This is a genomic window from Thermus altitudinis (genome assembly GCF_022760835.1).
GTDB classification, from domain to species: Bacteria; Deinococcota; Deinococci; order Deinococcales; family Thermaceae; genus Thermus; species Thermus altitudinis.
Genome location: NZ_JAKTNQ010000001.1, coordinates 166903 through 222628, shown reverse-complemented (window position 1 = coordinate 222628; position 55726 = coordinate 166903). Strand labels below are relative to the sequence as shown.

Sequence of the window (55726 nt, the reverse complement as noted above, 5' to 3'; positions counted from 1 at the left end):
GGCTGAGGAGGTGGCCTCCCCCCACCTGGGCTAACAGGGGGCCAGGGGCCAGGATGTCAGCATAGGAAAGCAAAAAGGTGTTGAACATGACGCTCCCCAGCACGTTGCCCAAGGCCAGGTCCACAGCCCCCAGGCGGGCGGCGGCCAGGGTCACCGTGGCCTCGGGTAGGGTGGTCACCAACCCCACCAAAAAGGTGCCCACCCAGGCCTGGCCCAGCCCCGTCTCCTGGGCCAGGGCCGCGGCCAAATCCGGGAGTACCACCGCCGCCCCCACCAATACCCCTGCCCCTAGCAGGTAACGGCCGAGGGCCTTCGCTAAAGGGATATGGGCATAGGCTTCCTCCTCGAGGACCTCGTCGTGGGGAAAACGCCTGGCGTAGCGAAAGGAAAGCCAAAGGGCGAAAAGGTAAAGGGGAAAAAGGGCCAGGGCGAACCCCCCGATCCGTCCCCAGCCCCTTTCCGCCAAAAGGCCCATTCCCGCCAAGGACAAAAGCAGGATGGCTAGCCCCAGGCTCAGGGCATGCCCTTGGCTGGCCCGGGCGGTGAGGGGACGAGGGTGGACGGCATCCAGCACGGTGAGGAGCAGGAAGTTCACCATGCTGGCTCCCAAGAGGTTCCCCACGGCGATATCGGGAAGATCTTGAAAAACCGCGCTGGTCACGTTGAAAAGCTCCGGCAAGCTGGTGGTGATGCCCACCAGAAAAAGGCCCATGAAGGTGCGGCCAAGCCCCGTTTTCTCCGCCAGGACGTCCCCGTAGAAGGCCACCTGCCGCCCGGCCAGCAGGATGACCGCCGCCACCGCCAAAAAGGCGATCCCGGTCATAGCTGGGGCTGGAGTAGGCGAAGCAGGTCAAACCGGGTGATGATCCCCACGGGTTTCCCCTCTCCATCCACCACGGGCACGTGGTTGATATCGTAGGCCAACATGAGGTCCAGTACGCGAGAAAGGGGTTCCTCCGGCCCCACGGCGTGCACCGGGCTGGTCATGATCTCCTCCACCCGGGTGCGCCTGGCCTCGGCCAAGGCCTCCTCCAACCCGTCGGACCCCATAAAGCGGCCCAAGAGCATGGGGGCCCGGAAGGTGGAAAAGGGCACGCCTCGTTCCTTCAGGAAATCGCTTTCGGTGACGATGCCCATCAGGCGCCCCTCTTTGTCCACCACCAGGACGCTCCCAATGCCTTTTCCCAGCATCAGCCGGGCCACCTCCACCAGAGAAGTTTCGGGCAGCACGGTTACCACAGGACGGGTCATGGCGTCTTTGGCCTTCATCGCCTAGCCTCCTTCCGCCATACTAATCGGTCCACCCCCTCCGCCATAAGCCAGGCCAGAAGGGCAAGGACCAAAACCAACCCCCAGATCCAGGCCGGAACCCGCACCGCCTCCCACACCCCGGGGGCCAGATTGCCCAGAAGGATTTGGATCAGGATACCCAGGGCCACGGCTCCGTGCAGGTATGGATTGGGAAGGGGAATCAGGTGGGTGTGCCGGGCAGCGTAGGCGAAGAAGAGCTGGCCCAGGGTCATGAAGTGGAAGGTGGCGGTGCGGGCTACCTCAACGGGCTCCCCCTGAACCCCAGCGCGGCCCATCCACCCGGAAAGCCCCGCCAGGATGCCCAGGGCGAAGACGGCCTTAACGCTTCCCGTAAGCAGGATGAACCTCAAAGAAGGCGGATCCAAAAGGGGGCTTTCCTTAGGCCTGGGCGGCCGGTCCAGCACCCCAGGGTTGCGGTCCAAAGCCAGGGCCAGGGCCGGTAGGCCATCGGTGACCAGGTTGATCCAAAGGATCTGCACTGCGGTGAGGGGAAGGAGGAGATGTCCAGCCTCGTCCCGCAAGTTTAAGAGGGCAGCAAATACCATTCCCAAGGTTACCACCAAGACCTCGGAAAGGTTGGTGGAAAAGAGGAAGCGGATGAACTTCTGGATGTTCTCGTAGATGCTCCGCCCCTCCTCAATGGCCGCCACGATGGTGGCGAAGTTATCGTCCATCAGGACCAGGTCCGCCACTTCCCGGGAGACGTCCGAGCCCCTCAGCCCCATGGCCACCCCCACATCGGCCCGCTTGAGGGCCGGGGCATCGTTCACCCCATCCCCGGTCATGGCCACCACCTCCCCTGCTTTCTGAAAAGCTTCTACTATACGCAGTTTATCCTCCGGCTTGACCCTGGCGAAGACATCCACCTCTAGAAGGTCTTCCTCGGAGAGTTCCCCGATCTCGTCCCCGGTGGCCACCACCTCCGCAGGAATACCCACCTGGCGGGCGATGGCCAAGGCCGTGGCCGGGTGATCCCCCGTGACCATCACCACCCGAACCCCGGCCTTCAACACCTTGGCCACCGCCTCCGGCACCTCCGGGCGGGGCGGGTCCAGGAGAAGGACGAAGCCCAGGAAGCTTAACCCTTCCTCCCGCTCCCCTTCGCCCCACGCCAAGGCCAACACGCGAAAACCCCGCTGAGCCTGGGCCTCTGCTTCCCCTAAAAGGGCCAGCTTCTCCTCCTCGGGTAAGGCCAGGCGGGGTATGAGGGCCTCGGGAGCCCCTTTCAGGAAACTACCCCCAGGCGTGGTCACCCGCATGTACTTCCAGGCGCTGTCAAAGGGCCGTTCGGAAAGCCTGGGGTGTTCTTGGCGTACCCGCTTTACGTCCAGGCGTTCGGCCGCATACCGCAAAAGGCCCAGTTCCAAGGGGTCCCCCGCTCCCGTCTCCAAATCGGCGTCGTTGCAGAGGACCATGGCCAAAAGGGCCCCTTGGGGGTCCGGCCCCACCACCTGCTGCACCTCCATGCGGTTTTCCGTAAGGGTGCCCGTCTTGTCGGTGGCGATCACCGTGACGCTCCCCAAGGCTTCCACGGCCGCAAGGCGGCGCACCACCGCCTTGCGGCGGGCCATGCGCTCCACCCCCAGGGCCAAGGCCAAGGTAAGCACGGCAGGAAGCCCCTCCGGCACCGCCGCCACCGCTAAGGCTACGGCGAAGAGGAACACCTGGGCGGAAAAGCCTTCCACCAGAAAACCCAAGGCCACCAGCCCTGCGGCAAGGACCAACACCCAACGGGCCACCCGATGGCCAAAGGCCTCGAGGCGCCGCTCCAGCGGAGTTTTTTCCTCCTCCATCTCCGCCAGAAGCCCGGCGATGCGGCCCATGGCGCTTCCTAGGCCGGTGCGGGTCACCTCTAGGAGGGCCCTGCCCCGCACCAAAAGGGTGCCGGAAAAGACCTCTTCCCCCTCCCCCTTTTCCACGGGCACGCTTTCCCCGGTGAGGACGCTTTCGTCCACCATGACCCCACTGGCCTCGAGGAGCACCCCATCCGCCGGAATCCGGTCCCCCGCCTCCAGGCGCACCACATCCCCCGGGACCAGGTCCCGGCTTGGAAGGCGTTGAAAATGCCCATCCCTCAACACCCAGACCAAGGGCTCCGCCAGGGCTTTCAGGCGCCTTAAGGCCTCCTCCGAGCGCTTCTCCTGAAGAGTTCCCAAGGTGGCGTTCAAAAGGAGGATGGCCAGAATGGCCAAGGATTCCAGGGGAAGCCCATGGGCTCCCTCAAAAACCCAAAGGCCTAGGTCCACCACCAAGGCGAAGAGGAGGATGTAGATGAGAGGGCTCTGAAACTGGCGCAGGAACTTCCGCCCCAGGGGCTCGGGCGGCTTTTCCGGAAGGGCGTTGGGACCGTATTGCGCTAAGCGTTTCCGTGCCTCCTCTGAGGTGAGTCCCCGCATGGGGGCATGATACCAAGGTCTCTTGGCGCTTATTGTCCCTAGGGGTGGCTTGGGGTATGATGGAGCCATGCTGCAGTATCCCGAACTGCCCCTAGAAAGCCCCCTGATCGACGCCGAGCTTCCCGATCCCAGGGGTGGACGCTATCGGCTTTCCCAGTTCCAAGAGCCCTTCTTGGCCGTTATCTTCATGTGCAACCACTGCCCCTACGTGAAGGGCTCCATCAAGGAGATCGTGGCCCTAGCGGAGAAGTACCGGGGCCAGGTGGCCTTCGTGGGCATCAACCCCAACGACTACGAGCGCTACCCCGACGACGCCCCGGACAAGATGGTGGAGTTCGCCAAGGAGCACGGCATCTTCTTCCCTTATCTCCTGGATGAAACCCAGGAAGTGGCCAAGGCCTACAAGGCCTTGCGCACCCCCGAGGTCTTCCTCTTTGACCAAAACCGCCTTCTCCGCTACCATGGCCGGGTCAACGACAATCCCAAGTTCCCCGACCAGGTGCAAAGCCACGATCTGCAAACGGCCATAGAAGCCCTGCTCCGAGGCGAAGAACCCCCCCTCAAGGAAGCCCCCGCCCTGGGGTGCACCATCAAGTGGCGGCCCGGCAACGAACCTGAGGTCAAAATCGGCTAACGGGCCTTCCTTGGCGGGGTAGGATGGGCTAGGCCCATAGCCCGCCTATGGGAGGGGTCCGATGGGCTTTTCCGAGGTGCCTATGCGCGTACTGGTAACGGGCGGAGCGGGGTTTATCGGCAGCCATATCGTGGAAAACCTTTTGCAGGAAGGCGTAGAGGTGGCCGTCCTGGACAACCTCTCCACGGGTAAGCGGGAAAATGTGCCCAAAGGGGTCTACTTCTACAAGGTGGACCTGCGGGACCGCGAAGGCCTGGAACGGGTCTTCCGGGAGTTCCGCCCCACCCACGTTTCCCACCAAGCGGCCCAGGCCTCGGTGAAGGTGAGCGTGGATAACCCGCTTCTGGACTTTGAGGTGAACCTCCTAGGGGGCCTGAACCTCCTGGAGGCCATGAGGAAGTGGGGGGCAGAAAAAATCCTCTTCGCCTCCACGGGCGGGGCCATCTACGGGGAGGTGCCGGAGGGGGAAGAGGCCGAGGAAACCTGGCCCCCCAGACCCAAAAGCCCCTATGCCGCCAGCAAGGCGGGCTTTGAGCACTACCTTTCCGCCTACGGGCAGAACTACGGGCTCAAGTGGGTTTCCCTGCGCTACGCCAACGTCTATGGCCCCCGGCAAGACCCCCACGGGGAGGCTGGGGTGGTGGCCATCTTCTCGGAAAGGGTGCTCAAAGGGGAGCCGGTAACCCTCTACGCCCGGAAGAGCCCGGGGGACGAGGGATGCGTGCGGGACTACATCTATGTGGGGGATGTGGTGCAGGCCCATAACCTGGCCCTAAAGGGTCTGGAAGGGGTCTACAACGTGGGGACCGGGGAAGGGCACACCACCATGGAGGTCCTAGAGGCCGTGGCCCAGGCCGCCGGGCGGACCCCCCAGGTCAACCCTGCCCCCCCGCGCCCAGGGGACCTGGAGCGGAGCGTCCTCTCCCCCCACAAGCTCATGGCCCATGGCTGGCGCCCCCAGGTGAGCTTTGCCGAGGGCATCCGGCTCACCGTGGAATACTTCCGAGGCCGTTGACATACCCCCTACCCCTATCTCAAGATGGGGGCATGAGCGTACGCTTTTTCCATCCCGCCTGGTTCGCCATGGTCATGGGGAGTAGCGGGGTCGCCGTGGTCCTGAAGCGCTTTGGCCTCGAGGACCTGGCCCACCTGGCCTATGGCCTTACCGCCCTCCTCCTTTTGGCCAGCCTTGGCCTTTTCCTGGCCAAGCTCCTGGCCCACGCCCCGGCAGTCTGGCAGGAGCTCCACCACCCCCTCCTTTCCCAGCTTTACGCCACCTTCCCCTTAGCCCTTTTGCTCTTCGGCCTGGCCAGCCACCAGGTGATGGGCTGGACAGGCTTGGCCCTGGGGCTCTTCGCCCTAGGCGCCCCCCTGGTCCTCTTGGTCAGCCTCCTCCTGGGGTACCTTATCTTCACCCGGCTGCGCCTTCCCCTCGAGGCCGCCAACGGCACCTGGTTCATACCCCCGGTTTCCGCCATCGTGGTGCCGCTGGCGGGGGGTCCTCTCCTCCCCCTGTTGGGCCGGGAAGCCTTCTACGGGATGCTGGCCTTCCTGGGGCTAGGCTTCCTGCTCTTCCTCCTGGTGGGGGCCATGCTCCTTTCCCGCCTCTACGCCCACGACCGCCCCGCCCCGGAACTGGTGCCCAGCCTCTTCGTGGGGCTGGCCCCGGTGGGCGTGGGGATTCTGGCCCCCCTTTCCCTGTTTAAAGGGGCCCAGCAAGCCGGGCTCTACGCCTTGAACCTCGAGGGCCTCTACCTCCTGGGGGCCTTCCTTTGGGGCCTGGGGGGGTGGTGGTTTGTCCTGGCCCTAGTCCTCCTGCTGGAAAACCTGGGGATCAGAAGGGTGCGTCTTCCCTTTACGCCCGGCCTTTGGGCCCTGGTCTTCCCCATGGCCGCCTTCACCCTGGCCACCCATGCCCTGGCGGATGGCTTGGAAAGCCGATTCTTCAGGGTTATGGCCTGGTTCCTCTTCCTGGTGCTGCAAAGCCTATACCTCCCCCTGCTCCTCCGCAGCCTGCTGGCCTTCCTCCGCCTGGAGGTGCTAAGGTCCCCGCGCCAACCGGCGCCGGGCCAAGCGCACCCGGGCCCTTAGGGCCGCCAGGTCCTTGCCGTCCTCCCTCAGGCGCCTTTGCGCTCCTTTTCGGGCCTCCTCCCTGGCCTTAGGGCCCACCCCTCCCAGAACCTCCCGGCGGGCAAAAAAGGCCTCCAGGCCCATCCAGGCAATAAGTTCCTCCCGCTCCACCCCCAAACGTTCGGGCCGCACCCCAGGCAGGGTCCCCTGAACCCGGCGGTAAGCCTCCCCCAAGGGCACGCCCTTCCGCACCAGAAGGTCCACCGCCTCCGAGGCCAGGACCTCAGGGGAGAGTTCCTCCAGGAGGAGGACGGTTTCAAAGCGGCTTTCCTCGAGGGCCACCCGGGTGAGCTCCACCGCCCCTTCCGCCCGCTCCAAAAGGTCGGCTAGAGGCTCCAATACCCCGGTGGAGTGGTCATTTAGATCGGTAAAGGGGGTATTGTGGTTTAAAAAGGCCAGGGTACCTATTCCCCCCAGGAGCTGGCCCGCATAGATGCGGGCGTGTTCCAAAACCACGGGATTCCGCTTCTGCGGCATAAAGCTGGAGCCCTGGGACACGCTTTCCCCCACCACAAAGGCCCCCCGCTCCGCCCAGAAAAGGAGGTCGGTAAGGAATCGGGAAAGGCTAGCCCCCATCCCCCCCAAGGCCGCGGCCAGCTCCAGGGCATAATCCCCCGAGGCCACGGCGTCCAAGGTGTTCTCCACGGGTCCGGCGAAACCCAAAAGGGCCGCCAGCCGCGCCCGGTCCACGGGATAGGGGTTTCCCGCCAGGGCGCTGGCCCCCAAAGGGGAGCGGTCCAGGGTATCCAAAGCCCTTCTTAGCCGGCGGAAATCCCTCTCCAAAAGCGCCGCTACCCCCAGGAGGTAATGGTCTAAGGTGGAGGGCTGGGCCGGCTGGTGGTGGGTGCGAAGGACCAAGGGCACCCCGGCGTGGGATTGCGCCACCTGCAAGACCACTTCCCGCAGGCGCAGGAAGTCCCCCAGCAAGGCCACCACCCGGTCCCTGAGGTAGGCGCGGAAAACGGTGAGGTCCAAATCGTTGCGGGAAAGCCCCCGGCGGATGGCCCCCGCCACCTCCTCCCCCCAGTGCTCGGAAAGCTGGGCGTAGATGGAAAAGAACACATCCTCCACCTCCCCGGTGAAGCTGGGAAGCGGGAGGGTGCGCAGCTCCCTCAAGGCCGCCACCGCCTCCCCCGCCTTGGGAATGCCCAGCCGGGAAAGCTCCAGGGCATAGGCGGTCAGGGCGTCAAAGAAATGGGGGACCAAGGCCTCCCGGGCAAAGCGGTAATGGCGGCCTAGGACAAAGCGGCGGTAAACGGCATGCCAACGCATGCTTTCATCCTAGACCTTGGCAGAGGACTTGCCGGGCGGCTTCGGGCATGGTATTGTTTCACCGAGTACAACCCGAAAGGAGGCGCATGATGAAACGCAGGGAGTTTTTGCAGAAGCTGGGTGTGGGTGCACTGGCCGCGGTGGGCATGCCCTATGTCGCCACCGCCCAGGCTAGGCCGGTGAAGCTGGCCACCCTCCTTCCCCTCACCGGACCCTTCGCCTTCGCCGGTAACGCCGGACGCGAAGGCTTCGTGGATGGGGTGGACTACGTGAACGAGGTCCTGGGGGGCGTTGGCGGCCGCAAACTGGAGCTCATTGTGGAGGATACCGGCTACGACGTGGCTAAGGGCACCGCTGCCTTCAACCGGGTGGTGTCCCGGGAGCGGGCCGAGGAGCTCCTCTTTGTCTACGGCGATTCCACAGGCCTTTCCAAGGCCTTGGCCCCGGAGATCGCCCGCATGGGCCTTCCCTACTCCGCCACCAGCTTCGCCAACGAGCTGGCCGATCCCAAGACCTACCCCACCATCTTCGTCTTCGGCCCCACCTACAACGACATGATGGAGGCCCTCCTAAGGCAGATCCGTCTACAGAAGGGCCGGGCTAAGATCGCCTTGGTCTACTCCAACACCGAGTTTGGTCGCGACCCCATCCCCTACGCCAAGGAAAGGGCCAAGGCTTTGGGCATGGAGGTGGTCCACGAGGAGGTAACCCCTCCCGCCTTCACCGACGCCACCCCCATCGTCCTGAACCTGCGCCGGGCCAACCCCGACTTCGTGATCCTCCAGGGCTACGCCCTCTCCGTCGAACCCCTGATCCTGCGCACCGCTCGGGAACAGGGCTTGAGGGCGCAGTTTATGGGCACGTATTACTCGGCGGAGCTGGCCCTGATCCAGCGGGCCGGTCCCGCTGCCGAGGGGTTCACCGTCACCTACCATAACGCCTACTGGTACGACACCCTGGTGCCGGCCGTGGACGAGATGCGGAAGTTCCGGCAGAAAAAGGGGCGCGACCTTTCCTACCGCCCCACCTACTACATGGGCAGCCTGGCGGTGGCCCTGGCCATCGCCGAGGCCATGCGCCGGGCAGCGGGTGCGGGCAAGCTGACCCGGGCCGGGGTGGTGGAATACCTGGAGAAGCTGGGGGACTACAACGGCCTGGGGCTCTTGCTTAACTTCCAGTTCGTAAACCATCGCCTTCCCTACACCAAACTCTACCGGGCCAGCGTGAAGGACGGCCGCTTCAACGCCATCACCGACTGGATCAAACTGGCCTAGCCCCTATCCCGCCCCTAGGTGGCCGCACCTGGGGGCCTTGCCACACGCCCATGTCTGACCTTTTACCGTACCTCATCGGCGGCCTGGCCAACGGGGCCCTTTACGGCCTTCTGGCTCTAGGCTTCGTCCTGGTATACCGGGCCACCAGCGTGGTGAACTTCGCCATCGGGGAGTTCCTGCTGGTAGGGGCTTACCTCACCTACACCTTCGCCCTTTTCCTGCCCCTCCCCCTGGCCATGCTGGCTGCCCTGCCCATGGCTTTTCTCTTCGGACTCCTGGTGGAGCGGGGTTTTGTGCGGCCGCTTTTGGGGCGGAACGTGGTGGCGGTGATCATGGCCACCATCGGGTTGGCCGCAGCCCTGGACGGCGGGGTGCAGCTCCTGTGGGGACCGGACCTCAAGTACCTCCAGGGGGAACTTCCCCAGCTGGGCTTCCAGCTGGGGGACACCTTCGTACCCTCCCGGGCTGTCTGGAACCTCCTTCTGGCCCTGCCCCTGGGATTGGGCCTCCTTTGGCTCCTGAGGAAAAGCCGCTATGGGGTCCTGGTGCGGGCCATCTCCGAGCGGGAGGTGGCGGCCCTGGCCCTGGGCATCCCCACCGCCCGGATCCTGGCGGGGGTTTGGGGCATCTCCGCCCTCCTCGCCACCCTGGCCGGGGCCCTCCTGGCCGTGGCCAGCGGGGTAGGGCATAACCTGGTTTTCTTTGGGCTTAAGGTCTTCCCCGTGGCCATCTTGGGCGGGTTGGACTCGGTGGGAGGGGCCTTGTTGGCGGGGTTCCTCCTGGGGGTCCTCGAGGCCCTTTCCGGACGCTACCTGGAACCTATCCTTCCGGGCTTCACCGAAGCCCTGCCCTTCGTGGTGGTGCTTCTGGTACTGATGGTGCGGCCTTATGGTCTACTGGGTGAGCGGCAGATTGAGAGGGTGTGAGGCCACCCCAGGGGCCCCGGAGGACCCCTCTCCAAACTCCCTGAGCATGGAGGTTAACGAAACATGATCCTGTCCGTAGAAAACCTCAAGGTGGTCTACCGGGGGGTGATCCTGGCCCTGGATGGGGTTTCCCTGGAGGTAAGGGAAGGGGAAGCGGTGGCCCTCCTGGGGCCCAACGGAGCGGGCAAGAGTTCCTTGGTGCGGGCAGTGGCGGGGCTTCTTCCCAAGTTTGAGGGGCGGGTGCTGGATGGGCATGTGCGGCTCTTTGGCCAGGAGGCCACCCACCTAGACCCGGTGCGCATCACGGGCTTGGGGCTTACCGCGGTCCTGGAGGGGCGCCCCCTTTTCCGCTACCTGACCCCCGTGGAAAACCTGGTGGCCGCCGGCCATCGCCTTTCCTCCCGGGAGCTGAAGGAGGGCATGGAGGAGGTCTTCGCCCGCTTCCCCAGGCTTTACGAGCGTCGCCACGAACAGGCGGGTTACCTCTCGGGAGGCGAGCAACAGATGCTCCTTTTGGGTATGGCCCTCCTCACCCGCCCCAAGGTCTTGGTGGTGGACGAGCCCTCCTTGGGCCTGGCCCCTAAGCTGGTGGAGGAAGTGATGCGCACCTTGGACGCCCTGAGAAAGGAGAAAGGGCTGAGCCTCCTCCTGGTGGAGCAAAACGCCCGGGCAGCCCTGGCCATCGTGGACCGCGTCTATGTGTTGGAGCGGGGCCGGGTGGTGTTTGAAGGCGACGCCCAAGCCGCCCAGGAAGACCAGGACGTGATGGAGTTCTACTTGGGCAAGGAGGAGGTAGGCTTCCGCCAAGCCAAGCGTTACCGAAGGAGGAAGCGGTGGGTGTGATCCTCGAGGCCAAGAACCTCCACCTCTCCTTCAAGGGGGTGAAGGCCCTGGTGGGCGTGGAGTTCAGCGTAGCCGAAGGCGAGTTCTTCGCGGTAATCGGGCCCAACGGGGCTGGGAAAACCACGCTTCTGAACGTGCTTTCCGGGGTGTATGAGCCCGACAAGGGCGAGGTGGTCTTCCTGGGCCAAAACCTGCGGGGGAAAAGCCCCCAGGATAGGGCCCGCATGGGCCTAGCCCGCACCTTCCAGGGCCTGGAGATCTTCCGGGGTATGAGCGTTTTGGAAAACGTGAAGCTAGGGGCCGAGCTGGCCCTGCCCGCCTACCCCCTGGCCCTACCCCGGGCCGAGCGGGAATGGCAACTTAGGGCCTGGGCCGAGGAAGTCCTGGACTACCTCCACCTCTCCCCCTTCCGCCACGCCCCTGCGGGCATGCTTCCCTACGGATTGCAAAAGCGGGTGGAGGTAGCCCGGGCCCTGGCCAGCCGACCCAAACTCCTCCTCCTGGACGAGCCCATGGCCGGGCTTTCCTTGGAGGAGAAGCAGGACCTGGCCCGGTTTCTCTTGGACGCCCGGGAGGAGTGGGGGGTAACCCTCCTCTGGGTGGAGCACGACCTAAGGGCAGTCCTGGAGCTTTCCGACAGAGTCCTGGTCCTCTCCTACGGGGAGGTGCTCTACCATGGCCCTCCCCAAGGGGTGCGCCAGGATCCCAAGGTGGCGGAAGCCTACCTGGGGCAAGCTTGAGGCGCTATGGAAGGGACACTTCTTGCCTACCTGTACCAGCATGCCCAGCGGGAGCCAGAAGCCCCAGCCCTCAGGGTGAAGCGGCTGGGAATCTGGCAGAAGACCTCCTGGAAGGACCTTTGGCATCGCACCCTTAGCCTGGCGGGAGGGCTATGGGCCCTGGGCCTAAGGGAGGGGGAGGTCCTGGCCATCCTCGGCCACAATGCCCCCGAGTGGGTGGAGGCCGAGCTGGCCGCCCAAACCCTAGGGGCCTTGCCCATGGGCATCTACGCCGACGCTATGCCCGAGGAGGTGGGCTACTTCCTGGAGTTCACCGGGGCCAAGGGGATCGTGGTTTCCGACGAGGAGCAACTGGACAAGGTCTATCCCCATCTGCACCTTTTGGACTTCGTCCTGGTCTGGGAGGAGGCGGGGATGTCCCGCCACTTCCAAGGCAAGGTCCGGCGTTTCCGCCAGGCCTTGGGGGACCCCAGGGTGGGGGAGGAGGCCTTAAAAAGGCGTCACCCCGAGGAGATCGCCCTTCTCGCCCCCACCTCGGGCACCACGGGAAGGAGCAAGCTGGCCATGCTCTCCCACGAAAACCTCTTGGCTGGCCACTTCGCCCTTCGGGAAGCCTTGGGCTTTCAAAGGGGCGCCTGGGTTTTCAGCTACCTGCCCTTACCCTGGATCGGGGAGCAGATGCTCACCGTGGTCCAGGGCCTGGTGGAAGGCTCCACCGTACACTTCCCCGAGGACCCCACCACCTTAAGGGAAGACCTTAAGGAGGTTCAGCCCGACTTTTTCCTGGCCCCTCCGAGGCTTTGGGAGGACATGGCCAGCCTCATCCAAAGCCGTATGGCAGATGCCGACCTTCTCAAGGCCTTCTTCTACCGGGTGGGGATGGGGGCCCTCCTGGAGGGGGCGAGCCGGGAGTTCCGGGGGGAGAAGGTGGGCCTTTGGCTGAACCTCAAGAGGGCCCTCTTCTACCCCCTCATCGCCAGGCCCCTAAGGGCCAGGCTGGGCCTTGCTGCCTGCCGCATCGCCGTCACCGGAGGCGCCCCCTTGGGCCCCGAGGTCTTTACCTTCTTCCGCGCCCTGGGCCTGGACATCCGCCAGGTCTATGGCCAGTCGGAAACCGCCGCCGCCACCACCGCCCACGCCACCGGGGACGCCCCACCCGAGACCGTGGGGCCACCTCTTGCCCACACCAAGGTGCGCATCAGCGAGGAGGGGGAGATCCAGGTGAAAGGCCCCCAAGTCTTCCAGGGCTACTTCCGCCAGGAAAAGGCCACCGCGGAGAGCTTCACGGAAGACGGCTTCTTCCGCACCGGGGATGCCGGCTTCTTTGACGAGCGGGGGCACCTGGTGATCCTAGGCCGGGTTAAGGAGGTGGGGGCCCTCTTGGACGGCACCCGTTTTGCCCCCCAGTTTTTGGAAAACCGCCTGAAGTACTCCCCCTACATTCGCGAGGCCGTGGTGCTGGGGCATGGGAAACCCTTTGTGACCGCCCTCATAGAGCTGGATCCGGAAAACGTGCAGAACTGGGCCCGTAGGCGAGGCATTCCCTTCACCACCTACCTCTCCCTTACCGAGAGGCCCGAGGTGAGAGCCCTGATCGCCGAGGAGATCCGCATGGTGAACAAGACCCTACCCGAAAAGCTCAGGATCCAGCGCTTCGCCATCCTTCCCAAGGAACTCCACCCCGACGACGAGGAGATCACCCGCACCCGCAAGGTTCGGCGCCAGGTGGTGGAGGTCCGCTACGGCCCGGTGATCCAGGCCCTTTACGGCGAAGGTGGGCGGGTGGAGGTGGTGCTCCCCATCCGCTACCTGGAGGGGGAAGGGCGGCTCGAGGCCACCTTGGAGGTGCAGGAGGTCTAGCATGTATCGCCTTGCCAAAGGGCTGACCGATGCCTTCAGCCGGCGCTTCGCCCGAGCGGTGCGGGAAACCTACGGGGAGGACGAGGCCTACGCCAGCACGCCCCTGGGGCGCTTGGCCTTGGGGGTCTTCCTGCTTCTCCTCCTTCTCCTGCCTTTTCTTCTCTCCCCCTACCCCATGTACGTGGCCACCTTGGTGGCCATCGGCGCCTTAAGCGCCATGGGCCTGCACCTTCTGGTGGGAGGTGCGGGGCAGATCTCCTTGGGCCACGCCGCCTTCATGGGGGTTGGGGCCTACACTGCAAGCCATCTCGTTGGCCCATTGGCCCCCGTGGGCATCCTGCTTGGGGGCGGGATCGCCGCTCTCTTTGGCCTGGTCCTAGGCCTTCCCTCCCTGCGCATCAAAGGGGTCTACCTGGCCATCGCCACCCTGGCCTTCCAGTTTCTGGCGGACTACGTGTTCAAGAACTGGGAGGCGGTGACGGGAGGGATCCGGGGACGCACCCTGCCCCCTGCCGAGCTTTTCGGCCTCTCCCTGGACACCCCGGAAAGGCTATGGTACCTGGTCCTCCTCTTCGCCCTGCCCCTTTTCTTCTATGCCAAGCGCCTTCTCATGACCCGGGCGGGCCGGGCCTTCATGGCGGTGCGGGACAACGACCTCTCCGCCCGGGTGGCGGGGGTTGACCTGGTGCGGGTGAAGCTTCTGGCCTTCGCCCTCTCCGCCTTCTACGCCGGGGTGGCGGGGGGGCTTTTGGCCCAGCTTTACAAGGCGGTGACCCCCGAGTACTTCCCTCTTTCCGTGAGCATCCAGTACCTGGCCATGGTGATCGTGGGCGGGGCAGGCACGGTGCTGGGGGCGGTTTTGGGGGCCTTTTTCGTGCTCCTGATCCCCGAGGTTCTGAATAGCCTGGTGGGGGCCCTGGGACCCCAGTACGCCGCCACCTTGGCCGCCTGGCGTAACGTGGTCTTCGGCCTTCTCATCCTGTTCTTCCTGATCCTGGAACCCTTGGGGCTTGTGGGGCTATGGGGAAGGATCCGCAACTACTTCCGCACCTGGCCCCTGCCCTACTAACGGTCCCAGTCCCTAAGATGGCGCAGGGCCACGGGAAGGCCAAGCCCTAGGCCGAAGAGGAGGAAGGCGAACGAGGGGTGAAGAAAAGCCGCCAGGAGGGGTTGGGCCACGGCTATGGCCAAGGCCACCCGGTAAGGCTTTCGGAACAGGGCTTGGAGAAGGGCAAAAAGGAGGAGGGAGCCCAAAAGCAAGCGGGGATCCACGGCAAAAAGCACCCCAGCCCCCGTGGCCAGGCCCTTGCCGCCACGGAAGGCCAGCCAGGGGGAAAAGGTATGGCCCCACACCGCCCCCACCCCTCCGGCCAGACCCCCCAAGGGACTCCCCGCCATCCCCTCCCCTAAGGCCACCGCCAGAACCCCCTTAAAGACGTCCAGGAGGAGAACCATAAGGCCAGGCACCAGCCCTAAGACCCGGTAGGCGTTCAGGGCCCCGGGGTTGCCCGAGCCTTCCCTTAGGAGGTTTCTTCCCCTAAGGGCCCCGAACCAGTAGGCCACGGGAAAGCTTCCCAGGAAGTAGCCCAGGAGGAAGGCCAGGAACATGGCTATAAGGCCCTTCGCACTTGGTCTTGCAGCCGCAAAAGGGCCGCCTCGAGGCCCCTTAGGCGCAAGGGGGTGAGGAGCTCCTCCAGCCCCGCCCCCTGGTAAAAGGTGGGGGGTACCGCCAGCACGGTCTCGGGAGGCTCGCCCTCGAGGCCCTCCTTCAGCAGGCCCGCAAAGGCCTTCACTGTGGGGGCTTCATCGGGAACAAAGAAGTAAAGCCTAACCCTGCCCCCCTCCACCTCCGCCTTAAGGAAGAAAGGGGTCTGGCACTCGTGTACCCGTTCCAACTCCACTTCCTGGGGCGGGGTGGGCACCTTCTTGGCGTAGTCCAGGAGGACCTGGGCTTTGAGCTCCTTGGGCAAGGTGCGGATCAGGTCCAAAGCTTCCTGCAGCTTCTTGGGCAAGGCCATGCTCCCAGCTTAGCCCCCCTTGGGCGCGGTATGGGTGGGGCGGAGCTCCATCTCGCTCACCAAGGCCCTCTCCGGCATCTCCGCAGCAAAGAGCACCGCCTGGGCCACATCAAGAGGGGAAAGCTTCCAGGAGGCGCCCACCGCATTGCCGGCAAAGCCCGTGTCCACCGAGCCCGGCAGGATGTTCACCACCCGCACCCCTTCCTCCCTAAGCTCCAGCATGGCCGCCCCCATGAGGCCCAGAAGGCCAAACTTGCTGGCGTTGTAGGCGGCCCCGCCTTTAAAGGCGTTTTTGCCCGCCAGGCTCCCGATGTTCACCACCGTGCCCTTGGAGGCCAAGAGGGCCGGCAAGGCCGCCTTGAGGCCCAAAAAGGGGCCCACCAGGTTCACGTCCAAAACCTGGCGGAGCTCCTCCTCGCTTAGCTCAGAAATGGGCTTTTGCAGACCGATACCGGCGTTATTCACCAGGAGGTCCAGCCGGCCATAGGCCTGCAAAAGGCCCGCCACCGCCCGCTGCCAATCCGCCAAAGACCGCACATCGCCAGGAAAGGCCAAGGCCCCTTCCCCTAGCTCCGCCGCCAAGGCCTGAAGCCGACCTTCGTCCCGGGCCAAGAGGCCCACCCGGTACCCCTTCCCGTGGAGGGCCCGGGCGATGGCCTCGCCGATTCCCCGGCTTGCCCCCGATACCAAGGCCACCCGCATGCCCTCTAGCTTAGCCCAAAGCGCTCCCGGATGCGGGTAAGAATCTCCCTTAGCCCCTCCTCCAACTCCCCTAATCCCCCCCGGTTCGGCAAAATCCAGGTGGCCCGCCTCCTTTTCTCCTCCTCGGGCATCTGGGCCTTCTCCCGGGCCAAGACCTCCTCCCGGGAAAGCCCAGAGCGCTCCCTCACCCGCCGGATGCGCTCCTCCAGGGGGGCGACCACCAAAAGGGTCCCATCCAGGCGGGCCTCCCACCCCTTTTCAAAAAGAAGGGGGATCTCCAGGAAGACCAAAGGAGCCTGGAGCTGGGCAAGCTCCTGGGCCAAAAGCCGGCGGATCTCCGGGTGGAGGAGGTCCTCCAGGGCCCTTAGCCGTTCGGGATCGGAAAAGACCATCTGGGCCAGGGCCCTCCGGTCCAGCTCCTCCCCCTTAAAGGCCTCCGGGAAAATCCTTTTCAGTTCCTCCTTCTTGTTCTCCCTGGCCCTTTGGGCCAGCTCGTCCAGGTCCAACACCGGGTATCCCCAGGCCCGCAAGAGGGAGGCCACCGTGCTTTTGCCACTGCCGATATTCCCGGTGATGCCGATAATAATGGGGTGCTTCGCCCGATCGCCCATAGGGACTTCCCCTTTTATACCCCCAAGGGGGCCATCCCCGTGGGGGGTGCTTTACGGGACCTTCTTCTGGGGAAAAGGCCCTGGGACCTGGACTTCGCCGCCCCCGACCCCGTGCGGGCAGCGGAGGAAGCCCAAGGGCACCTTGGGGGCACCCTTTTCCCCTTGGACCCCGAACGGGGCCAGTACCGCCTGGTGACGGGAAAGCTCGTCCTGGACTTCTCCCCCCTGGAAGGCAGCCTGGAGGAAGACCTCCTTGGGCGGGATTTCCGCCTGAATGCCCTGGCCTGGAAGGGGGGGCGGGTGTGGGGGCTAAAGGGGGTGGAGGACGACCTTAGGAAAAAGGTCCTGGTCCCGGTGCGGGAGGAAAACCTTTACCACGACCACTTGCGAAGCCTAAGGGCGGTGCGCCTGGCGGCCAGCCTAGGCCTGGGCCTGCCCGGGAAAACCCGCAGCGCCCTTTCCCGCCACGCCCGCTTCCTCAGAGGGCACCCCGAAGCCCTGCCAGCCCGGGAACGGGTAAAGGAGGAGCTCGCCCGCCTCCTCCTATCCCCGCAGGCGGCTTGGGGTCTACATGTACTGGAAAGGGTGGGGCTTTTGGACCCTTATCTTCCCGAACTCCGCCTTTTGGTGGGACTGGAGCAAGGCGGGGTCCACCACCTGGACGCCTGGCGGCATACCCTTTCCGTGGTCTTCCACCTCCTTTGGCTTTGGCCGGAGGCGCCTTTGGAGGCCCGGCTGGCCGCCCTTTTCCACGACGTGGGCAAGCCCCTAACCCGCCGCTTTGACCCCCAGGTGGGCCGCTTCCGCTTCCTGGGGCATGCGGAGGTGGGGGCGGAGATGGCCAAGGCCGCCCTCCTTTGGCTCCGTTTTCCCCAGGAGGCCGTGGAAAAGGTGGAGGCTTTGGTGCGCCGCCACATGGACCGGTTACCGGACGAGGCCAAAGCCCTGCGGCGCTTCCTCTTCCGCCGAAAGGACCTCCTGCCCCACCTGGTCTACCTCATGGCCGCAGACCGCCTGGGCACAAGGGGGGTGGAGGAAGAGGCCTGGGGGGTCTTGGAAGCCTACCAGAAGGCCTTGTCCCAGCCCCTGCCCACCCGTCCCCTCCTTTCCGGGCAGGAGGTGATGGCCCTCCTTTCCCTTAGGCCCGGCCCCCTGGTGGGAAAGGCCCTGGAAGCCCTCCTCCTGGCCCAGGTGGAAGGACGGGTGACAACCCCAGAGGAGGCCAGGGCCTATCTCCTATATTGGAAGGGCCATGGAGCGGATACGCCTGCGGGAACCCCAGATCACCCCTATTGAGGGGGGGTTTCTGGTTTCCGACCCCTACGGGGTCTTCGCCAAACCCCTGGCCCTTACGGAAGGAGGGCTTTTTCTCCTCTCCCTCCTGGAGGGACGCACCCTGGAGGAGGTGCAGGAGGAGGTATTTAAAGCCCACGGGGTACTGGTATCTAAGAAGGAGTTGGAGGAGCTGCTCAAGGCCTTGGAGGAGGCCGGGCTCCTACTTACCGCGGAGGTGGAGAGGCGGCTTAAGGAGGAAGAGGACAAGCTGAAAAAGGAGCGCCCCATGCGCCTTTCGGGCCTCTCCTACCCCGCCGGGCAGGAGGAGGCCAAAGCCTTCCTCGAGGCCTTCCGGGCCAGCTTCCCTGGGGAAGCCGGGCCCCGCCCCGAGGTCCTCCTCCTACCCCACCTGGAACCCAGCCGGGTGCCCGAGGTCTACGGGGCCGCCTTGGCGGCCCTGGAAAGCCTGCCTCCGCCGGAACGCCTCTACCTGGTGGGGGTGGCCCACCGGCCCCTCGGGGAAAAGGCCGCGGCCCTTCCCGTCCCCTTCCACACCCCCTTCGGCCCCGCCCTCCCCGACCTCCCTGCCCTCCAGGCCTTAGACACCCTCCTCCCCTACGAGCTTTTCAACACACCCCTGGCCTTCCGGGAGGAGCACAGCCTAGAGCTACCCCTCTTCTTCCTTAAGGGGGTCTTTCCCCAGGCCAAGGTCCTGCCCCTTTTGGTGGGCCGGGGGGGCCTTGAGCTGGGGGAAGCCTTGCGGGTGGTCCTCCGGGACTACCCCGGCCTCCTGGTGCTGGCGGTGGACCTTTCCCACGTGGGGCCGCGCTTTGGCGATCCCCCCCTTTCCCGTCCCCTGGCAGAGGAGGCCAGGAGACGGGACCTAGGGTTTCTGGAGAAGCTGGCCCAAGGGGAGGTGGAGGCGGCTTTGGCCCATCTGGGGGCCAACCCCACCCGCGTGGACGCGGTGGAGGTGGTGAGAAGCCTAGCCCCCCTCCTAGCCGGCAGGAAGGGGCAGGTTCTGGCCTACCGCCTGGACCTCGAGGCCCCCACCCTCTCCGCCGTGGGGGCGGGAACCCTGGTCCTTTAGCGGCGCCGGCGGCGCCTTCTGGTGCGGGTTTCCGCCGGACGATGCACGGGGCCCTCGTCCTTGGGGGTCCACTCCCCGAAGTAGACGGTGTTCACCGTGGCCCTTTCCGGCCGGTCGTCGCGGTTCCTATCCTTGGGCGGTCCTACCACTTTGCGCATGGCTACCTCCTTGGCCTCTTTCCCCCGGGCCGGCTTGGCCCGGGCCTCCTCCTTATGAACCTCCTCCCGGTAGGGCAGGAAGTCTATTTGCCGAAGCCGGGGATTGGCGGCGGCAATCACCACCTCCATCTCGTCCCCTAGGCGGATTCTCTTACCCTTAGGGCCCAAAAGGGCCAGGGCCTCCTCGCTATAGGTGTAAGGGCCTAGGGCCTCGAGGCGCACCAGGCCTTCCACCCCGTTTCTCAGCATGACAAAGGCGCCAAAGCTGGCCACCCCGGTCACCTTGCCCCGGAAGCGCTCCCCCAGGTGGAGCTCCGCCCACTTGGCCATGTAGTACTTGGTGAGCTCCCTCTCCGCCGCCTCCGCCTTCCTCTCCATCTCCGAGGCCTGCTCGGCGATGGCGGGGAAGGTCTCCTGCCAGCGGGCCTTCTTGGCCGGGGTGAGGCTGCGCCGTAGGATGGCCTTCAGCACCCGGTGCACCACCAGATCGGGGTAGCGGCGGATGGGGCTGGTGAAGTGCAGGTAGTGCTCCATGGCCAGGCCGAAATGCCCCAGGTTCTCGGCGGCATACCGGGCCAGGCGCAAGGAGCGCAGGACCAGGTTGGCCACCACGGGCTCCTCCGGGCGCCCCTTGGCCTCCAGAAGCACCCGTTGCAAGGCCTTGGCAGAGAGCTTCTCCGGCAGGGCGTACCCCAGCCGGGCCAAGGCGGTGCGGAGCTTCCCGTAGGCCTCCTCCAAGGGCTCCTCGTGCACCCGAAAGAGCCCAGGCAGCCCCTTTTTCACCAGGTGCTCGGCCACCACCTGGTTGGCGAGGAGCATGAGCTCCTCAATCAGGCTTCGCGCCCTGGGCTCCTCCTGGGGGATGAGGTGCAGGGTGCCGTTTTCCACCTCCACCTTGACCTCGGGAAAGCTGAAGTCCAAGGACCCCGCCTCGAGGCGCTTTTGCCTAAGCCTCTGGGTGAGGTCCAGAAGCTCCTTCAGGTCCTGGGCCAAGAAGGCGTGCTCCTCGGGCAGGCCAAACCCCTCGGCAAAGGCCTCCACCTCGGTGTAGGTGAGGCGGGCCACGCTCCTTATCACCCCTTCGGCAAAGCGGACCCGCTGGATGTGGAGCTCCCGGTCCAAATCCACCAACACCGAGAGCACCAGGCGGTCCTCATGGGGCTTTAAGGAGCAGACCCCGTTGGAAAGCCTTTCGGGTAGCATGGGCAAAACCCGCCCCGGTAGGTAGACGCTGGTCCCTCGCTGAAGCGCCTCCTGGTCCAGGGGGCTACCCTCCTTCACGTAATGGGAAACGTCGGCGATGTGCACCCCCACCCGGTAGCCGGTGGGCAGCACCTCCAGGTGGATGGCGTCGTCAAAGTCCTTGGCGTCCACCCCGTCAATGGTGAAAACCCTTAGGTGACGGAAGTCCTGCCGCCTCCTGAGCTCGGCCTCGGGGATCTCCAGGGGGATGGCCTCCGCTTCCTTTAGCACCTCCTCCGGGAACTCGGCCCTCAGGCCATACTTGGCGATCACCGCCTCGGTTTCCGTTTCCGGGGCGTCCCCCTCGCCCAGGTACTCCAAGAACTCCCCATAGGGACGCCGGTGGTAGTGCACCTTGACCACGATCCGGCTCCCCCGCTTGAGGCCATGAAGCCCCTCGGGAAGTAGCCTCAGTTCCGGAAGCCCCGGCTCATCGGGGAGGAGCACGGCATACCCCTTACGGAAATCCAGGGTACCCACGAGCCGCTCCCGGGCCCGCTTCAGGACGCGCTCCACCACCCCCCAGGGCCTCCCGTCCCGGCCCGGGGGCATGACCCGGGCCTCCACCAGGTCATCCGGCCAGGCCTCCCCCGTATAGCCTGGGGGGATGAAAAGGTCCTTCTCAGGAAGGCGCACGAAGCCGTAGCCATCCCGGTGCAGGCTAATGGGCCCCTGGACCCGGTTGGGCAAAAAGTACTGGCTTCCCTTCTTCTCCAGAAGGCCCTCCCGTACCAGGGCCTTCAGGTAGGCCTTGGCCTCCCGCTTTTCCAACCCGAAGCGCCTGAGGATTTCCTCCAGGCGATGGGGCTTCCCGGTCTTTTTGAAAAACTCCAGTAATGTTTCCCGCATCCTATCCCAGGAGGCCCTCCAGGGCCTTCTCCGTGGCCTTCAGGCTCTCCGAGAAGGCCGTAAGGGCCTCGTCCACATGCTCCTTGCCGATGATCAGGGGGGGCTCGAGGCGCACCACCTTGGGGTTATTGAGGCCAAAGGCGGTGATCACCCCCCTCTCCGCCAGCTCCGCCACCACCAGGGCACCGATGTCCGCATCGGTAAACTCCACCCCCAGCATCAGGCCCCGGCCCCGGACCTCCTCTATGAGGTGAGGGTACTGGGCCTTAAGGGCCTGGAGGCCCTCCATCAGGTGCCTTCCCATCTCCAAGGCCCTTTGCGGCAGGTTCTCCTCCAGGGTCACCTCTATGGCCGCCAAGGCCGCCGCCGCCGCCAAGGGGTTGCCACCAAAGGTGGAGGAGTGGAAGAGGGGGTTTTGCCGGAAGATCTCAAAGACCTCCCTCCTACCCACGCAGGCCCCGATGGGCATCACCCCACCCCCCAAGGCCTTGGCCAGGGTCATGAGGTCGGGGGCCACCTCCTCCCAGTCCACCCCAAAAAGCCTCCCCGTGCGCCCAAGGCCGGTCTGCACCTCGTCGGCGATCATGAGAACACCCTTTTTCCGGGTTAGCTCCCGCACCCCCTTGAGGTACCCTTCGGGGGGCACCCGGATGCCCCCCTCTCCCTGGATGGGCTCCACGATCACCGCGGCCGTCTCCCCGTCTATGGCCGCCCCCAAGGCCTCCAGGTCCCCATAGGGCACCACCTTGACCCCGGGGAGCAGGGGCTTGGCGGGGTCTTGGTACTGGGGCCTGGGGGTGAGGGAAAGGGCCCCCATGGTCTTGCCGTGAAACCCCCCCTCGGTGGTGACGATGCCCGGCTTCCCCGTGTAGGCCCGGGCCAGCTTGATGGCCGCCTCCACCGCCTCCGCCCCCGAGTTGCCGAAAAAGACCATCTCCAAGCCCTCGGGCGTGATCTCCGCCAGTTTGGCCGCCAGCCTGGCCGTGGGCTCGGACACCAAAACCCGCACCGACATGGGCATGCGCTCCAGTTGGGCCCTAACCGCCTCCACCACCCGGGGATGGCGGTGGCCCAGGTTCAAGGTGCCGTAGAGGCCCAAGAAGTCCAGGTAGCGCTTACCCGTGGTATCCCAGACGTACGGGCCTTCCGCATAGGACTCTATCCGGTCCAGACCGGTGAAGCGGAGGAGGCCTGCCAGTCCAGGGTTGATGTGGCGCTCAAAAAGCGTGAAGGGGTCGTGGCTCATGCCCACAATGCTATCCTAAGTGTAGCACACTCAAGGCTTGGTAGATGTCCTCCGGAATGCGGCCAGCCTTCTCCCCCACCTGGCACAGATGCCGGGTAAAGCCTTGGGCCAGAAGGGCCCCGCCCCGTTCCACCCGGTAGCGGAAAAGGAGGTCCCGCCGGGAAAGCTGGGCCAGGCGGGTTCGCACCAAAACCTCCTCCCCAAAGCGGGCGGGGGCGCGAAAGGTTAGGCCCAGCTCCACCACGGGGAAAAACACCCCCCTGGCCTCCACCTGGTGGTAGGGCAGGCCCGCCTTCTCCAGAAACTCCACCCGGGCCGCCTCCAAGTACACCGCATACACGGAGTGGTGGACCACCCCCATCTGGTCGGTCTCCGCATACCGCACCTTTATGCGGGTCTCGCTCTCCACGGCACAAACTCCAGGCGAGGCAGGTGGCGCAGGCGCACCCGCCGGGCGATGGCGGAAAGGAGCCTTCTCTCGGCGTGGCCCAAGGCCGCCAAGGCCCTTTCCTCGTCACGGAAAGCTTCCACGTACACCGTAAGGACTCTGCCGTCGGGGGAAAGGCGCACCGCTTCCACGGTGAGGAGAAAGAGCCGGGGGTCTTCCAGGCCATGGATGGCCTCGGCCAGCGCCCGCTTAAGGCGCTCCTCGAGGTGGGCCCTTCCGTAACTCACCACCTAAAGCTTACTCCCGGTCCAAGCGGGAAACCAGATCCGCGAGCTCCCGGGCCACCTCCTCGGCCCCCTCCTTGGCCTCCACCATCACCCGCACCACGGGCTCGGTGCCCGAAGGGCGTACGTTCACCCGGCCGAAGCCCTCAAGCCTTTCCTCGGCCTCCCGCACCGCCTCCTGGAGCCTCGGATGGTCCATGACCTTCTTCTTGTCCGAGACCCGGACGTTCAAAAGCACCTGGGGGTACATGGGCAAGGCCTCGTACCATTCGGCAAGATCCCCTCCCAAGGCCCGCAGGGCCTTGAGGGTGAGGAGGGCGGTGAGAAGACCATCCCCCGTGGTATGGTGCCGGAGAAAGATCACGTGGCCCGAGGGTTCCCCGCCCAGGTAAAGCCCTTTCTCCTTCATCACCTCCAGGACGTACCGGTCCCCCACCGCCGCCCGGTGGAAGCTAAGGCCCTTTTCCCTCAGGGCCACCTCGAGGCCCATGTTGCTCATCACCGTACCCACCACCCCCTTTTCCCCATAGGCCAAGGCCGCGAGGTAGAGGATGTGGTCCCCATGGAAAAGCCGGCCCTTGCGGTCCAGGAACTGCACCCGGTCCCCATCCCCATCCCAGGCGATGCCCAGGTCCAGACCCAGCTCCACCACGAAGCGGGAAAGGGCCTCGGGATCCGTGGCGCCACACCCCTTGTTGATGTTGCGCCCATCGGGGGTGTTGAAGAAGGCCATCACCTCGGCCCCCGCCCGTTGGAAAAGCTTCGGACCCAGGCGGTAGGTGGCCCCGTGGGCCAGGTCCAGGCCCACCTTGAGGCCCGAAAGGTCGGGGGCGTGGGAGAGGAGGAAGTCCAGATACATCCTCTCCGCTTCCCGGAAATCCCCCACGGTGCCGATACCCCGGGTGGGATGGTCCTCCTCCAGGAGGGCTTCTATCTCTTCCTCCACCGGATCGGGAAGTTTCTCCCCCTCGGGCCCAAAAAACTTGATGCCGTTGTCCTGGTAGGGGTTGTGGCTGGCGGAGATCATGGCCCCGGCGCTGGCCTTAAGGTGCCGGGTCAGGTAGGCAAGCCCGGGGGTGGGTAGCACCCCCAGGTGCTCCACCCGGACCCCCTGGCTCATGAGCCCCGCCGCCAAGGCGGCCTCCAGGAGGTCGCTGGACTCCCGGGTGTCCTTGGCCAGAAGGACCACCGGCCTAGGGTCCACTTGGCGGAAGTAGGCCCCCGCCGCCTGGCCAAGCCTGAGGACGAACCCGGGGGTCAGGGGGGGCTTGCCCGCCTCCCCCCGCACCCCGTCGGTGCCAAAGTAACGCCTCATGGGGAAGACTATACCCCAAGGCCCCCCAGGTCACCCGAGGGGCACAGCTTTGGCCTGGGGGCTCCGGGTCCTCGAGGCCCGCCTGCGCCTCCAGTAGGGTCCCGCATCCGCCTTCCCTGCCCGGAGATGGAGCCCACCCCGGAGGAGGCCTACCGCCCCTAGGCCTTGGCGGAAAGCCAGTCCTCCCCGATGCCCACCTCCACCTCCAGGGGCACCGCCAAGGGCCACACCCCCTCCATGATCCCCTTGGCCTCTTGGGCCACCTCCTCCGCCCGGTCCTTGGGGGCCTCGAGCACCAGCTCGTCATGCACCTGGAGAAGCATCCGAGCCCCCAGGGCCTCCAGCCTGGGGAAGAGCCTCACCATGGCCAGCTTCATGAGATCCGCCGCCGTCCCCTGCACCGGCATGTTGAAGGCCATGCGCTCCGCGGCCTCCCGGATGCTCTTGACCCGGGAGGTAAGGTCGGGCACGTAACGCCTACGGCCAAAAAGGGTTTCCACATAGCCCCGCTCCCGCCCCTCCTGTAGGGTCCTCTCAATCCAAGCCCGCACCTTGGGGTAGCTGTGGAAGTAGCGCTCTATGAAGGCCACCGCCTCTTCGTAGGGGATGGAAAGCTCCCCCGAAAGCCGGTGGGCGGACATCCCGTAGAGCACGCCGAAGTTGATGGTCTTGGCCGCCCGGCGCATCAGGGGGTCCACGGCCTCGGGAGGCACCCCAAACATCCAGCTGGCGGTTTGGGTGTGGATATCCTGCCCCTCCTGGAAGACCCGGATCAGGTTCTCGTCCCCGGAAAGATGGGCCAAAACCCGGAGCTCTATCTGGCTATAGTCCAAGGCCACCAGGGTCCACCCCTCCTCCGCGATGAAGGCGCGGCGGATCCGCTGGCCCAAAGGGGTGCGCACGGGGATGTTTTGCAGGTTGGGGTCGGAACTGCTCAAGCGCCCGGTGGCGGTGGCCGTCTGGTTGAAGCGGGTGTGGAGCCGGCCCGTCTTGGGGTGGACCAGGCCGGGGAGGGGGTCAATGTAGGTGCCCTTCAGCTTGGCCAGCTCCCGGTACTGGAGGATGTGCTCCACGATGGGGTGGACATGCCGCAGGGCCTCGAGGACCGCAGCACTGGTGGAGCGCTTTCCCGTCTTCTCCGTCTTGCCGATGGGGGGAAGCCCCAGCTCGTCAAAGAGGACCCTTTCCAGCTGGTCCCGGGAGTTCAGGTTAAAGGGGTGCCCCGCCAGGCGATGGACCTCCTCCTCCAGCCGCTTAAGCTCCGCCTCCACCTCCAGGGAAAGGGCTCTCAGATAGGCCACATCCAGCCGCACCCCCGTGGCCTCCATGTGGGCCAGGACCCAGGATAGGGGTTTCTCCACCTCCTGGTAAAGCCAAAGTAGCCGCTCCTCCCCCCCAAGCCGCTCCCGGAGGGCGGCATGCAGCCTTTCGCCAAGAAGGGCCCTTTCCCCCGCCTCCTCCGTCCACTCCCCCCCGTAGCGCCGGGCCACCCCCTCGGGGGTGGTGTTGGCGGGATCCAGAAGGTAGGCGAGGAGCATGGGGTCATCCCCAGGCACCAGGGGGATCCCTTCCCTTAAAGCCACCACCGCCAGGTCCTTGGCCAGTAGGCCCCGGGCCTCCCCAAGCTCCCCCAGGGCGGCCAACGGGTTTTCCGCCCGGTACACCCGCCCCTCCAAGGCCGCCGCCAGGGCCCTGAGTTCGGCCCACATGGGCTCAGGCCTGGAGAGGACAAACCCCACGAAAGCCCCTTCGGGAGGTGGCCAAGGGGCTTCCTCCGCCGCTATGGGGCTTTGCAAAAGGCCAAACTCATGGAGGAGGCTGCCAAACTCAAGCCTTTCCAAAAAGGCTCTAAGGGCCTCCCGATCCGGCTCCCGGCGCCGGGCAAAGTCCACCTCTAAGGGCAGGTCCGTGCGCACCCGGGAAAGCTCCAAGGAAAGCTGCAGGTCCTCCAGGTGGGCCTGGATCTTCTCGCGAAGGTGGGCGGGCTTCACCTGGTCCAGGTTCCGCAAAAGGTGTTCCAGGCTCCCCCATTCCCGGACCAGCTTGGCCGCCGTCTTCTCCCCGATCCCCTTGACCCCGGGGATGTTGTCGGAAGGGTCCCCGGCCAGGGCCCGGTAGTCCACCCATTGGGAGGGCTTCAGGCCATACTTTTCCCAAAGCCACTCGGGGGTGATGAGGTACCCTTCCGGGTGCAGGATGGCGATCCGGTCCGATAGGAGCTGGTAGAGGTCCCGGTCGGCGGTGAGGATGCGCACCTGGTAGCCTTCCCGTTCCGCCCTTTTGGCCAAGGTGGCCAAGACGTCGTCGGCCTCAAAGCCTGGGACCTCGAGGCGTACCAGCCCCAGAAGGTCCACCAGCTCCTTGATGAGGGCAAGCTGCCGGGGGAAATCCTCTGGCGTAGGGGCCCGCCCCGCCTTGTAGGCCTCGTAGGCCTGGTGGCGGAAGGAGGGGGCCTTGGCGTCAAAAACCACCATCACCACATCGCCATCCTCCTTGAGGGCCTTCAAGAGGCTTTTGGCAAAGCCGTACACCGCCTGCACCGGCTCGCCGCGGCTGGTGGTGAGGCCCTTGAGGGCGAAGAAGGTGCGGTAGGCCAGGTGGTGGCCATCCACCAAAAGGACCCGGCCCTTGGGCTCAAAAAGGGGCAGCATCGCCCTTATGCTACCCTAGTCCTCTGCCCGGACCTGCCCCCGGGTGAGGTTCCTCACCTCCCGCAAAACCTCCTCCTTTTCCCCGGCAGGAAGCCGCACGCAAAAGCGCACCCCTTCCGGCCGGTATTCCTCCGTCACCGCAAGGGAGCGGGAGCGTAAGAGCCCGTGCACCCGGCCCACCTCGGAGAAAGGCACCCAAAAGCGCACCTCCTCCCACGCCACGAGGGGCACCTTAGGAGCTCGCCGCAAGGCCTCGGCGGCCACACCCCCATAGGCCCGCACCAACCCCCCGGCCCCCAGCTTGATGCCCCCAAAGTAGCGCACCACCAGGACCACCACCCCGTCCAGCCCCTGGGCCTCTATGGCGTGAAGGATGGGTTTGCCCGCGGTGCCTGTGGGCTCGCCGTCGTCGGAGAAACGGTAGAGGTGGCCCAGTTTGTAGGCAAAGCAGTTATGGGTGGCCTGGGGCTCGCGGTTCGCCGCCAAAAAGGCCAAGGCCTCCTCTTCCGAGGCCACCGGGGCCGCCTTGGCGATGAAGCGGCTCTTCTGGACCGTCTCCTCATGGACCACCTTGTCCGCTAGGGTGTAGGCCATCTACGCCGCTTCCTCCAAGGCCCGGCGGGCCGCCTCCTCCATTCCCCGGGGGTCGGGGAGGAACCCCGTCCAGATGCGGAAAGCCAAGGCCCCTTGCCAGGCCAGCATGGGAAGCCCCGTCTGCACCCGAAGGCCCCTCTCCTGGGCCTCCCTTAGAAACCGGGTCCAGAGGGGGCGGTAGACCAGGTCCACCGCCGCCCCTTCCTTGGGGAAAAGCGCGGCCGGTAAGGGGGTGGCCCCTGGGTCCTTAAGCCCCACGCTGGTGGCGTTCACGAGGAGCCGGGCCTCCGGGGCCTTCTCCAGGGGGACAGCCTCGAGGCCCAACTCCTCCGCCAAGGCCTGGGCCTTTTCCCGGGTGCGGTTCCAGACCCAAACCCTAAGGCCCGCCTCCCGCAAGGCCCAGGCCACCGCCCGCCCTGCCCCCCCGGCCCCCAGGACCAAGGCCGGGCCCACCAGGGGAATCCCCCCGGCCTTCAGGGCTTCCAGAAAGCCTGGGGCGTCGGTGTTGAAGCCCAGAAGGCTCCCCTCCACGGAAAGCACCGTGTTCACCGCCCCTATGGCCCTAGCCTCCGGGGATACCCAGTCCAGAAGGGGGAAGGCCGCCTCCTTGAGGGGAATGGTGAGGTTCACTCCCCGATACTCCCGGCGCACCACCCTAAGACGCTCCTCCAGGGCCTCGAGGGGCGTCTCCCAGGCCTCATACCTCCCCTTTAGGCCTAAGGAGGCCAAGGCATGCCCATGCATGGCCGGGGACAGGGAATGGGCAATAGGGTAGCCCAACACCGCCAGGCGCAGCATGAACCTCAGGATACCCCACCACACTTTTCCCCCAAGGCCGTATAGAATGAGGGCGGTGAAAAGGCTTTTGGCCCTTGGCTTCCTCCTCTCCCTAGCCCTAGGGAAGACCTACCTTATCCCCATCCAGGGGGAGATCGATCCCGCCTTGGCCGTCTTCGTGGACCAGGCCCTGGCCCGGGCCGAACGGGAAGGGGCAGGTGGGGTGGCCTTCCTCATTGACACCCCTGGGGGCCGGGTGGATGCGGCCATCCGCATCTCCGACCGCATCCTGCAAACCCCCCTCCCCACCCTGGCCGTGGTGCAGAACGCCTTTTCCGCCGGGGCCCTGGTGGCCCTTTCCTGCCGCCAGGTGGTCATGCTCCCGGGCTCGGAGATCGGGGCGGCCCTGCCGGTGGTGGCCTTGCCCTTTCAGGAGCCCCAGGCGGCGGACCAGAAGATCATCTCCGCCCTCAAGGGTAAGTTCCGCGCGGTAGCCGAGGCCAGGGGTAGGCCGGCGGAGGTAGCGGAGGCCATGGTGGACCCCAACCTGGAAATCCCGGGCCTCTCCGCCAAAGGGGAGCCCCTCACCCTCTCCGCGGACAAGGCGGTGGAGCTGAAGGTGGCGGACTTCAAAGCGGGGAGCCTCTCCGAGGCCCTGCGCCAGGCCGGTTACACCCTGGAAACGGAAAGGCTGCAGCCGGGCCCCAGGGTACAGGTGGCCCGCTTCCTCACCAGCTCCACCGTGGCCGGGCTCCTTTTGGCCCTTGGGCTTTTGCTCCTTCTCCTGGAGCTCTTCACCCCGGGGTTCGGGGTGGCGGGGGCCTTGGGGCTGGCCTTCCTGGCCCTCTACTTCGCCGGGGGATGGCTGGCGGGGCTCTCCGGGGCCTTTGAGCTCATCTTGTTTTTCCTGGGGGTGGCCCTCCTGCTGGCCGAGGCCTTTCTCTTCCCAGGCTTCGGCATCGCCGGAGCCTTGGGGGTTGGCTCCATCCTGGCCTCGGTCTACTTTACCTTCGGGGAAAACGCCCTGATGGTGATCGCCATCGCGGTGATCGCCTTGGGCCTGGGCCTTCTTCTGGTCTTCCGCTTCCTGCCCCGAACCCGCCCCGCACGGGCTTTGGTGCTGGAAAGCGCCATCTCCGAACACGCCACCGGGGATGAGGTGGAAGTGGGGGCCATCGGCGTGGCCCTCACGGACCTGAGGCCCGGGGGCGTGGCCCGCTTCGGCAACAAGCGCATAGACGTGGTAGCCAACCGGGGTTTCCTGCCCAAGGGCACCACCTTAAGGGTGGTGGAGGTCAGGGGGCCCACGGTGGTGGTGGAAGCCTGGGAGGAGTGATATGGAAGGATTGGGTGTGCTTTTTCTGGCTTTTATCGTCCTTGTTCTGGTCTTCTTGTTCTTTAGCTTCATCCCCGTAGGCCTCTGGATCTCCGCCTGGGCGGCAGGGGTCCGGGTGCCCCTCATCACCCTGGTGGCCATGCGCCTGAGGCGGGTTCCCCCCGCCAAGATCATCTACCCCCTCATCAAGGCCACCAAGGCGGGGCTGGACGTGCGCCTGGACCGCCTCGAGGCCCACTACCTGGCCGGGGGCAACGTGGACCGGGTGGTGGATGCCCTGATCGCCGCCGACAAGGCGGGGATCAAGCTCACCTTTGACCGAGCCGCGGCCATAGACCTGGCGGGGCGGGATGTCTTGGAGGCGGTGCGGGTTTCCGTGAACCCCAAGGTGATCCAGACCCCCATGGTGGCCGCCGTGGCCAAGGACGGCATCCAGCTATTGGCCACCGCCCGGGTCACGGTGCGGGCCAACATTGACCGCCTGGTGGGCGGGGCCGGGGAGGAGACCATCATCGCCCGGGTGGGGGAAGGCATCGTGACCACCATCGGTAGCGCCAACTCCCACAAGGAGGTGTTGGAGAACCCGGACCGCATCAGCAAGACCGTGCTGGAAAAGGGCCTGGATGCCGGCACCGCCTTTGAAATCCTCTCCGTGGACATCGCCGACGTGGACGTGGGCAAGAACATCGGGGCCCAGCTGCAAATAGACCAGGCGGAAGCCGACAAGAAGATCGCCCAGGCCAAGGCGGAGGAGCGCCGGGCCATGGCCGTGGCCGCGGAGCAGGAGAACCGGGCCCTGGTGGAGGCCATGCGGGCCAAGCTGGTGGAGGCCCAGGCCCAGGTGCCCTTGGCCCTGGCCGAGGCCTTGCGCGCGGGAAGGCTTGGGGTCATGGACTACTACCGCCTGAAGAACATTGAGGCCGACACCGACATGCGGGAGTCCATCAGCCGGGCGGCCAAGCCCGAGGGTGAGGAATGAGTTTAGACGACCTTCTGGGTCTCCTTTTCCTCCTCTTCTTTATCGTCATCCCGGCCCTTCAGGGCCTAAGCCGCCGGGGCCAGCCTCCCCCCACCCCTCCAGGCTTCCCGGAGGACCTGCCCCAGCCGGAACCCCTACCCCGCCCCAAGCCCAAACCCCGGCCCAAGCCCAAACCCCGGCCTACCCCTCCCCCCGCCTCTTTGCCCACCGAGGCCGCCTCCTTGGAGCGCTACCCCAGCCCGGAGCGCACGCCCCTGGAGGTCAGCTTCCGCGAAACCCTCTCCCCGGAAGAACCCCGCAAGAAAGCGCCCAAAAAGAGGCTGGTGGCCACCGATGGTGAGAGCATCCTGAAAGGGGTGATATGGCACGAAATCCTGAAGAAGCCCAAAGGTTGGTAATCCCCCTAAAGCCCGAGGAAACCCTGGCCTTCTTGGGCCAGGCGGACCGCAACCTTAAAAAGCTCCGGGCCCTCTTCCGGGAAACCTTTGGCGACCGGCTAAAGCTCGTCATGCGGGGCAACCAGGTGGAGCTAGAAGGAGAACAGGAGGCCTTGGAGGTGGCGGAGCGGGCGGTGCGCGACCTGCTGGCCCTCCTAAGGCAAGGGGCGGAGCTGGATCCTCCCACCCTGGAACAGGCGGTGGCCCTGGCCCTGCAGGGGGAAGGCCTCTACCAGGCCACCACCCCGGAAACCGAGCTGGCGCTACCCGGCCGCCTCCGGCCCAAAACCCCGGGGCAGCGGCGATACGTGGAGGCCATCGCCACCCACGACATCACCTTCGGCATCGGGCCTGCGGGTACCGGCAAGACCTACTTGGCGGTGGCCATGGCGGTGAGCCACCTCCGGGCCAAAAGGGTCAAGCGCATCATCCTCACCCGGCCAGCGGTGGAGGCCGGGGAAAAGCTGGGTTTCCTGCCCGGGGACATCCAGGCCAAGGTGGATCCCTACCTCCGCCCCCTCTACGACGCCCTCTTTGACATGATCGATGCCGAGCGCTTTGAGCAGTACCTCCAGTCTGGGATCATCGAGGTGGCCCCCTTGGCCTTCATGCGGGGCCGGACCCTCAACGACGCCTTCATCATCCTGGATGAGGCGCAAAACACCACCCCGGAGCAGATGAAGATGTTCCTGACCCGCATGGGCTTCTCCTCCAAGATGGTCATCACCGGGGACATCACCCAGATCGACCTGCCCAAGCACCAACGGTCGGGCCTGGTGGAGGCCACCCGCATCTTGAAGGGCATTGAGGGCATCGCCTTCATCTACTTCAAGGAGTCCGACGTGGTGCGCCACCCCCTGGTGGCCCGCATCATCAAGGCCTATGAGGAAGCCGAACGCGGTGGGGATCGTAGCCAATAAAAGGCCCCCCAAAGGCCTTATCCCCAGGCTCCGCCGGGCCCTTTCCGCCCTGATGGAGGAACTGGGCGTGGGGGAAAAGGCGGTCACGGTCATCCTCACCGGGGATCGCAGGATCAGAACCCTGAAGCGGGAATGGTGGGGAGAGGATGAGGCCACGGACGTCCTTTCCTTTCCCCACTATGAGCCCGGGGACCCCTTTGTGCCCCCGCACCTGGGGGATATCTGGATCAGCCTGGACACCGCCAAAAGGCAGGCGGAGGAAAGAGGGGTTCCCCTGGAGGAGGAGGTGCTCACCCTGGCCGCCCATGGGCTATGGCACCTTCTGGGCCACGACCACCAGAAGGAGGAGGATTGGGAAGGGTTCCGCCGCGTCCAAGAGAGGATCCTCAGCCTCTAAAGGGCGTTTGGCGCTCCTTGGGCTACGCTTGGGAGGGCATCCTGTACGCCTGGCGGGTGCAGCGCAACTTCCGCCTCGAGGTCTACCTGGCCCTCCTAGCCCTGGGCCTGACCCTCTGGCTGGGGGTCAACCCGGTGCCGGTCCTCCTCATCAGCGCCCTGGTGCTGTCCCTGGAACTCCTGAACACCGCCCTGGAGGCCCTGGCCGACCTGGTAAGCCCGGTGTTCCACCCCCTGGTCAAACGGGCCAAGGACACCGCGGCAGCAGCGGTGCTTTTGGCCAGCTTCTTCGCCCTCCTCCTGGGCCTCTATCTCTTTCTGCCTCCCCTCCTGGGACGTTTTGGGCTAAGCTAGTCCTATGGACCATGAGGAAAGGGAGATGATCCTGGAGATTTTTCCAGGCACTCCCCCCGAACTTCTCCCCATTGGGGAGATTCTTTATTATCGCGACGAAGAAGGCCGGGTCATCATCCAGGAAAAGGGGCCGCCGGAGCTCCGCCTGACCCTGGACCCCTTGCCCGGAAGCCTGGGAAGCCCCCAGGTGTGCGAGGCCTGCCGCCGCCACCTTTCGGGAAGCGCCTTGGGCTTCTTCCGCCACCCGGTGGGCGGAAGGGAAACCCACCTCCGCTACCTGGTCCTGTGCCTGGACACCGCCACCTGCGCCAGCCATGCGGAGCCCGAGCGTTTGAGGGAAATCCTCCTTCGCGGTATACTCACCTGAGAAGGAGGCCCTTGGGCCAAGGAGGTCGGCTTTGGCCGACCTTCATGACTTACGAGGTGAGCTATGGCGCGCGAGGTAAAGCTAACCAAGGCCGGCTACGAGCGGCTCATGCAGCAACTTCTGCAGGAACGGGAGCGTCTGCAAGAGGCCACCCGCATCCTGCAGGAGCTCATGGAGTCCTCCGACGACTACGACGACTCGGGGCTGGAAGCGGCCAAGCAGGAAAAGGCCCGCATTGAGGCTCGGATCGACAGCCTCGAGGACATCCTCTCCCGGGCGGTGATCATAGAAGGGGCCACCACCGAGGTGATCGGCCTGGGCTCGGTGGTGGAGCTGGAGGACCCGGTCACCGGGGAACGCCTGGAGGTGCAGGTGGTCTCCCCCGCCGAGGCCAGCGTCCTGGAGACCCCCATGAAGATCTCCGATGCCTCCCCCATGGGCAAAGCCCTCCTGGGCCACAGGGAGGGGGATGTGCTCAGCCTGGAAACCCCTAAGGGCAAGAAGGAGTTCCGGGTGGTCTCGGTGCGCGGCTGAACATGAACGAGCAGACACGGCAACGCCTACTCAACCTGGAAGCCCTGGTGGAGGCGGGTTTTCAACCCTACCCCTACCGGTATCCCAAAACCCACAGCGCCAAGGAGATCCTATCCGCCAAGGAGGGGGCCCCCCCGGAAAGCGAGTGGCCCGAAGAGGTGGCCCTGGCCGGGCGCATCGTGGCCCTTAGGCGCATGGGCAAGGTCACCTTTGCCCACCTCCTGGACGGAAGCGGCAGGATTCAGCTTTACTTTCAGAAGGATCTGACCCCCCAGTATGGGCTTCTCAAAAAGCTGGATGTGGGGGACATCCTTGGGGTCAGGGGCACGGTCTTCACCACCAAGACCGCTGAGGTTACGGTAAAGGTCCTCTCCTGGACCCCTTTGGTGAAAAGCCTCCACCCCCTCCCCGACAAGTGGCACGGGATCAAGGACAAGGAGGTGCGCTACCGGCGGCGCTACCTGGACCTGATCGTCAACCCCGAGGTCCGGGAGATTTTCCAACGGCGCACGGCCATGGTGCGCTACATTCGCCGCTTCTTTGAGGAGCGGGGGTTTTTGGAGGTGGAAACCCCCATCCTCCAGCCCACCACCGGCGGGGCGGAGGCCAGGCCCTTCAAAACCTACCACAAGGCCCTGGACCACGAGTTCTACCTGAGGATCTCCTTGGAACTCTACCTGAAGCGCCTTTTGGTGGGGGGCTTTGAAAAGGTTTTTGAGATCGGGCGGAACTTCCGCAACGAGGGCATAGACCACAACCACAACCCCGAGTTCACCATGCTGGAGGCCTACTGGGCCTACGCCGACTACCAGGACATGGCCAAGCTGGTGGAGGAACTGCTTTCCGGCCTGGTCCTCCACCTCTTTGGCTCCTACCGGGTCCCCTACCAGGGCCGGACTCTGGACTTCACCCCACCCTTTAGGCGCATCTCCTTTGTGGAAGCCCTGAAGGAAAAGGCGGGCCTTCCCTTTGACCCCTTGGACCTGGAAAGGCTCAGGATTTTTGCCGATGCCCACCACCCGGAACTGGCCCATGTCCCCAGCTACAAGCTCCTGGACAAGCTTTTCGGCATCTACGTGGAGCCTGAGCTCCAGAACCCCACCTTCGTCTTTGACTTCCCTTTGGCCATCAGCCCCCTGGCCAAGCGGCACCGGGAAAAGCCCGGCCTTACCGAGCGCTGGGACCTCTATGCGGCCGGGATGGAGCTGGCCCCCGCCTACTCCGAGCTCAACGACCCCCTGGACCAGAGGGAGCGCTTCCTGGAACAGGCCAGGCGCAGACGTGAAGGGGACGAGGAGGCCCCCGAGCCCGACGAGGACTTTCTCCTGGCCCTGGAATACGGCATGCCCCCGGCCGCGGGGCTGGGCTTGGGCCTGGACCGCCTGGCCATGATCCTCACCGACCAGCCCTCCCTAAGGGATGTCCTCCTCTTCCCCCTCCTCAAGCCCAAGCGGGAGCTGGTGGAGGAAGAAGCCTAGGTGGCGGAAAGGGCAGCCCGCCTCAGCTTCCTGGTGGCCCTCCTGGTCTTAGGGCTTAAGGGGGTGGCCTACCTGCTCACCGGCTCGGTGGCCCTTCTTTCCGATGCCCTCGAGTCCACGGTGAACGTGGCGGCCGCGCTTCTGGCCCTCTTCGCCATCCGCTTCGCCCAGAGGCCCCCCGACGAAACCCACCCCTTTGGCCACACCAAGGCCGAGTACTTCTCCGCGGTGCTGGAGGGGGTCTTGGTGGTGCTGGCTGCCCTCCTCATCGCCAAGGAGTCCATCCCCCGCCTCCTGGAGCCCAAGCCCCTCCAGGGCCTGGGGCCTGGTCTACTGGTCAGCCTCGTGGCCTCCCTCCTCAATGGGCTCCTGGCCTGGCACCTCATCCGCCAGGGAAGGCTCCTCCGCTCCCCGGCCCTCACCGCCGATGGGTACCATGTGCTTTCCGATGTCCTGACCTCCGTGGGGGTGCTGGCCGGCGTGGGCCTGGCCTGGGCCACGGGGCTATGGGTGCTGGACCCCCTCCTGGCCCTATTGGTGGCGGGGAACATCCTCCTCATGGGCTTCCGCCTGGTGCGCCAGTCCGTGGGGGGGCTTATGGACGAGGGCCTCCCCCCAGAAGAGGTGGGGCGGATCCGGGAAACCATTGGCCAGGCCTTGCGGGAAAGGGCCCTGGAGGTCCACGACCTAAAGACCCGCAAGGCGGGAAACCGGGCCTTTTTGGAGTTCCACCTGGTGGTGCCGGGGTCCATGACGGTGGAAGAAGCCCACCGGCTCTGCGATGAGCTGGAAAGGGTTCTGGAGAGGAGTTTCCCCGGGCTTGCCGTAACCATCCACGTGGAACCCGAAAGCGAGCGTAAACGCCCGGGGTGAGGAAGCTGCGGCCCAAGGCCCAGGGAAGACCTCTCGCAGGGCGTTCCCCCCTACCCTGGCCCCCTGGGAAAGGCGGGGCTGGAGCCCTAACCCCTGGATAGCCCTGGGCCGGGCGCGCCGGCGGCAGGGATGGCATAACGCTCTTTTCCTTGGGCGCACAAAAGCGTAGAATATGGCCCAAGGGAGGGCCCATGCGCAAGAAGCACGACTGGCTCAGGGAGACGTACCAGAAGAGCCTGGAGAAGATGCCCGAAAGGCCCGTGGCCCACCGCACCCTTTCGGACATCGCCCCAGAGCCCCTTTACACCCCCGAGGACATCGGGGTCCTGGACCCCGAGTACGAGGAGAAGCGGGGCTACCCCGGGGAATACCCCTACACCCGGGGGGTCTACGGCTCCATGTACCGGTCCAAGCTCTGGACCATGCGCATGTTCGCCGGCTTCGGCACCGCCGAGCAGACCAACGAGCGCTTCAAGAAACTTCTAAAGGCGGGCCAAACCGGCCTCAGCGTGGCCTTTGACCTGCCCACCCTCATGGGCTACGACTCCGACCACCCCCTCTCCAAGGGAGAGGTGGGCAAGTGCGGGGTGGCGGTATCCAGCCTGGCGGATATGGAGATCCTCTTTGAGGGGATCAACCTCGAGGAGGTCACCACCTCCATGACCATCAATAGCCCCGCCAACGCCATCTGGGCCATGTATCTGGCGGTGGCCAAGAAAAAGGGCTACGACTGGAAAAAGCTTGGGGGCACCATCCAAAACGATATCCTGAAGGAGTTCATCGCCCAAAAGGAGTTCATCTTCCCCCCAGAGCCCAGCGTGAAGCTGGTCATCGACACCTTTGAGTGGGGGCCTAAGAACGTCCCCAAGTGGAACTTCATCTCCGTATCCGGTTACCACATCCGGGAAGCGGGCTCCACGGCGGTGCAGGAGCTGGCCTGGACCCTGGCCGACGGGTTTGAGTATGTGGAAGCCGCCCTCAAGCGTGGCCTGGACATCGACGAGTTCGCTCCCAGGATCAGCTTCTTCTTTGATGTCCACAACGACTTCTTTGAGGAAATCGCCAAGTTCCGCGCCGCAAGGCGCATCTGGGCCAAGGAGATGCGCCACCGCTATGGGGCCAAGAACCCGCAAAGCTGGGCCCTGCGCACCCACGCCCAGACCGCTGGGGTCTCCCTCACCGCCCAGCAACCCCTCAACAACATCGCCCGGGTGGCCATCCAGGCCCTGGCCGCCGTCCTTGGGGGCACCAACAGCCTCCACACCGACGCCTACGACGAGGCCCTGGCCCTGCCCACGGAGGAATCCGCCACCATCGCCCTGAGAACCCAGCAGATCATCGCCTACGAAAGCGGGGTCACCCACACCATTGACCCCTTGGCGGGGAGCTATTACGTGGAGTGGCTCACCGACGAGATGGAGCGCCAGGCCATGGCCATCATCCAGGAGATCCGCCGCATGGGAGGGGTGGTGCGGGCCATTGAGGAGGGCTACTTCCTCCGGGAGCTGGCCGAGGCCAGCTACCGCTACCAGCAGGAGGTGGAGCGCAAAGAGAGGATCATCGTAGGGGTGAACGCCTTCACCGACGAGATTCCCCTGAAGGTTCCCATCCAGCTGGTGGACCCCGAGGTGGAACGGGTCCAGGCGGAGCGCCTGGCCCGGGTGCGCCGGGAGCGGGACCAAAAGCGGGTGGAAGAGGCCCTGGCTGGCCTGCGCCGGGCTGCGGCGGAAGGGCAGAACACCATGCCCCACTTCGTGGAGTGCGCCTTGGCCTACTGCACCCTGGGGGAGATGATGGACGTCTTGCGGGAGGTGTACGGCACCTACCAGGAGCCCGCCTACGTTTAGGATGGGGTTATGGACCGGCGCATACGGGTGCTCATCGCCAAGCCCGGGCTGGATGGCCACGACCGTGGGGCCAAGGTGGTGGCCCGGGCCTTAAGGGATGCCGGCATGGAGGTCATTTACACCGGCCTACGGCAAACCCCCGAGATGATCGTCTCGGCGGCCATCCAGGAGGACGTGGACGCCATTGGGCTATCCATCCTCTCGGGGGCCCACATGCACTACTTCCGGGAGGTTAAAAGGCTTTTGGACGAGCGGGGAGCCTCGGACATCCTCCTCTTCGGGGGAGGGATCATCCCCGACGAGGACGTGCCCAGGCTGAAGGAGCTAGGGGTGGCGGCGGTGTTTGGCCCCGGGACCAGCACCCAGGAGATCGTGGACTTCCTAAGGCGGGCGGTGCCGGAGCGCTGGCAGGCCCAGGGCTTAGCATGAAGGCCATCCAGCTTTACTATCCACCGGAATGGGCCCACTGCTATGGGTGTGGCTACCTGAACCCCATGGGCCTCCACATCAAAACCCACTGGCACCCCCAAAAGGCCCAGAGCGAAACCCGCTTCACCCCAAGCCCCCACCATACCGCCATCCCTGGGTACGTGTATGGGGGGCTTCTGGCCTCCTTGGTGGACTGCCACTCCACCGCCACCGCCGCCGCGGCTAAGGCCCAGGCCGAGGGCCTGGACCTGGAACGCCATCCCCTCCGCTTCGTCACCGCCAGCCTCAAGGTGGACTACCTAAAGCCCACCCCCCTGGGCCCGGAACTCCTCCTGGTGGGCCGGGCCAAGGAGGTGAAGGGGAAAAAGGTGGTGGTGGAAACCGAGCTTTACGCGGAAGGCGTGCTCACCGTGCGGGGGGAAGCGGTGTTGGTGCAGATCACCGAGGGTTTTGGTCTGGAAAATAGCGCTCCAAAACACGGATGAGTTCCGAAAGCGCCTCGGCCTTTGGCGAGGCCACCAACACCAGCTCCAGCCAAGCCTCTTCCAGCGTCTTTTTCAAGGCGAAAAGCTCGGGGCCGGGAAACACCTGGCCTATGGCCACCGCTTGGGTGCGCTCATAACACTCCTGCTTTTCCGCCTGGAGATGGCGAAGGGTTTGCTGGGCATCGTAAAGGGCCGCCTCCAGCTGGTTGATGCGGTCGTGCAAGGGCTTCTCCTCCTGGCGCCTCCTTTGGGCCTGCTGCAGGAACCACCTCTCCCACTCGTCATCCCAGTGCATGGCCTTAGGATAGGGTCGCCCCCAAAGCCTAGGGCGTGATCTCGGCACAAGAGGGCCGAATCCCTGGCTCGAGGGCCCTCACTTGGGCGCACCCCATCGCGCCTCCCGAAAACGTTCCAGGAGGAAGAGGGCCAGGGCTAAGGCGATGAGGTAGGGGCGAAGGGGCAAGGAGGAAAGCGGCACCCTTCCCAAATCCTCGAGGGCCAGAAGCCTTCCCCCAGAGGTCTCGGCCAGGGCCCTGAGAATCCCTTCCCCATCCCTGGGGGTCCACTCCCCGGGAAGGGGTAGGGTTAGGGGAAGGCGGCGCTTCCCGTCTAAGAGCACCCCCGGTTCCCCAGCCAGCACCTCGTACCGCTCCGGACCCGTGGGCACCAAGGGCACCTCCCTTCCCCCGCTAAGGAAAAGGGGGTTCTCTAAACGGCCCAGGACCACGGCACGCACCTGGTGCCCCTCAGGGTAGGTATAGAGGGCCAGGGCCTTTTGGCTTCCCATGAGGTAGCGGGCAAGCCCCCCAAAAAAGGGGGCAGCCCCTTCCCAACCTCGCCAGGACCGGGAAAGGTCGGTGGCCAAGGCGGCCACCCGCCCTTCCCCCCGCTCCCCCATGGCCAAAACCGCCCGCCCCTCGCTCTCCACAAGCACCTCCGCCCAGGGCTCGGCCCGGGCCGGCAGGAGAACGGAAAGGGGGGGTGGGGAAAACCCTTGGGTGAGGGGATGGGGCCTGGCTTGCACGGGGAAACGGCCCTCCAGGCGCTCGCCTTGGAACACCTCCTGCCCCTCCCTCAGGAAAAGCCGGGGAAGTTCCTGGGCGGTGGCCGCCTGGTAGTACCGCCCCCCACCCCGCTGGGCCAGCTTCTCCAAGAAGGCCCGGTCGGCGTCAGGACCTAAGGCCATGGTGCTCACCTCGAGGCCCGAGGCCTCCGCCAGGAACAGGATGGGGTCCTGGGAATCGGAGATGAGACCGTCGCTCAGCACCAAAACCCCCTTGCGCTCCACGGGCACATCCTGAAGCAGCCTGACCGCCTCCCGGAAGGCAGGGCCTAGGACCGTCCCACCCCCAGCCCGCACGGAGAGGAGAAGGCTTTCCGCCTCCTTTTTGCCCTGCTCGGTCATGGGTCGCGGAGGGAACAGCACCCGGTGGGTGGAGGAAAAGAGGACCACGCCCAGGTAATCCTCCGGCGCCGCCGACCGCACCAGTTCCAAGGCCCCGGCCACCGCCAGGGAAAGCTTCTCCCCCTCCATGCTTCCGGAAACATCCAGGACCAGGACCAAGGCCGCCCCCTTACGGCCCAGGGGCTTTAAGGGAAGGTCTTCCGGCAAGACCCGGTCCCAGCCACCGAAGAAAAGGCCCTTGGGGGTGGCGGTGAAAAGAAGCCCTCCCCCCCGGCGCAGATACTCCCTTAGGGCCTCGGGGGCTCCTGGGGGAAGGTCCAGGACCCCCAGGCCCACCACCACCAGGTCGGCCTCCAAGGGCAGGCGGAAGGGGCCCTCCTCCACCTGAAAACCCTGGGCCTCCAGGTAACGGGCCAAGGCCGGATCCCCCAGCACCAGGGCCTGGCCGCGGTCGGCAGGTTCCAGGCTCACCTGGGCCTCGCTCCTGCCCCAGGCGCCCTCCACCACCGCCCGCACCTGGGCCTTCTCCGTAAGGGAGAAGGTGTAGGCCAGGGTTTTGCGACCCTCCACCCGGAGACTCTTTTCCACGGACCCCCCAGGACCCTCCACCCTAAGCCGGGCCTCCACGGGCACGGGGGCCTCGAGGACCACCCCCACCCCCACCGTCTCCCCATAAAGCGGGTAAGGCGGGGGCAAAAGCCCCACCGCCACATGGGGCTTGGGGGGCACGTACACCGCATCCAGGGGGAAAGGCGCCGGTATGGGGGCAAAGAGCCCATCGGAGACCAGCACCACCCGGTCAGGCCTAAGGGCTAGCGCCTCCCTAAAAGCCGCCCCCAGGTCCGTCCCTTCCCCAAGGTCCAGCCTACGGGCGGTGGGTGAGGGTAGCCGGGCCACCCGCTCGGCAAAGGCCAGGTAGATCCCATCCCTAGGCAAACGTTCCGCTAGGGCAAAAACGCTATCCCGAGCGGAAGGGGAAAAGTCCAAGAGGTACACCACCCGCCCCGGTAGGGGCCATGCGGGGCCCAGGAAGGCCAAGAGGAGAAGCACGAGAACCCCTAGCCGGAGCATAGCCTCATGCTAGGGCTGGGGGAACCCCTCAGTCCATCCAGTGCCCGAGCTTCTCCTTTTTGGCCTGGAGGTACCGCTCGTTGTGGGGATTGTCCCCGGCCCGCAAGGGAAGGCGCTCCACGATCTCTATGCCGAAGCCGGAAAGGGCCTTTACCTTGCGGGGGTTATTGGTGAGAAGGCGCATCTTGCGCACCCCCAGGTCGTAGAGGATCTGGGCCCCCACCCCGTAGTCCCGTAGATCCGGAGGAAATCCCAAGGCCAGATTGGCCTCCACCGTGTCCAGCCCTTGGTCCTGCAGGTGGTAGGCCCGGATCTTGTTGATGAGGCCGATTCCCCGCCCCTCCTGCCTCAGGTAGACCAAAACCCCCTTCCCCTCCTGGGCAATCCGCTCCAGGGCCAGGTCCCGCTGGAAACCACAATCACACCTTAAGGAGTGCAGGGCATCCCCGGTGAGGCACTCGGAGTGCATGCGCACCAGGATGGGCTCCTCAGGCTCCCAGCTTCCCATGACCAGGGCAGCGTGCTCCTCCCCGGTGAGGCTATCCCGGTAGCCCAGGATGCGGAACTCGCCAAACCGGGTGGGCAAAAGGGCCTCCGCCTCCCGCCTCACGTAGAGATCCCCCTTCTCCAGGCGATAGCGGATGAGGTCGGCAATGGTGCCCACCTTTAGTCCATGCCGCTTGGCGAAGCGTAGCAGGTCCGGCAGGCGGGCCATGCTGCCATCCTCCTTGAGAATCTCAATGAGGCTTCCCACAGGGGTAAGCCCCGCCAGGCGCAGGAGGTCCACCGTGGCCTCCGTGTGCCCGGCCCGCCTCAGGACCCCGCCGGGCCTCGCCACTAGGGGAAAGATGTGCCCCGGACGCCGGAAGTCTTGGGCAGTGGCCCCGGGGTCAGCCAGAAGCCTAAGGGTGGCCGCCCGCTCAAAGGCGGAAATCCCCGTGCTGGTTCCTCGAGCATCCACGCTCACGGTGAAGCGGGTGCCCTGGGGATCCTGGTTCCTCTCCACCATGAGGGGCAGGTCCAAGGCCTGGGCCCGCTCCTCGGTGAGGGCCACGCAAAGCAGGCCCCGGCACTCCTTGAGCATAAAGTTCACCCACTCCGGGGTCACGTGTTCCGCCGCCATGATGAGGTCGCCCTCGTTTTCCCGGTCCTCGTCGTCCACCAGGATCACCGGGCGGCCTTGGCGGAGTTCCTCCAGGAGTTCCCTAACGCTGGCCAAACCCTCCATCATTCCCCCTTCATCAATCGTTCCAGGTAACGGGCGATGAGGTCCACCTCCAGGTTCACCCCATCCCCCACCCTCAGGCTTCCCAGGTTGGTGACCCTTAGGGTGTGGGGGATCAGGGTCACGAAGAAGGCATCCCCCTCCAGCCCCGCCACCGTGAGGGAAACCCCGTTTAGGGCCACGCTCCCCTTTTCGGCGATGTAGCGGGCCAGTTCCCGCGGCGTGCGGAAGTAGTAGTCCCGGGCCCCTGGGGTCTCCCGGATGGCCACCACCTCCGCCACCCCATCCACATGCCCGGTGACGAAATGCCCCCCAAGCCGGTCCCCCACCCTAAGGGCCCTTTCCAGGTTGGGCCGGTGCCCCACCCGCCAGGTGGGGGCGGTGCGGCGCCGGGTCTCCTGGGCCAACTCCACCCAAAACCCCTCCCCATCCACCGCCACCGCGGTGAGGCAGACCCCGTCCACGGCCACGGAATCCCCTACCTTAAGGTCGGAAAGCACCTCTTGGGCGGCAATCCGCACCCTGAGGAAGGGCCCTTCCTCCACCCCTACGATCTCGCCCGTTTCCTCCACCAGTCCCGTGAACATCATCCCTCCGGATAGGCCTCCAGCCAAAGATCCTCTCCCAGCCATTCCCTACGCACCAGCCTGAGCCCTTTGGCCTCGGCCATGCGCTCCACGGCAAACCCCTCCAACAACCCCTTCCCCTCCCCCAAGACCTTGGGCGCCACGAAAAGGGCCAGCTTATCCACCAAGCCCCTTTGCCAAAAGGCTCCGGCCAGCCTGGGACCGCCTTCCAACAAGACCCCGTCCAGGCCCTCCTCCAGCAGGAAGGCCAAGGCCGCTTCCAGGCTCACCCTTTCCCCTTCCCGGGGAAGCTCCACCACCCTGGCATCCACCCCCTCGAGGACCCTAAGCCGCTCCTTGGGAGCGCCTCTGCCCACCAACACGTACACCTGGGCAGGCTCCTCCCGGGGCCCCTTCTGGAAGATGCGAGCGGTAGGAGGGGTGCGGCCTTCTGTGTCCAGGACCACCTTCACCGGGTCCCTAAGGGGCGGGGGCTCCAGCATGAGGGGGAAGGGGCGGAAGTCGGGCTCCCGCACGGTGAGCCAGGGATCGTCCTGCAAGACCGTTCCCACCCCCACCATCACCACGGGAAGCCACTGGCGGTAGGCCTGGGCCACGCGCCGGCTTTCCTCCGAGGAAACATAGCGGGCATCCCCGCTCAAGGCCGCCACCCTGCCGTCCAGGGTAAGGGCCGCCTTGAGGAGCACAAAGGGCCGGCCCTTTCTTTGCCGGTGGAAGAAGACCTCGTTCTGTTCCCGGGCCTCGGCCTCCAGAAGCCCCGCCTCCACCTCCACCCCCCCCGCCCGAAGGCGCTCTAAACCCCCTTGGGCCAAGGGGTTGGGGTCCTGGGCCGCCACCACCACCCGGGCCACCCCCGCCTGCAAAAGGGCTAGGGAGCAAGGAGGGGTGCGGCCATGGTGGTTGCAGGGCTCCAAGGAAACATAGGCGGTAGCCCCCCGGGCCAAGGGCCCTGCCTCCTTTAGGGCAAAGACCTCCGCATGGGGCTCCCCGGCCTTAGGATGGTACCCCTCCCCCACGATCCGCCCATCCCGCACCAGCACCGCCCCCACCAAGGGGTTGGGGTGGGTGTGGCCTCGAGCCCGTTCGGCCAGCTGCAACGCCCTACGGAGAAAACGCTCGTCCAGCTCTCGCAAAGACCCTCCTTCTCCCATCCGGACTTTCACCGTCGGCCCCGGAATTCCACCGGGTCGGGCCCCAAAGGGGCTTCGCGGGCTTTCACCGCCGGTGGGGACTTCCACCCCGCCCCGAAGGAGGTGCCCGCAGGCACCAACCCCACTTTACAACCACCAGGAAGGTCACAAGTTGGGATGCCCTACCCTCAGACCCTCGGCCCGGGCCGATACCCGAAAGTGGGCACCCAGGGGGAGAAACCAGAACTTCCAAGGACAAACCTGCCACCCCTATGGCGGCCTCGGAGAAACCCAAAGGGAGGTCCTGGTACCGGCGTACCCGCGTCCGCACGCTGGGTAGGTCCTGCCTGGAGAGAAGCCCTCCGGGCCCCCTAGCCCATCCCACGCTCCACCCAGCGGGTCACCTCGGCCCAGATGGCCACCGGAAGGATACGGGGCCCGGTCGGCCCCCTTATGACCTCCTCTACGCATTTCAGGAAGGCCTACAGGGCAGAGGTATCCAGGACCACAACGCTCCTTTCCCCATGCCCTCTCCCACCAGGCCTCTGCCCTACGGCCTGGGACCCGGGTGTCCTTCTGCCCAAGGACTTAGGAGAAGGGGAGGCCAGGTAGCGCGCCAACCCCTCCCTTATGGGCTCAGCCGCAGACGCTTCACAATATAGCCAAAACAAAATAAGGGGCCTGTAAAGGCCCCTATCCCCTTGGTGGAGGTGGGGGGAGTCGAACCCCCGTCCGAAAGTCCCTACGGCAGGCCTCTACGCGCGTAGTCCGTGTTTCGGGTGTCCCCCTGGCTTAGCCCACGGACAGGCGGCCAAGGGCAAGCTCCGCTTGTTTTCGCCTTGGGTTACGGAGCCTAGCCAAGGCTAGCCGGGTTTGTGTCCCCGCTACCGTGAGCCCCCGGCAGGGCTTCCGGGCGGGGTCGCGGTCTTAAGCCGCGAGAGCGTAAGCAGGCTTGTTGGCCTTTATTCGTTTGCGGGTTTTTACGAGGCCACCCGCACCTCGGCGCGCCACCTGCCCTCGGCGACCCCCGTCGAGACCGTTCACCCCCATGTCCTAAGCCGGGCTCGGACCGGCAAACTTGAGTGTAACAGGCTAAAGGGGTTGTAGTCAAGGGGGTTTTGGGTGTAAACTGAGCCCAGTGCTCCCAAGGGAGGGGGGTGGGTGTAAGCCCACCCTTCCTTTGTGAAGGGAGGTAGGGAGGTGCCTGTGGACCTTTGGCGGTTGGTGGAGGAAGCGGTAGGGCCCCTGGACCTCGAGGTCCTGGAGGTGCGGGAAGCCCCCGGGGAGGTCCTGGTCCGCCTGGAACGTAAGGACGAGAGGCCCATCAGCGTGGCGGACCTGGAACAGGCCAGCCGGGCCATTGAGGCGGTCTTTGACCGGGAGGACCCCATCCCGGGAAGCTACCGCCTTTTGCTGGAGTCTCCCGGCCCCAAGCGCCCCCTCTTCACCCGCCGACACTTTGAGCGCTTCCAAGGCCTTAAGGCCAAGGTGCCGGGGCCGGAAGGCTTCGTGGGACGCATCCTCCGGGTGGAGGAGGACGTGGTGGTCTTCCAGGTGGGCCAGGAGGAAAAACGCCTCAGGATCGGTACCTTCCGCGCCAACCTCGCCGAGTGGCCCGAGGAGCCTAGGTAGACAACACTACAGACGGGATACAGGGAGGAGAGATGAACCGGGAATTCATAGACGCCATGCAGCAGCTGGCCTTGGAGCGGGGGGTTACCACCGAGGAGGTCCTCGAGGCCTTCAAGGAAGCCCTGCGCAAGGCCTACATCAAGCGGCAGAAGGGATACCGCAAGGAAGAGATAGATGCCGGCAAGGGCCCGGAGGTGGACGTCTACATTGATCCCCAGACCGGGCGCATTGAGATGGTGGAGGTCCGCCGCGTGGTGGAGAAGGTGGAGGACCCCGACAAGGAAATCGCCCTCTCCGAAGCCCTGGAGTACGACCCCGAGGTCCAGGTGGGCGATGAGATGGAGTTCCCCATTGACCCCGAGGGCCTTTCCCGCATGGCCATCCAAGACCTGCGCCAGATCCTCACCCAGCGCCTCAAGGAGTCCGAACGCAACCGCATCTACAACGAGTACAAGGACAAGGAAGGCCAGGTCCTCACGGGGGTGGTGACCCGGGTGGACAACCGGGGCAACGTCTTCGTGGAGCTGGGCCGGGGAGAGGCCTACCTTCCGAAGAGCGAGCAAATCCCCACCGAGCGGTACTATCCCGGCCAACGCCTCAAGGTGTACCTGAAGAAGGTGGACCGCTCGGCCAAAGGCCCTTCCTTGATCGTGAGCCGGGCCCACGAAAAGCTTCTGGAACACCTATTGAAGCAGGAGGTCCCCGAGATCGCCGAGGGCATCGTGGAGATCAAGGCCATCGCCCGCGAGCCCGGCCGCCGCAGCAAGGTGGCGGTGATGACCCACAACCCCAACGTGGATCCCATCGGGGCCTGCATCGGCCACAAGGGGCAACGCATCCAGGCGGTTTCCGCGGAACTGGGCCGGGAAAAGGTGGACATCATCCTCTGGGCCAAGGACCCCAAGGAGTTCATCCGCAACGCCCTCTCCCCCGCCCAGGTGGGTTCCATTGAGCTGGACCCCGATGGGCAGAAGGCCCGGGTCAAGGTGACCAAGGACCAGCATTCCCTGGCCATCGGCACCGGGGGGCAGAACGTACGCCTGGCTTCCAAGCTCACGGGGTACGAGATCCACTTTGAGGAGGCAGAGATCTCCGACCTGGACGAGGCCATTCGCAAGGCCGCCAGGGAGGAAACCGAAACCACCAGCCGGGCCAAAGAGGAGTTTGAGAAACTCTTCCGGAATCTTTCCGAGTAATGGCGCAGCACATCCCCATCCGCATGTGCGTGGCCTGCCGCAGAAGGCGGCCTAAGGGAGAGCTTTTGCGGATTCTCTTCACGGCGGAGGGGTTTCGCCTGGACCCCACGGGGAAACTGCCGGGCAGGGGGGCCTATGTCTGCCCCGACAACCCCGAGTGCTGGACGGAAAAGAAACTCCGACGCTTTGCCGGGGGCCGGGCGAAGGCCTTGTCGGAAGCGCTTACCACCCTTTTAGGAGGTACGGATGGCCAAAATACGCATCTACCAGCTGGCTAAAGAGCTGGGCATGACCAACGAGGAGCTGCTGGAACTCCTGGACCAGATGGGGGTTCCCTACAAATCCCACGCCTCCACCCTTTCCGAGGAGGATGCGGAGGCGGTGCGGGAACTGGTCAAGGAGCAACGGGGTCTAAAGGAAAAGCTGGCCGAAGAAGAGCGCAGGAAAGCCCTTCCTAGAAGGCCTCCTGTGGTGGTCATCATGGGCCACGTGGACCACGGGAAGACCACCCTGCTGGACTATCTGCGCAAAAGCCGCATCGCCGAGAAGGAGGCGGGGGGGATCACCCAGCACGTGGGCGCCTTTGAGGTGAAGACTCCCCAGGGCACGGTGGTCTTCATAGATACCCCGGGGCACGAGGCCTTTACCACCATCCGGCAGCGGGGGGCCAAGGTGGCGGACATCGCCGTTATCGTCATCGCCGCCGACGACGGGATCATGCCCCAGACGGACGAGGCCATCGCCCACGCCAAGGCCGCCGGGGCCAGGATCCTCTTCGCCCTCAACAAGATGGACCTGCCCCAGGCCAACCCCGACCGGGTCAAACGGCAGCTCATGGAGCGGGGTTTCGTGCCCGAGGAGTACGGGGGGGAGGCCATCGTGGTGCCCATCAGCGCCAAGACCGGCCAGGGGGTACAGGACCTCTTGGAGATGATCCTTCTCATCGCCGAGCTGGAGGACTACCGGGCCGACCCCAACGCCGAACCTAGGGGGGTTATCCTCGAGTCCCGGCTGGACAAGCAGGCGGGGATCATCGCCAACATGCTGGTCCAGGAGGGCACCTTCCGGGTGGGGGATTACGTGGTGGCCGGCGAGGTGTACGGCCGCATCCGGGCCATGATGGACGCCGACGGCAACCAGCGCAAGGAAGCGGGACCGGGTAGCGCCGTGCAGGTCCTGGGCTTCCAGGAACTTCCCCACGCTGGGGATGTGGTGGAATGGGTGCCGGACCTCGAGGCGGCCAAGGAGATTACCGAGGAGCGAAAGGAGGAGCGAAGGGCCCGGGAAGAAGCGGAAAGGGAGCGCCGCCCCAGGACCATGGCCGACCTCCTGCGCGCCCTACAGGAGGAGGGGCAGAAAGAGGTGAACCTCATCCTGCGGGCGGATACCCAAGGGTCCTTGGAAGCCATCCAGCACATTCTGGCCAAGGAGAGCACCGAGGAGGTGAAGATCAACGTCCTCCTGGCCCAGGTGGGGGCCCCCACCGAGTCCGATGTCCTCCTGGCGCAGACCGCCAACGCCGCCATCCTGGCCTTTGGGGTAAACCCCTCCGGTGCCGTGAAGAAGGCGGCGGAGCAAAAGGGGGTCCTCCTCAAAACCTTCCGCATCATCTACGACCTCATCGACGAGGTCCGGGCCATGGTGAAGGGGCAAAAGGAGCCCATATACAAGGAGGAGGTCCTGGGCCGGGCCGAGGTGCGGGCCATCTTCCGCCTGCCCGGAGGCAAACAGGTGGCAGGATGCATGGTCACCCAGGGCAAGGTGGTGCGGAGTGCCGAGGTGCGGGTGTTGCGCAAGGGGGAGGAGATCTGGAAGGGCAAGATGGCCAGCCTGAAGCGCTTCAAGGAAGACGTGCGGGAGGTGGCCCAGGGTTACGAGTGTGGCATTGGCCTCGAGGGGTTCGACGACTTCCAGGAAGGGGATGTCCTTGAGGTTTTCCAGATGGTGGAGGTGCCGGCGTAGGAGCTTCCCGGCGGTGGTCCTCCCTCAGGAGGCATCCCATGGCCCCTAGCCTCCCCTTGGGGTATCCCGGGCAGCCGATCCTGGGGGGTGCCTGGGGAAGGCCGGGACTCGTCCTGGCCATCCTGGCCCTCGCCCTCCAGGGCCTGCCCCCACCACCCCCGGACAGGGGAAAGGCGGAAGCAGGGCTTCATGCGAAGGGGCCCGCCTGGGTCCTGAAGGAGGAACGGCAAGGGAGCGGGACCACCTCCTTGGCCCAGGCTCCCACCCGGCCTCCCCATCTCCCCAGCAAACCCCAGAACCGAAAGGCCCCACCGCCCGTGCCAGGGACCCTTTCCCCATCCCACCTCTACCTTCTCTACGGCCGCCTCCAGATGGATGGAGGCTAAGGCTTGGGTTCCCTCCGGCGCCGGCTCCAGCCCCAAAGGCCATCCGGCGCACCTTAAGTAGGGTTTCTATGGCTTCAGGCGCTTCTGATACCGAATCAGGCACATGTGTAACCGAAGGGAAACCGTATGAACCGCAAGCTTCTCAACGGACTTCTGCTCCTTGGCCTTTTCCTGCTGGCCCTCCTCATGGTCTGGAAGCCCTGGGCCCCAGGGGAGCCCAAGGTAAAGCTGGGCCTGGACCTTAAAGGAGGCCTGCGCATCCTCCTCGAGGCCGCCGTGGAAAGCCCCACCCCCGACGACCTGGAAAAGGCCCGTACCGTCCTGGAAAACCGCATCAACGCCCTGGGAGTGGCGGAACCCCTGATCCAGATCCAGGGGCAAAAGCGCATTGTGGTGGAGCTACCAGGCCTCTCCCAGGCGGACCAGGACCGGGCCCTTAAGCTCATCGGCCAGCGGGCGGTCTTGGAGTTCCGCATCCTCAAAGAGGGGGCTACGGGCACCACCGTGGCCCAGATCAACCAGGCCCTTAGGGAAAACCCCAGGCTTAAGCGGGAAGAGCTGGAAAAGGACCTCATCAAGCCCGAAGACCTGGGCCCAGCCCTTCTCACGGGTGCGGACCTGGCCGATGCCCGGGCGGTCTTTGACCAGTTCGGCCGCCCCCAGGTCTCCCTCACCTTCACCCCAGAAGGCGCCAAAAAGTTTGAGGAGGTCACCCGGGCCAACGTGGGCAAACGGCTCGCCATCGTCCTGGATGGCAAGGTTTACACCGCCCCCGTCATACGGCAGGCCATCACCGGGGGCCAGGCGGTGATTGAGGGGCTTTCCGGCCTCGAGGAGGCCAGCGAGATCGCCCTGGTCCTGCGCTCCGGGGCCCTACCCGTAGCCCTGGAGGTGGCGGAGATCCGCTCCATAGGCCCCACCCTGGGCCAGGATGCCATCCAAGCCGGCATCCGTTCCGCCCTCATCGGCACCCTGGCCATCTTCCTCCTCATCTTCGCCTACTACGGCCCAAGCCTGGGCCTGGTGGCCTCCTTGGGCCTCGTCTACACCTCGGTGCTGATCCTGGGGCTCCTTTCCGGCCTAGGGGCCACCCTTACCCTCCCCGGCATCGCCGGTCTCGTCCTCACCCTGGGGGCGGCGGTGGACGGGAACGTGCTTTCCTTTGAGCGCATCAAGGAGGAGCTTAGGGCGGGGAAGAGGTTCCGCCAGGCCATCCCCGAGGGCTTCAAGCACTCCACCCTCACCATTCTGGACGTGAACGTTGCCCACCTGTTGGCCGCTGCCGCCCTTTACCAGTACGCCACCGGCCCCGTCAGGGGCTTCGCCGTGGTCTTGGCCATCGGGGTGGTGGCCAGCGTCTTCTCCAACCTGGTCTTCAGCCGCTACCTCCTGGAGCGCATGGCGGACCGGGGTGAGATCAAGCCTCCCATGTGGCTGGTGAACCCCCAGTTCAACTTCATGGGCCCGGCCCGCTTCATCACCCTAGCCACGCTGCTCCTGGCGGTTCTGGCCGCCGGGGTGGTCTTTACAAAGGGGTTCAACTACTCCATTGACTTCACCGGGGGGACGGCGTATACCCTGCGCACCGGCCCCGAGGTAGGGGTGGACAGCCTAAGGCGTTTCTTAGAAGCCAAGGGTTTTCCCTCCAAGGAGGCCGTCATCACCCAAGTACAGGCCCCCACCGCCGACTACAGGGAGTTCTCCCTTAAGCTCCCGCCCCTTCCCGACGAAAAGCGCCTCGAGCTGGAGCGGCTTTTTGCCGGGGAGCTTAAGGCGAGCGTCCTCACCTCGGAAACCGTGGGTCCGGCCATCGGCTCGGAGCTTCGCCGCAATGCGGTGATGGCCGTCTTGGTGGGCCTAGGCCTCATCCTTATTTACGTGGCCTTCCGCTTTGACTGGACCTTTGGCGTAGCCAGCGTCCTGGCCGTGGCCCACGACGTGGCCATCGTGGCGGGGATGTATAGCCTTTTGGGCCTGGAGTTCTCCATCCCCACCATCGCCGCCCTCCTCACCATCGTGGGCTACTCCATCAACGACTCCATCGTGGTCTCCGACCGTATTCGGGAAAACCAAAGGCTCATGCGGGGCATCCCCTACCGGGAAATGGTAAACCGCTCCATCAACCAGACCCTCTCCCGCACGGTGATGACCAGCCTCACCACCCTCCTGCCCATCATCGCCCTCCTCTTCCTCGGGGGAAGCGTCCTCAGGGACTTCTCCCTGGCCATCTTCGTGGGCATCTTCGTGGGCACCTACAGCTCCATTTACGTGGTGAGCGCCATGGTGGTGTTCTGGAAAGAGTTGCGCCAGCGCCAGGCCAAGAAATCCACTTAGAGACCGCCCGGAAGAAGGCAACAACCCCAACCCGGGGACGAAAAGGGATCCCCGGGTTTGGGTTACCTTCCATCCCAGCTCCGTTGAGAGGGGCCGAGGTATTGACCAGGCGCCGGTTTAAGGGGTTCCTGCCTCCAAGCCCAACTCCTCCAATGCCCTCTGCCGAAGGCGAAGGGCCTCCTCCTGGGCCGGGGTGCCGTAAAGCCGCCGCAGAACCTCCTCATCCAGGGGATCCAGGCGCAAGGCCAAAAGCCAGTCCTCAAACCTCGGGCTTTGCAAAAGGGCCTGCCGCCGTTCCTCCAAATAGGCCCTGGCCTGGTCTTCAAGAAAAGGGTGGTCCAAACCCAGATAGGGTGGGGCAAGGGGAGCCTCGGGATCCCAAAGGTCCACGTACAGTTCCGGGACTTCGCCAACGAGGCCATAGGGTTTTTGGCGCAGGAAATAGGGCTTGGCGCCCCTGGGACGCCCCGGCTCCAGGGCGTTCACCACCTCCCACCACAGCACCCGGAACTCCCCCGGGGAAACCGCCAAGGCCTCCAGGAGGTCCTCCTTCTCCCAGTCCGAAGCCGTCAAAAGGGCCAGGAGTAGCCGGGCCTTATCTCGGCGGAAGCGCACGGGGCGTCCCTCCACCCGGACCTCAAACCCCCCAAGCACCCGGATCTCTACCCGGACCCCTGGATGGTAGGGGACCCCAAGGCGACCGAGCCGCCAAAGGGCCCGGCGCACCCGGGCAATAGGGGGAGAGAACAGCGTTCTTCCAGCCAAGAAGGGGTAAGCCAGCAGCAGGCTTTCCCAACCATCCCGGAAGGGATAGGCCCCCATCAACGCCCGAAGAAACGGGTCCAGGAGGGGTAGGGCGGGTAGGGGGAACACCAGTCCCCGGCGAAGCCAGGCCATCGCCACCATGAGCGTGAGAAAGCCCTCCACCCAAAGATCCCCTGCGGTCCGGGCCAGGCGCACCATCTCCTTATAGGCTCCCTCATCCCCTAAGGCGGCTAGGCCCCCCAAAGCCTCCACCTCGAGCCGCGCCGGACCCCCCTCGGCCATGGCCAGGGCGGACCGATAAGCCGCACCGGCCTCCTCAAGGCGCCCTAAAGCCAAAAGGGCATGCCCCCGCCTGGCCTGAGCCAGGCTCATGCCGAAGGGACTTCCTAGCACCTCGGCCTCCCTCAGACCCCGCTCCGCCCAGCGAAGGCCCTCTTCCGCATCCCCGGCCACGCATTCCAAAAGAGCCCGGAGAAGGGTTCCCTCCCGGTGGTTTTGCGGTGGCCGATGCAAGCCAGGGTCCGCGCTTTCCCGCAACAAGGCCAAGGCTTTCCCTGGCCTTCCCTGCCTAAGGAGAAGCCGAGGCCCAGAAAGCCCAAGGGCCTCAGCTTCCTTTACCTGGCCCTCGTTCAGGAGGTTCTCCGCTAAAAGGGGGCGGGCTTCCTCTGGGAAGAGCTTCAAAGCCTCCTCCAGGTAGGGACGTCCTCGCGCCGGCTCCACCGTGTCCAGGAAAAGCCGGGCCAAGCCCAGGTAAGCCCGGGTCTCCCCTGCCCTCAGGGCTTTTTGGTAGGCAGCCTCCGCCTCCTGGTAGCGCCCCGCCTGGCGCAAGGCCTCCGCTTCCAAGAGGTCGAGCTTATGCCGCCCTCGCCGCAAGGCTTCCGGCAGGTGGGCCAGGAGGCGCAAGACGGTGTAGGTGAGGCCGCGGGCCAACCAGGAGAACCCCTCCTGCGCCAAAAGATCCGCCACGTGGCCGAGCCTTCCCGCCTCCAGGAGGAACTCGGCTGCCCGAATCCCCTCCCCCCGGGCTAGGGCCTCCTCCGCCGCCTTGGTGAGGAGCCCCCGGGCCTCCGCCTCGGGAAGAAGGGTCTTGAGGGCACTGCGCACCAGGGGATGGAAGTAGAGTTTCCCCTCCCGCCTCTCTAGCAGAAGGTCCTCGGCAAAGGGTAAGAGGGCCTGGCCTTCCGCCTCTGGGACCTCCCCCAAAAGGGCCAGCCTCGAGGCCGCCTCCAACACCCCCCGAGGAAGGCCATAGGCCAGATAGGCCAAAAGCCCCTCGGCGCTCTCCAAAGCCAGCTCTGGCCTGAGCCCCCGCCGCATGGCCAAAAGGGCAACCCGGAGACCCAAGGGCCATCCCTTCACCAGGGAGAGGGCCCTTTCCACCTCAAAGGCCGGAAGCTCCGGGGCCAACGCCTTGGCCAGCTGGCAGGCCTCCTGGGGATCAAAGGCCAGCTCCCGTTCGGAAAACACCGTGAAAAAGGCAAAGGGCGTGGCCCTCCGTGAGAGGAGCAGAAGCCTTATACCCGGAAGGCGCACTAGCCCTTGGACCACCCTAAGCACCCCGGGACTCTCTGCCCGATGCGCCTCATCCAGAACCAAGAGGTGGGAGCCCAGAGGCTCCAAGGCTTGGATCAAGGCCTCTAGAGCACGAGGCCAGGCCCCCGCCTCCAAAAGCCCCGCCACCTCAGCCAACCCCACCCGCTCCCGGTAGGCCGCCAGGAGGTGCCAGAGAAAAACCGCCGGGTCCTTGGCCTCCTCTGCCAGGGCCAGGTAGACCCCCGTGAACTCAGAGGCCAGGCTGGTCTTCCCGTACCCCGCCCCTCCGGCTAGGACCACCCCCGGGCTATGGCGGAACGCTTCCTCCACCAAGCGCCGAGGGCGGTCCCGCCGCACCTCCTTGGCCGTGCGCGGGGGGAGGAGCCTCGAGGGGGGCACCGGATAGGGCATGCTCACATTCTCCTAGTATCCAGGCCTCCGGGCAATGGCCCATTGACTCCGCCCCAGGCAGAAGGCCTGGCCCCGTGGAGGCTACCCCCAGGGAAGGACACCCCTCGTGTAACGGGGCTGTAACACCCAGAAGCTAACCTTGAGGCAAATGTTCGTCCGAGGGCTGGGGATTTACCTACCCGTCAAGCGCGTGTCGGCAGAGGAAATCGCCGCATCCTCGGGGCTTCCGGCAGAGGTGGTTCGGGAAAAGCTGGGGATCGTGGAAAAACCGGTACCGGGGCCCGAGGACCACCCCGCCGACATGGCCCTTTGGGCCGGCCAAGCCGCCCTCAAGGCGGCGAACATCCCTGCGGACGCCATCGACTGGGTGATCTCCATCGTGGAGGAGTACAAGGACTATCCCGTCTGGACCACAGCCCCCTACCTGGCCTGGGGCCTCGGGGCCTCGAGGGCCAAGGGGCTGGATCTCAACCAGAAGTGCGCCTCCCTCATGGGAGCCCTGGAGGTGGCCCGGGGGCTTTTCGCCACCCGCAAAGAGGCCCAGGTGATCCTGGTGGCGGGGGGCTACCGCAATGGGGACCTGGTGGACTACCAAGACCCCAGCACCCGCTTCCTCTACGACCTCGCCGCAGGGGGAGGGGCTGCGATCCTCACCCGGGAGGGACCTGGGCTACGGCTCCTGGGCCTTGCCCACCGCATGGACCCCACCCTGGCCCTGATGGTCAAGGTGCCTGTGGGGGGAACGCGAAGCCCGTTAAATCCGGGCAACCTGGCAGAGTTCCGCCTGCGCGTGGAAAATCCTCAGGCTATGAAGGAACGCCTAGACCGCAGCTCCATCCCCACGTTCCTGGAGGTGATACGGGAGGCCTTGGGGGAAGCCGGCTATACCGAGGCTGACCTAGACTACCTGGCCCTTCTTCACATGAAGCGCTCCGCCCACCGGGCGGTGCTGGAAGGTCTGGGCCTGAGGGAAGACCAGTCCATCTATTTGGAACGGTTCGGGCACCTGGGCCAACTAGATCCTATCCTCTCCCTGAAGCTGGCCTGGGAGGAGGGGCTTTTGCGGGA

General features: G+C 65.5%; 53 protein-coding genes, 1 other RNA gene, 1 pseudogene and 1 riboswitch (2 of these 56 running past the window's edge). Of the genes and pseudogenes, 32 read left to right on the top strand and 23 right to left on the bottom strand.

Going from position 1 to position 55726, the window contains the following annotated elements; all coding sequences use genetic code 11:
* The 3 genes in view from L0D16_RS01095 to L0D16_RS01085 are tightly spaced (each overlapping or abutting the next) and all read right to left on the bottom strand, a layout consistent with a single transcriptional unit that may run on beyond the window.
* Positions 1–823 carry the 5' portion of a sodium:calcium antiporter gene (locus L0D16_RS01095; protein ID WP_243029491.1) on the bottom strand. Its footprint begins 143 nt before the window's first position, so only the first 823 of its 966 coding nucleotides appear in the window; its start codon is at positions 821–823; its stop codon lies beyond the left edge, outside the window.
* Positions 820–1269: a CBS domain-containing protein gene (locus L0D16_RS01090; protein ID WP_243029490.1), complete on the bottom strand. Its 450-nt coding sequence runs from the start codon at positions 1267–1269 to the stop codon at positions 820–822. Before L0D16_RS01090 ends, L0D16_RS01095 begins: the two co-directional genes overlap by 4 nt.
* Entirely contained in the window at positions 1266–3707 is a 2442-nt protein-coding gene (locus L0D16_RS01085) for a cation-translocating P-type ATPase (RefSeq protein ID WP_243029489.1), read from the bottom strand. The genes L0D16_RS01090 and L0D16_RS01085 overlap by 4 nt, the downstream gene beginning before the upstream one ends.
* Before the next feature lie 67 nt (positions 3708–3774).
* Between L0D16_RS01085 and L0D16_RS01080 the strand changes: the two genes are divergently transcribed.
* From L0D16_RS01080 to L0D16_RS01070, 3 genes are all read left to right on the top strand, one after another.
* Positions 3775–4341, top strand: a complete 567-nt coding sequence (locus L0D16_RS01080; protein WP_243029488.1) for a thioredoxin family protein — start codon at positions 3775–3777, stop codon at positions 4339–4341.
* Between the two features lie 82 nt (positions 4342–4423).
* A complete protein-coding gene (locus L0D16_RS01075; RefSeq protein ID WP_243029487.1) occupies positions 4424–5356 on the top strand; it encodes an NAD-dependent epimerase/dehydratase family protein in 933 nt (310 codons plus the stop codon).
* 32 nt (positions 5357–5388) lie between these two features.
* The gene (locus L0D16_RS01070) at positions 5389–6432 is read left to right on the top strand and encodes an SLAC1 family transporter (RefSeq protein WP_243029486.1); all 1044 of its coding nucleotides are present in this window, start codon (positions 5389–5391) and stop codon (positions 6430–6432) included.
* On the opposite strand, the gene L0D16_RS01065 is transcribed toward L0D16_RS01070, so the two are convergent.
* Entirely contained in the window at positions 6382–7743 is a 1362-nt protein-coding gene (locus L0D16_RS01065) for a lyase family protein (RefSeq protein ID WP_243029485.1), read from the bottom strand. The genes L0D16_RS01070 and L0D16_RS01065 overlap by 51 nt on opposite strands.
* A gap of 89 nt (positions 7744–7832) precedes the next feature.
* Here L0D16_RS01065 and L0D16_RS01060 point away from each other — a divergent pair, with 89 nt between their 5' ends.
* The 7 genes and pseudogenes from L0D16_RS01060 to L0D16_RS01035 all read left to right on the top strand — a co-directional run bounded on the left by L0D16_RS01060 (position 7833) and on the right by L0D16_RS01035 (position 14455).
* The gene (locus tag L0D16_RS01060) at positions 7833–9017 is read left to right on the top strand and encodes an ABC transporter substrate-binding protein (RefSeq protein WP_243029484.1); all 1185 of its coding nucleotides are present in this window, start codon (positions 7833–7835) and stop codon (positions 9015–9017) included.
* A 50-nt stretch (positions 9018–9067) separates the two neighbouring features.
* Positions 9068–9943, top strand: coding sequence for a branched-chain amino acid ABC transporter permease (locus tag L0D16_RS01055; protein WP_243029483.1), 876 nt, complete (start codon positions 9068–9070; stop codon positions 9941–9943).
* Positions 9944–10009: 66 nt separating this feature from the next.
* Entirely contained in the window at positions 10010–10786 is a 777-nt protein-coding gene (locus L0D16_RS01050) for an ABC transporter ATP-binding protein (protein WP_243029508.1), read from the top strand.
* Positions 10777–11292 (top strand): annotated as a pseudogene (locus L0D16_RS01045) (ABC transporter ATP-binding protein); the annotation flags it as partial. The gene L0D16_RS01050 and the pseudogene L0D16_RS01045, both read left to right, overlap by 10 nt.
* A 6-nt stretch (positions 11293–11298) precedes the next feature.
* Positions 11299–11526, top strand: a complete 228-nt coding sequence (locus L0D16_RS12620; RefSeq protein ID WP_407702033.1) for an ABC transporter ATP-binding protein C-terminal domain-containing protein — start codon at positions 11299–11301, stop codon at positions 11524–11526.
* Between the two features lie 6 nt (positions 11527–11532).
* Complete coding sequence (locus tag L0D16_RS01040; RefSeq protein WP_243029481.1) at positions 11533–13386, top strand: AMP-binding protein; 1854 nt, start codon at positions 11533–11535, stop codon at positions 13384–13386.
* Between the two features lies 1 nt (position 13387).
* Positions 13388–14455: a branched-chain amino acid ABC transporter permease gene (locus L0D16_RS01035; protein WP_243029480.1), complete on the top strand. Its 1068-nt coding sequence runs from the start codon at positions 13388–13390 to the stop codon at positions 14453–14455.
* On the opposite strand, the gene L0D16_RS01030 is transcribed toward L0D16_RS01035, so the two are convergent.
* The 4 genes from L0D16_RS01030 to coaE are packed head-to-tail and all read right to left on the bottom strand — an operon-like array spanning position 14452 to position 16717.
* Positions 14452–14994, bottom strand: a complete 543-nt coding sequence (locus L0D16_RS01030) for a glycerol-3-phosphate acyltransferase (protein ID WP_243029479.1) — start codon at positions 14992–14994, stop codon at positions 14452–14454. The two genes, L0D16_RS01035 and L0D16_RS01030, sit on opposite strands and share 4 nt — an antisense overlap.
* A gap of 2 nt (positions 14995–14996) precedes the next feature.
* On the bottom strand, positions 14997–15404 hold the full coding sequence (locus L0D16_RS01025) for a SufE family protein (RefSeq protein WP_243029478.1): 408 nt from the start codon (positions 15402–15404) through the stop codon (positions 14997–14999).
* A 9-nt stretch (positions 15405–15413) separates the two neighbouring features.
* Positions 15414–16106, bottom strand: a complete 693-nt coding sequence (locus tag L0D16_RS01020) for an SDR family oxidoreductase (RefSeq protein ID WP_243029477.1) — start codon at positions 16104–16106, stop codon at positions 15414–15416.
* A gap of 5 nt (positions 16107–16111) precedes the next feature.
* On the bottom strand, positions 16112–16717 hold the full coding sequence (coaE, locus tag L0D16_RS01015) for a dephospho-CoA kinase (protein ID WP_243029476.1): 606 nt from the start codon (positions 16715–16717) through the stop codon (positions 16112–16114).
* Here coaE and L0D16_RS01010 point away from each other — a divergent pair.
* Positions 16697–18013, top strand: a complete 1317-nt coding sequence (locus L0D16_RS01010) for an HDIG domain-containing metalloprotein (protein ID WP_243029475.1) — start codon at positions 16697–16699, stop codon at positions 18011–18013. The two genes, coaE and L0D16_RS01010, sit on opposite strands and share 21 nt — an antisense overlap.
* Positions 17970–19082: an AmmeMemoRadiSam system protein B gene (gene amrB / locus L0D16_RS01005; RefSeq protein WP_243029474.1), complete on the top strand. Its 1113-nt coding sequence runs from the start codon at positions 17970–17972 to the stop codon at positions 19080–19082. The genes L0D16_RS01010 and amrB overlap by 44 nt, the downstream gene beginning before the upstream one ends.
* Here the strand turns inward: amrB and rnr are convergent.
* The 8 genes from rnr to aroE all read right to left on the bottom strand — a co-directional run bounded on the left by rnr (position 19079) and on the right by aroE (position 28607).
* Entirely contained in the window at positions 19079–21331 is a 2253-nt protein-coding gene (rnr, locus tag L0D16_RS01000; protein ID WP_243029473.1) for a ribonuclease R, read from the bottom strand. The two genes, amrB and rnr, sit on opposite strands and share 4 nt — an antisense overlap.
* Position 21332: 1 nt before the next feature.
* Positions 21333–22577 (bottom strand): aspartate aminotransferase family protein, encoded by a 1245-nt coding sequence (locus tag L0D16_RS00995; protein WP_243029472.1) that lies wholly within the window; start codon positions 22575–22577, stop codon positions 21333–21335.
* A gap of 10 nt (positions 22578–22587) precedes the next feature.
* Positions 22588–22986: an acyl-CoA thioesterase gene (locus L0D16_RS00990; RefSeq protein ID WP_243029471.1), complete on the bottom strand. Its 399-nt coding sequence runs from the start codon at positions 22984–22986 to the stop codon at positions 22588–22590.
* A complete protein-coding gene (locus L0D16_RS00985) occupies positions 22965–23252 on the bottom strand; it encodes a ribosome-binding factor A (protein WP_243029470.1) in 288 nt (95 codons plus the stop codon). Before L0D16_RS00985 ends, L0D16_RS00990 begins: the two co-directional genes overlap by 22 nt.
* Positions 23253–23262: 10 nt before the next feature.
* Entirely contained in the window at positions 23263–24564 is a 1302-nt protein-coding gene (gene glmM, locus L0D16_RS00980) for a phosphoglucosamine mutase (protein WP_243029469.1), read from the bottom strand.
* 158 nt (positions 24565–24722) lie between these two features.
* Positions 24723–27224: a DNA polymerase I gene (gene polA, locus L0D16_RS00975; protein ID WP_243029507.1), complete on the bottom strand. Its 2502-nt coding sequence runs from the start codon at positions 27222–27224 to the stop codon at positions 24723–24725.
* 6 nt (positions 27225–27230) lie between these two features.
* Entirely contained in the window at positions 27231–27809 is a 579-nt protein-coding gene (locus L0D16_RS00970; protein WP_243029468.1) for an IMPACT family protein, read from the bottom strand.
* Positions 27810–28607 carry a shikimate dehydrogenase gene (aroE, locus tag L0D16_RS00965; RefSeq protein ID WP_243029467.1) on the bottom strand — a complete coding sequence of 266 codons (798 nt, stop codon included), beginning with the start codon at positions 28605–28607 and terminating at the stop codon, positions 27810–27812.
* Positions 28608–28653: 46 nt separating this feature from the next.
* Between aroE and L0D16_RS00960 the strand changes: the two genes are divergently transcribed.
* From L0D16_RS00960 to L0D16_RS00900, 13 genes are all read left to right on the top strand, one after another.
* Positions 28654–29922 carry an NfeD family protein gene (locus L0D16_RS00960; RefSeq protein ID WP_243029466.1) on the top strand — a complete coding sequence of 423 codons (1269 nt, stop codon included), beginning with the start codon at positions 28654–28656 and terminating at the stop codon, positions 29920–29922.
* A 1-nt stretch (position 29923) separates the two neighbouring features.
* A complete protein-coding gene (gene floA, locus L0D16_RS00955; RefSeq protein ID WP_243027344.1) occupies positions 29924–30901 on the top strand; it encodes a flotillin-like protein FloA in 978 nt (325 codons plus the stop codon).
* Positions 30898–31299 (top strand): hypothetical protein, encoded by a 402-nt coding sequence (locus L0D16_RS00950; RefSeq protein ID WP_243029465.1) that lies wholly within the window; start codon positions 30898–30900, stop codon positions 31297–31299. Before floA ends, L0D16_RS00950 begins: the two co-directional genes overlap by 4 nt.
* Positions 31263–32258, top strand: a complete 996-nt coding sequence (locus L0D16_RS00945) for a PhoH family protein (protein WP_243029464.1) — start codon at positions 31263–31265, stop codon at positions 32256–32258. The genes L0D16_RS00950 and L0D16_RS00945 overlap by 37 nt, the downstream gene beginning before the upstream one ends.
* Complete coding sequence (gene ybeY / locus L0D16_RS00940; RefSeq protein WP_243029463.1) at positions 32221–32655, top strand: rRNA maturation RNase YbeY; 435 nt, start codon at positions 32221–32223, stop codon at positions 32653–32655. The genes L0D16_RS00945 and ybeY overlap by 38 nt, the downstream gene beginning before the upstream one ends.
* The gene (locus tag L0D16_RS00935; protein WP_243029462.1) at positions 32610–33008 is read left to right on the top strand and encodes a diacylglycerol kinase; all 399 of its coding nucleotides are present in this window, start codon (positions 32610–32612) and stop codon (positions 33006–33008) included. Before ybeY ends, L0D16_RS00935 begins: the two co-directional genes overlap by 46 nt.
* Positions 33009–33012: 4 nt before the next feature.
* Positions 33013–33375: a hypothetical protein gene (locus L0D16_RS00930; protein WP_243029461.1), complete on the top strand. Its 363-nt coding sequence runs from the start codon at positions 33013–33015 to the stop codon at positions 33373–33375.
* A gap of 63 nt (positions 33376–33438) precedes the next feature.
* The gene (locus L0D16_RS00925) at positions 33439–33909 is read left to right on the top strand and encodes a GreA/GreB family elongation factor (protein WP_243027339.1); all 471 of its coding nucleotides are present in this window, start codon (positions 33439–33441) and stop codon (positions 33907–33909) included.
* A gap of 2 nt (positions 33910–33911) precedes the next feature.
* Positions 33912–35387 (top strand): lysine--tRNA ligase, encoded by a 1476-nt coding sequence (gene lysS / locus L0D16_RS00920; RefSeq protein WP_243029460.1) that lies wholly within the window; start codon positions 33912–33914, stop codon positions 35385–35387.
* Positions 35388–36260 (top strand): cation diffusion facilitator family transporter, encoded by an 873-nt coding sequence (locus L0D16_RS00915; protein WP_243029459.1) that lies wholly within the window; start codon positions 35388–35390, stop codon positions 36258–36260.
* 191 nt (positions 36261–36451) lie between these two features.
* Positions 36452–38107, top strand: coding sequence for an acyl-CoA mutase large subunit family protein (locus L0D16_RS00910; protein WP_243029458.1), 1656 nt, complete (start codon positions 36452–36454; stop codon positions 38105–38107).
* A 9-nt stretch (positions 38108–38116) separates the two neighbouring features.
* The gene (locus L0D16_RS00905) at positions 38117–38536 is read left to right on the top strand and encodes a cobalamin B12-binding domain-containing protein (protein WP_243029457.1); all 420 of its coding nucleotides are present in this window, start codon (positions 38117–38119) and stop codon (positions 38534–38536) included.
* Positions 38533–39021: a PaaI family thioesterase gene (locus L0D16_RS00900; RefSeq protein ID WP_243029456.1), complete on the top strand. Its 489-nt coding sequence runs from the start codon at positions 38533–38535 to the stop codon at positions 39019–39021. Before L0D16_RS00905 ends, L0D16_RS00900 begins: the two co-directional genes overlap by 4 nt.
* Here the strand turns inward: L0D16_RS00900 and L0D16_RS00895 are convergent.
* From L0D16_RS00895 to ssrA, 6 genes are all read right to left on the bottom strand, one after another.
* Positions 38975–39316, bottom strand: a complete 342-nt coding sequence (locus L0D16_RS00895) for a hypothetical protein (RefSeq protein ID WP_243029455.1) — start codon at positions 39314–39316, stop codon at positions 38975–38977. The genes L0D16_RS00900 and L0D16_RS00895 overlap by 47 nt on opposite strands.
* A gap of 78 nt (positions 39317–39394) precedes the next feature.
* A complete protein-coding gene (locus tag L0D16_RS00890; RefSeq protein WP_243029454.1) occupies positions 39395–41497 on the bottom strand; it encodes a VWA domain-containing protein in 2103 nt (700 codons plus the stop codon).
* A gap of 28 nt (positions 41498–41525) precedes the next feature.
* Positions 41526–42725: a bifunctional 3,4-dihydroxy-2-butanone-4-phosphate synthase/GTP cyclohydrolase II gene (locus L0D16_RS00885; RefSeq protein WP_243029506.1), complete on the bottom strand. Its 1200-nt coding sequence runs from the start codon at positions 42723–42725 to the stop codon at positions 41526–41528.
* Positions 42725–43309 (bottom strand): riboflavin synthase, encoded by a 585-nt coding sequence (locus tag L0D16_RS00880; protein ID WP_243029505.1) that lies wholly within the window; start codon positions 43307–43309, stop codon positions 42725–42727. Before L0D16_RS00880 ends, L0D16_RS00885 begins: the two co-directional genes overlap by 1 nt.
* A complete protein-coding gene (gene ribD / locus L0D16_RS00875) occupies positions 43309–44442 on the bottom strand; it encodes a bifunctional diaminohydroxyphosphoribosylaminopyrimidine deaminase/5-amino-6-(5-phosphoribosylamino)uracil reductase RibD (protein ID WP_243029453.1) in 1134 nt (377 codons plus the stop codon). The genes L0D16_RS00880 and ribD overlap by 1 nt, the downstream gene beginning before the upstream one ends.
* A 2-nt stretch (positions 44443–44444) precedes the next feature.
* Positions 44445–44565, bottom strand: a riboswitch (FMN riboswitch).
* Positions 44566–45141: 576 nt separating this feature from the next.
* Positions 45142–45487, bottom strand: a transfer-messenger RNA (tmRNA) gene (ssrA, locus tag L0D16_RS00870).
* A 158-nt stretch (positions 45488–45645) separates the two neighbouring features.
* On the opposite strand from ssrA, the gene rimP reads away from it, so the two are divergent.
* From rimP to secD, 6 genes are all read left to right on the top strand, one after another.
* Positions 45646–46071: a ribosome maturation factor RimP gene (gene rimP, locus L0D16_RS00865; RefSeq protein ID WP_243029504.1), complete on the top strand. Its 426-nt coding sequence runs from the start codon at positions 45646–45648 to the stop codon at positions 46069–46071.
* Positions 46072–46103: 32 nt separating this feature from the next.
* A complete protein-coding gene (nusA, locus tag L0D16_RS00860; RefSeq protein ID WP_243029452.1) occupies positions 46104–47267 on the top strand; it encodes a transcription termination factor NusA in 1164 nt (387 codons plus the stop codon).
* Positions 47267–47545, top strand: coding sequence for a YlxR family protein (locus tag L0D16_RS00855; RefSeq protein WP_243029451.1), 279 nt, complete (start codon positions 47267–47269; stop codon positions 47543–47545). The genes nusA and L0D16_RS00855 overlap by 1 nt, the downstream gene beginning before the upstream one ends.
* Positions 47514–49229 carry a translation initiation factor IF-2 gene (infB, locus tag L0D16_RS00850; protein ID WP_243029450.1) on the top strand — a complete coding sequence of 572 codons (1716 nt, stop codon included), beginning with the start codon at positions 47514–47516 and terminating at the stop codon, positions 49227–49229. The genes L0D16_RS00855 and infB overlap by 32 nt, the downstream gene beginning before the upstream one ends.
* Before the next feature lie 38 nt (positions 49230–49267).
* Complete coding sequence (locus tag L0D16_RS00845) at positions 49268–49615, top strand: hypothetical protein (protein WP_243029449.1); 348 nt, start codon at positions 49268–49270, stop codon at positions 49613–49615.
* A gap of 126 nt (positions 49616–49741) precedes the next feature.
* The gene (gene secD, locus L0D16_RS00840) at positions 49742–51949 is read left to right on the top strand and encodes a protein translocase subunit SecD (protein ID WP_243029448.1); all 2208 of its coding nucleotides are present in this window, start codon (positions 49742–49744) and stop codon (positions 51947–51949) included.
* A 117-nt stretch (positions 51950–52066) separates the two neighbouring features.
* On the opposite strand, the gene L0D16_RS00835 is transcribed toward secD, so the two are convergent.
* The gene (locus L0D16_RS00835) at positions 52067–54658 is read right to left on the bottom strand and encodes a MalT transcriptional regulator family protein (protein WP_243029447.1); all 2592 of its coding nucleotides are present in this window, start codon (positions 54656–54658) and stop codon (positions 52067–52069) included.
* Between the two features lie 148 nt (positions 54659–54806).
* On the opposite strand from L0D16_RS00835, the gene L0D16_RS00830 reads away from it, so the two are divergent.
* On the top strand, positions 54807–55726 hold the 5' portion of the coding sequence (locus tag L0D16_RS00830; RefSeq protein ID WP_243029446.1) for a 3-oxoacyl-ACP synthase. 88 nt of this gene lie beyond the right edge of the window; only the first 920 of its 1008 coding nucleotides appear in the window; the start codon lies at positions 54807–54809; its stop codon lies off the right edge, out of view.

Coding starts and splice junctions, on each gene's coding strand:
- L0D16_RS00845 (WP_243029449.1), top strand. CDS start 49,268: ATGGCCCCTAGCCTCCCCTTGGGGTATCCCGGGCAGCCGATCCTGGGG.
- lysS (WP_243029460.1), top strand. CDS start 33,912: ATGAACGAGCAGACACGGCAACGCCTACTCAACCTGGAAGCCCTGGTG.
- L0D16_RS01055 (WP_243029483.1), top strand. CDS start 9,068: ATGTCTGACCTTTTACCGTACCTCATCGGCGGCCTGGCCAACGGGGCC.
- L0D16_RS00950 (WP_243029465.1), top strand. CDS start 30,898: ATGAGTTTAGACGACCTTCTGGGTCTCCTTTTCCTCCTCTTCTTTATC.
- L0D16_RS00970 (WP_243029468.1), bottom strand. CDS start 27,809: ATGGCCTACACCCTAGCGGACAAGGTGGTCCATGAGGAGACGGTCCAG.
- L0D16_RS00885 (WP_243029506.1), bottom strand. CDS start 42,725: ATGGAGGGTTTGGCCAGCGTTAGGGAACTCCTGGAGGAACTCCGCCAA.
- L0D16_RS00880 (WP_243029505.1), bottom strand. CDS start 43,309: ATGTTCACGGGACTGGTGGAGGAAACGGGCGAGATCGTAGGGGTGGAG.
- infB (WP_243029450.1), top strand. CDS start 47,514: ATGGCCAAAATACGCATCTACCAGCTGGCTAAAGAGCTGGGCATGACC.
- L0D16_RS00995 (WP_243029472.1), bottom strand. CDS start 22,577: ATGAGCCACGACCCCTTCACGCTTTTTGAGCGCCACATCAACCCTGGA.
- L0D16_RS12620 (WP_407702033.1), top strand. CDS start 11,299: ATGGCCGGGCTTTCCTTGGAGGAGAAGCAGGACCTGGCCCGGTTTCTC.
- L0D16_RS00930 (WP_243029461.1), top strand. CDS start 33,013: ATGGACCATGAGGAAAGGGAGATGATCCTGGAGATTTTTCCAGGCACT.
- L0D16_RS01080 (WP_243029488.1), top strand. CDS start 3,775: ATGCTGCAGTATCCCGAACTGCCCCTAGAAAGCCCCCTGATCGACGCC.
- aroE (WP_243029467.1), bottom strand. CDS start 28,607: ATGCTGCGCCTGGCGGTGTTGGGCTACCCTATTGCCCATTCCCTGTCC.
- L0D16_RS00960 (WP_243029466.1), top strand. CDS start 28,654: ATGAGGGCGGTGAAAAGGCTTTTGGCCCTTGGCTTCCTCCTCTCCCTA.
- L0D16_RS01090 (WP_243029490.1), bottom strand. CDS start 1,269: ATGAAGGCCAAAGACGCCATGACCCGTCCTGTGGTAACCGTGCTGCCC.
- nusA (WP_243029452.1), top strand. CDS start 46,104: ATGAACCGGGAATTCATAGACGCCATGCAGCAGCTGGCCTTGGAGCGG.
- L0D16_RS01035 (WP_243029480.1), top strand. CDS start 13,388: ATGTATCGCCTTGCCAAAGGGCTGACCGATGCCTTCAGCCGGCGCTTC.
- L0D16_RS00910 (WP_243029458.1), top strand. CDS start 36,452: ATGCGCAAGAAGCACGACTGGCTCAGGGAGACGTACCAGAAGAGCCTG.
- L0D16_RS00925 (WP_243027339.1), top strand. CDS start 33,439: ATGGCGCGCGAGGTAAAGCTAACCAAGGCCGGCTACGAGCGGCTCATG.
- L0D16_RS00855 (WP_243029451.1), top strand. CDS start 47,267: ATGGCGCAGCACATCCCCATCCGCATGTGCGTGGCCTGCCGCAGAAGG.
- L0D16_RS00895 (WP_243029455.1), bottom strand. CDS start 39,316: ATGCACTGGGATGACGAGTGGGAGAGGTGGTTCCTGCAGCAGGCCCAA.
- L0D16_RS01040 (WP_243029481.1), top strand. CDS start 11,533: ATGGAAGGGACACTTCTTGCCTACCTGTACCAGCATGCCCAGCGGGAG.
- amrB (WP_243029474.1), top strand. CDS start 17,970: ATGGAGCGGATACGCCTGCGGGAACCCCAGATCACCCCTATTGAGGGG.
- L0D16_RS01060 (WP_243029484.1), top strand. CDS start 7,833: ATGAAACGCAGGGAGTTTTTGCAGAAGCTGGGTGTGGGTGCACTGGCC.
- L0D16_RS01025 (WP_243029478.1), bottom strand. CDS start 15,404: ATGGCCTTGCCCAAGAAGCTGCAGGAAGCTTTGGACCTGATCCGCACC.
- L0D16_RS01075 (WP_243029487.1), top strand. CDS start 4,424: ATGCGCGTACTGGTAACGGGCGGAGCGGGGTTTATCGGCAGCCATATC.
- L0D16_RS01065 (WP_243029485.1), bottom strand. CDS start 7,743: ATGCGTTGGCATGCCGTTTACCGCCGCTTTGTCCTAGGCCGCCATTAC.
- floA (WP_243027344.1), top strand. CDS start 29,924: ATGGAAGGATTGGGTGTGCTTTTTCTGGCTTTTATCGTCCTTGTTCTG.
- L0D16_RS00900 (WP_243029456.1), top strand. CDS start 38,533: ATGAAGGCCATCCAGCTTTACTATCCACCGGAATGGGCCCACTGCTAT.
- L0D16_RS01070 (WP_243029486.1), top strand. CDS start 5,389: ATGAGCGTACGCTTTTTCCATCCCGCCTGGTTCGCCATGGTCATGGGG.
- secD (WP_243029448.1), top strand. CDS start 49,742: ATGAACCGCAAGCTTCTCAACGGACTTCTGCTCCTTGGCCTTTTCCTG.
- L0D16_RS00890 (WP_243029454.1), bottom strand. CDS start 41,497: ATGCTCCGGCTAGGGGTTCTCGTGCTTCTCCTCTTGGCCTTCCTGGGC.
- L0D16_RS00905 (WP_243029457.1), top strand. CDS start 38,117: ATGGACCGGCGCATACGGGTGCTCATCGCCAAGCCCGGGCTGGATGGC.
- rnr (WP_243029473.1), bottom strand. CDS start 21,331: ATGCGGGAAACATTACTGGAGTTTTTCAAAAAGACCGGGAAGCCCCAT.
- ybeY (WP_243029463.1), top strand. CDS start 32,221: ATGAGGAAGCCGAACGCGGTGGGGATCGTAGCCAATAAAAGGCCCCCC.
- L0D16_RS01085 (WP_243029489.1), bottom strand. CDS start 3,707: ATGCGGGGACTCACCTCAGAGGAGGCACGGAAACGCTTAGCGCAATAC.
- L0D16_RS01020 (WP_243029477.1), bottom strand. CDS start 16,106: ATGCGGGTGGCCTTGGTATCGGGGGCAAGCCGGGGAATCGGCGAGGCC.
- L0D16_RS00835 (WP_243029447.1), bottom strand. CDS start 54,658: ATGCCCTATCCGGTGCCCCCCTCGAGGCTCCTCCCCCCGCGCACGGCC.
- coaE (WP_243029476.1), bottom strand. CDS start 16,717: ATGGGCGATCGGGCGAAGCACCCCATTATTATCGGCATCACCGGGAAT.
- L0D16_RS00945 (WP_243029464.1), top strand. CDS start 31,263: ATGGCACGAAATCCTGAAGAAGCCCAAAGGTTGGTAATCCCCCTAAAG.
- glmM (WP_243029469.1), bottom strand. CDS start 24,564: ATGAGGCGTTACTTTGGCACCGACGGGGTGCGGGGGGAGGCGGGCAAG.
- L0D16_RS01030 (WP_243029479.1), bottom strand. CDS start 14,994: ATGTTCCTGGCCTTCCTCCTGGGCTACTTCCTGGGAAGCTTTCCCGTG.